The organism is Bradyrhizobium sp. NC92 (assembly GCF_025200865.1).
GTDB lineage: Bacteria > Pseudomonadota > Alphaproteobacteria > Rhizobiales > Xanthobacteraceae > Bradyrhizobium.
The window spans coordinates 4588961-4645722 of sequence record NZ_CP104171.1; the positions used below are offsets into that span (position 1 = coordinate 4588961).

The 56762-nt window shown below is 64.7% G+C and carries 51 protein-coding genes and 3 tRNA genes (2 of these 54 running past the window's edge); 16 read left to right on the forward strand and 38 right to left on the reverse strand.

The genetic code is table 11. The annotated features are described in order from the left end of the window. The 4 genes in view from N2602_RS21445 to N2602_RS21460 are tightly spaced (at most 54 nt apart) and all read right to left on the reverse strand, a layout consistent with a single transcriptional unit that may run on beyond the window. Positions 1-961 carry the 5' portion of an ABC transporter ATP-binding protein gene (locus N2602_RS21445; protein WP_260379338.1) on the reverse strand. The gene continues 20 nt to the left of window position 1, outside the view, so the window shows 961 of its 981 coding nt (coding positions 1-961); its start codon is at positions 959-961; its stop codon lies off the left edge, out of view. Then, entirely contained in the window at positions 958-1779 is an 822-nt protein-coding gene (locus N2602_RS21450; RefSeq protein ID WP_172783543.1) for an ABC transporter permease, read from the reverse strand. The genes N2602_RS21445 and N2602_RS21450 overlap by 4 nt, the downstream gene beginning before the upstream one ends. Then, positions 1776-2699: an ABC transporter permease gene (locus N2602_RS21455; RefSeq protein ID WP_260379339.1), complete on the reverse strand. Its 924-nt coding sequence runs from the start codon at positions 2697-2699 to the stop codon at positions 1776-1778. Before N2602_RS21455 ends, N2602_RS21450 begins: the two co-directional genes overlap by 4 nt. A gap of 54 nt (positions 2700-2753) precedes the next feature. Next, on the reverse strand, positions 2754-4343 hold the full coding sequence (locus N2602_RS21460) for an ABC transporter substrate-binding protein (protein ID WP_260379340.1): 1590 nt from the start codon (positions 4341-4343) through the stop codon (positions 2754-2756). A 168-nt stretch (positions 4344-4511) separates the two neighbouring features. On the opposite strand from N2602_RS21460, the gene N2602_RS21465 reads away from it, so the two are divergent. Beyond that, positions 4512-5453: a hypothetical protein gene (locus tag N2602_RS21465; RefSeq protein ID WP_260379343.1), complete on the forward strand. Its 942-nt coding sequence runs from the start codon at positions 4512-4514 to the stop codon at positions 5451-5453. Between the two features lie 15 nt (positions 5454-5468). Here the strand turns inward: N2602_RS21465 and mtnK are convergent, their stop codons facing one another. The 23 genes from mtnK to N2602_RS21580 form a co-directional block, all read right to left on the reverse strand. Further along, entirely contained in the window at positions 5469-6755 is a 1287-nt protein-coding gene (gene mtnK / locus N2602_RS21470) for an S-methyl-5-thioribose kinase (protein WP_260379345.1), read from the reverse strand. 32 nt (positions 6756-6787) lie between these two features. Continuing rightward, on the reverse strand, positions 6788-7135 hold the full coding sequence (locus N2602_RS21475; protein ID WP_212257260.1) for a hypothetical protein: 348 nt from the start codon (positions 7133-7135) through the stop codon (positions 6788-6790). 204 nt (positions 7136-7339) lie between these two features. Beyond that, entirely contained in the window at positions 7340-7615 is a 276-nt protein-coding gene (locus N2602_RS21480; protein WP_172783538.1) for a DUF1467 family protein, read from the reverse strand. A gap of 9 nt (positions 7616-7624) precedes the next feature. Continuing rightward, on the reverse strand, positions 7625-8029 hold the full coding sequence (mce, locus tag N2602_RS21485; protein ID WP_097662509.1) for a methylmalonyl-CoA epimerase: 405 nt from the start codon (positions 8027-8029) through the stop codon (positions 7625-7627). A gap of 42 nt (positions 8030-8071) precedes the next feature. Then, positions 8072-9742, reverse strand: coding sequence for a ribonuclease J (locus N2602_RS21490; protein ID WP_260379346.1), 1671 nt, complete (start codon positions 9740-9742; stop codon positions 8072-8074). Next, the gene (locus N2602_RS21495) at positions 9742-10548 is read right to left on the reverse strand and encodes a biotin--[acetyl-CoA-carboxylase] ligase (protein ID WP_172783536.1); all 807 of its coding nucleotides are present in this window, start codon (positions 10546-10548) and stop codon (positions 9742-9744) included. The genes N2602_RS21490 and N2602_RS21495 overlap by 1 nt, the downstream gene beginning before the upstream one ends. A 1-nt stretch (position 10549) precedes the next feature. Continuing rightward, positions 10550-11986 (reverse strand): NADH-quinone oxidoreductase subunit NuoN, encoded by a 1437-nt coding sequence (gene nuoN, locus N2602_RS21500; RefSeq protein ID WP_172783535.1) that lies wholly within the window; start codon positions 11984-11986, stop codon positions 10550-10552. Positions 11987-12008: 22 nt separating this feature from the next. Beyond that, complete coding sequence (locus N2602_RS21505) at positions 12009-13517, reverse strand: NADH-quinone oxidoreductase subunit M (protein WP_172783534.1); 1509 nt, start codon at positions 13515-13517, stop codon at positions 12009-12011. Further along, positions 13518-15620 (reverse strand): NADH-quinone oxidoreductase subunit L, encoded by a 2103-nt coding sequence (nuoL, locus tag N2602_RS21510; RefSeq protein ID WP_172783533.1) that lies wholly within the window; start codon positions 15618-15620, stop codon positions 13518-13520. An 8-nt stretch (positions 15621-15628) separates the two neighbouring features. Next, entirely contained in the window at positions 15629-15937 is a 309-nt protein-coding gene (gene nuoK / locus N2602_RS21515; RefSeq protein WP_008547737.1) for an NADH-quinone oxidoreductase subunit NuoK, read from the reverse strand. Further along, on the reverse strand, positions 15934-16572 hold the full coding sequence (locus N2602_RS21520; RefSeq protein WP_212257264.1) for an NADH-quinone oxidoreductase subunit J: 639 nt from the start codon (positions 16570-16572) through the stop codon (positions 15934-15936). Before N2602_RS21520 ends, nuoK begins: the two co-directional genes overlap by 4 nt. A gap of 9 nt (positions 16573-16581) precedes the next feature. Continuing rightward, the gene (gene nuoI, locus N2602_RS21525; RefSeq protein ID WP_210268102.1) at positions 16582-17076 is read right to left on the reverse strand and encodes an NADH-quinone oxidoreductase subunit NuoI; all 495 of its coding nucleotides are present in this window, start codon (positions 17074-17076) and stop codon (positions 16582-16584) included. Between the two features lie 8 nt (positions 17077-17084). Further along, positions 17085-18152, reverse strand: a complete 1068-nt coding sequence (gene nuoH / locus N2602_RS21530; RefSeq protein WP_172783531.1) for an NADH-quinone oxidoreductase subunit NuoH — start codon at positions 18150-18152, stop codon at positions 17085-17087. A gap of 10 nt (positions 18153-18162) precedes the next feature. Further along, entirely contained in the window at positions 18163-20238 is a 2076-nt protein-coding gene (gene nuoG / locus N2602_RS21535; protein WP_212257265.1) for an NADH-quinone oxidoreductase subunit NuoG, read from the reverse strand. A 5-nt stretch (positions 20239-20243) separates the two neighbouring features. Next, the gene (gene nuoF / locus N2602_RS21540; RefSeq protein ID WP_018320146.1) at positions 20244-21569 is read right to left on the reverse strand and encodes an NADH-quinone oxidoreductase subunit NuoF; all 1326 of its coding nucleotides are present in this window, start codon (positions 21567-21569) and stop codon (positions 20244-20246) included. 15 nt (positions 21570-21584) lie between these two features. Beyond that, the gene (locus N2602_RS21545) at positions 21585-21791 is read right to left on the reverse strand and encodes a hypothetical protein (protein ID WP_172783529.1); all 207 of its coding nucleotides are present in this window, start codon (positions 21789-21791) and stop codon (positions 21585-21587) included. Then, positions 21791-22402: an NADH-quinone oxidoreductase subunit NuoE gene (gene nuoE / locus N2602_RS21550; protein ID WP_091885987.1), complete on the reverse strand. Its 612-nt coding sequence runs from the start codon at positions 22400-22402 to the stop codon at positions 21791-21793. The genes N2602_RS21545 and nuoE overlap by 1 nt, the downstream gene beginning before the upstream one ends. A gap of 11 nt (positions 22403-22413) precedes the next feature. Then, on the reverse strand, positions 22414-23391 hold the full coding sequence (locus N2602_RS21555; protein ID WP_172783527.1) for an FkbM family methyltransferase: 978 nt from the start codon (positions 23389-23391) through the stop codon (positions 22414-22416). Next, a complete protein-coding gene (locus N2602_RS21560; RefSeq protein ID WP_172783526.1) occupies positions 23391-24587 on the reverse strand; it encodes an NADH-quinone oxidoreductase subunit D in 1197 nt (398 codons plus the stop codon). The genes N2602_RS21555 and N2602_RS21560 overlap by 1 nt, the downstream gene beginning before the upstream one ends. A gap of 2 nt (positions 24588-24589) precedes the next feature. Next, positions 24590-25204 carry an NADH-quinone oxidoreductase subunit C gene (locus N2602_RS21565; protein ID WP_212257267.1) on the reverse strand — a complete coding sequence of 205 codons (615 nt, stop codon included), beginning with the start codon at positions 25202-25204 and terminating at the stop codon, positions 24590-24592. An 11-nt stretch (positions 25205-25215) separates the two neighbouring features. Beyond that, positions 25216-25806 carry an NADH-quinone oxidoreductase subunit B family protein gene (locus N2602_RS21570; RefSeq protein WP_036025347.1) on the reverse strand — a complete coding sequence of 197 codons (591 nt, stop codon included), beginning with the start codon at positions 25804-25806 and terminating at the stop codon, positions 25216-25218. Continuing rightward, on the reverse strand, positions 25797-26162 hold the full coding sequence (locus N2602_RS21575; RefSeq protein ID WP_008136158.1) for an NADH-quinone oxidoreductase subunit A: 366 nt from the start codon (positions 26160-26162) through the stop codon (positions 25797-25799). Before N2602_RS21575 ends, N2602_RS21570 begins: the two co-directional genes overlap by 10 nt. 696 nt (positions 26163-26858) lie before the next feature. Beyond that, the gene (locus tag N2602_RS21580; RefSeq protein ID WP_260379347.1) at positions 26859-29117 is read right to left on the reverse strand and encodes a TonB-dependent siderophore receptor; all 2259 of its coding nucleotides are present in this window, start codon (positions 29115-29117) and stop codon (positions 26859-26861) included. Positions 29118-29537: 420 nt separating this feature from the next. Here N2602_RS21580 and N2602_RS21585 point away from each other — a divergent pair, with 420 nt between their 5' ends. The 4 genes from N2602_RS21585 (at position 29538) to pepT (ending at position 31874) form a co-directional block, all read left to right on the forward strand. Next, on the forward strand, positions 29538-29741 hold the full coding sequence (locus N2602_RS21585) for a hypothetical protein (protein ID WP_015685754.1): 204 nt from the start codon (positions 29538-29540) through the stop codon (positions 29739-29741). A gap of 159 nt (positions 29742-29900) precedes the next feature. Next, a tRNA-Asp gene (locus tag N2602_RS21590) sits at positions 29901-29977 on the forward strand. A 202-nt stretch (positions 29978-30179) separates the two neighbouring features. Continuing rightward, positions 30180-30509, forward strand: a complete 330-nt coding sequence (locus N2602_RS21595; protein ID WP_172783522.1) for an HU family DNA-binding protein — start codon at positions 30180-30182, stop codon at positions 30507-30509. 114 nt (positions 30510-30623) lie between these two features. Then, positions 30624-31874, forward strand: a complete 1251-nt coding sequence (gene pepT, locus N2602_RS21600) for a peptidase T (protein ID WP_260379348.1) — start codon at positions 30624-30626, stop codon at positions 31872-31874. Positions 31875-31930: 56 nt separating this feature from the next. Here the strand turns inward: pepT and N2602_RS21605 are convergent, their stop codons facing one another. Next, positions 31931-32821 (reverse strand): hypothetical protein, encoded by an 891-nt coding sequence (locus N2602_RS21605; protein WP_260379350.1) that lies wholly within the window; start codon positions 32819-32821, stop codon positions 31931-31933. A 358-nt stretch (positions 32822-33179) separates the two neighbouring features. On the opposite strand from N2602_RS21605, the gene N2602_RS21610 reads away from it, so the two are divergent. From N2602_RS21610 to N2602_RS21635, 6 genes are all read left to right on the forward strand, one after another. Continuing rightward, positions 33180-33410 (forward strand): hypothetical protein, encoded by a 231-nt coding sequence (locus N2602_RS21610; RefSeq protein ID WP_260379351.1) that lies wholly within the window; start codon positions 33180-33182, stop codon positions 33408-33410. Between the two features lie 120 nt (positions 33411-33530). Next, positions 33531-33893, forward strand: coding sequence for a hypothetical protein (locus N2602_RS21615; RefSeq protein ID WP_260379352.1), 363 nt, complete (start codon positions 33531-33533; stop codon positions 33891-33893). Positions 33894-33948: 55 nt separating this feature from the next. Next, a complete protein-coding gene (ihpA, locus tag N2602_RS21620; RefSeq protein WP_260379353.1) occupies positions 33949-35223 on the forward strand; it encodes a divalent metal ion exporter subunit IhpA in 1275 nt (424 codons plus the stop codon). Beyond that, the gene (gene ihpB / locus N2602_RS21625) at positions 35220-36197 is read left to right on the forward strand and encodes a divalent metal ion exporter adaptor subunit IhpB (protein ID WP_260379354.1); all 978 of its coding nucleotides are present in this window, start codon (positions 35220-35222) and stop codon (positions 36195-36197) included. Before ihpA ends, ihpB begins: the two co-directional genes overlap by 4 nt. Beyond that, positions 36190-39408, forward strand: a complete 3219-nt coding sequence (locus tag N2602_RS21630; protein ID WP_260379355.1) for an efflux RND transporter permease subunit — start codon at positions 36190-36192, stop codon at positions 39406-39408. The genes ihpB and N2602_RS21630 overlap by 8 nt, the downstream gene beginning before the upstream one ends. 2 nt (positions 39409-39410) lie before the next feature. Beyond that, positions 39411-40385, forward strand: coding sequence for a cation diffusion facilitator family transporter (locus N2602_RS21635; RefSeq protein WP_260379356.1), 975 nt, complete (start codon positions 39411-39413; stop codon positions 40383-40385). Between the two features lie 149 nt (positions 40386-40534). Here N2602_RS21635 and N2602_RS21640 read toward each other — a convergent pair whose 3' ends face one another. Continuing rightward, positions 40535-41392: a class I SAM-dependent methyltransferase gene (locus tag N2602_RS21640; RefSeq protein ID WP_260379357.1), complete on the reverse strand. Its 858-nt coding sequence runs from the start codon at positions 41390-41392 to the stop codon at positions 40535-40537. A 223-nt stretch (positions 41393-41615) separates the two neighbouring features. Here N2602_RS21640 and N2602_RS21645 point away from each other — a divergent pair, with 223 nt between their 5' ends. After that, positions 41616-42701: an acyltransferase gene (locus N2602_RS21645; RefSeq protein ID WP_260379358.1), complete on the forward strand. Its 1086-nt coding sequence runs from the start codon at positions 41616-41618 to the stop codon at positions 42699-42701. 21 nt (positions 42702-42722) lie between these two features. Here N2602_RS21645 and N2602_RS21650 read toward each other — a convergent pair. The 4 genes from N2602_RS21650 to clpX form a co-directional block, all read right to left on the reverse strand. Next, positions 42723-42799, reverse strand: a tRNA-Val gene (locus N2602_RS21650). 82 nt (positions 42800-42881) lie between these two features. Then, positions 42882-43286, reverse strand: coding sequence for a GFA family protein (locus N2602_RS21655; RefSeq protein ID WP_260379359.1), 405 nt, complete (start codon positions 43284-43286; stop codon positions 42882-42884). Between the two features lie 73 nt (positions 43287-43359). After that, entirely contained in the window at positions 43360-45783 is a 2424-nt protein-coding gene (gene lon / locus N2602_RS21660) for an endopeptidase La (protein WP_172783507.1), read from the reverse strand. 322 nt (positions 45784-46105) lie between these two features. Next, positions 46106-47377, reverse strand: a complete 1272-nt coding sequence (gene clpX, locus N2602_RS21665; protein ID WP_008547851.1) for an ATP-dependent Clp protease ATP-binding subunit ClpX — start codon at positions 47375-47377, stop codon at positions 46106-46108. Positions 47378-47559: 182 nt separating this feature from the next. On the opposite strand from clpX, the gene N2602_RS21670 reads away from it, so the two are divergent. Then, entirely contained in the window at positions 47560-47766 is a 207-nt protein-coding gene (locus N2602_RS21670; protein ID WP_172783506.1) for a hypothetical protein, read from the forward strand. A 62-nt stretch (positions 47767-47828) separates the two neighbouring features. Here N2602_RS21670 and N2602_RS21675 read toward each other — a convergent pair whose 3' ends face one another. The 3 genes from N2602_RS21675 to N2602_RS21685 all read right to left on the reverse strand — a co-directional run bounded on the left by N2602_RS21675 (position 47829) and on the right by N2602_RS21685 (position 50365). Continuing rightward, entirely contained in the window at positions 47829-48464 is a 636-nt protein-coding gene (locus N2602_RS21675) for an ATP-dependent Clp protease proteolytic subunit (RefSeq protein ID WP_027559514.1), read from the reverse strand. 280 nt (positions 48465-48744) lie between these two features. Continuing rightward, complete coding sequence (tig, locus tag N2602_RS21680; RefSeq protein WP_212255170.1) at positions 48745-50106, reverse strand: trigger factor; 1362 nt, start codon at positions 50104-50106, stop codon at positions 48745-48747. A gap of 174 nt (positions 50107-50280) precedes the next feature. After that, a tRNA-Leu gene (locus N2602_RS21685) sits at positions 50281-50365 on the reverse strand. Positions 50366-50519: 154 nt separating this feature from the next. Here N2602_RS21685 and N2602_RS21690 point away from each other — a divergent pair. Continuing rightward, positions 50520-51821, forward strand: coding sequence for a multicopper oxidase family protein (locus tag N2602_RS21690; RefSeq protein WP_260379360.1), 1302 nt, complete (start codon positions 50520-50522; stop codon positions 51819-51821). Between the two features lie 107 nt (positions 51822-51928). On the opposite strand, the gene N2602_RS21695 is transcribed toward N2602_RS21690, so the two are convergent. After that, the gene (locus N2602_RS21695) at positions 51929-53428 is read right to left on the reverse strand and encodes an NAD(P)H-hydrate dehydratase (RefSeq protein ID WP_260379361.1); all 1500 of its coding nucleotides are present in this window, start codon (positions 53426-53428) and stop codon (positions 51929-51931) included. 380 nt (positions 53429-53808) lie between these two features. Between N2602_RS21695 and N2602_RS21700 the strand changes: the two genes are divergently transcribed. Together N2602_RS21700 and glnA are read left to right on the forward strand one after the other, a co-directional pair. After that, a complete protein-coding gene (locus N2602_RS21700; RefSeq protein ID WP_007603495.1) occupies positions 53809-54147 on the forward strand; it encodes a P-II family nitrogen regulator in 339 nt (112 codons plus the stop codon). 153 nt (positions 54148-54300) lie between these two features. Further along, entirely contained in the window at positions 54301-55710 is a 1410-nt protein-coding gene (gene glnA, locus N2602_RS21705; RefSeq protein ID WP_172783502.1) for a type I glutamate--ammonia ligase, read from the forward strand. 91 nt (positions 55711-55801) lie between these two features. Here glnA and N2602_RS21710 read toward each other — a convergent pair whose 3' ends face one another. Then, positions 55802-56762 carry the 3' portion of an AraC family transcriptional regulator gene (locus N2602_RS21710; RefSeq protein WP_260379362.1) on the reverse strand. It continues 2 nt past the right edge of the window, so only the last 961 of its 963 coding nucleotides appear in the window; only part of the start codon is in view: it crosses the right edge, with 1 base visible at position 56762; it ends in the stop codon at positions 55802-55804.

The window sequence follows — 56762 nt, forward strand, 5'->3', positions numbered from 1 at the left end:
GGACGAAACCGCCCGCCTCCAGCCCATCCGTCTGCGGCGCGGTGGTTCGGCAAATTTCCGTCGCCTGCGCGCAACGCGGATTGAACCGGCAGCCATCCGGGAAACGCGTGATCGCCGGCACGACGCCCGCGATCTCCTTCAGGCGGCTGCGGCCGAGCGCAGCGCGGCTGCCAAGCCGCGGCAGCGAGTCGACCAGGCCCTGCGTATAGGGATGGGACGGCGCGCGGAAGATGTCGGCGGAGCCGCGCTCCTCGACGATGCGGCCGGCATACATGACGGCGACGCGGCGGCAGACATTGGCGACGAGGCCGAGATCGTGGCTTATCATCAGGATCGCCGTGCCGCGCTCGGCGCACAGATTGCGCATCAGCTCGATGATTTCCGCCTGCACGGTGACGTCGAGGGCCGTGGTCGGCTCGTCAGCGATCAAGAGGTCAGGACCGCAGGCGAGCGCAATCGCGATCATCACGCGCTGGCGCATGCCGCCGGACAGCTGATGCGGATAGTCCTTGACGCGCCGCTCCGGCTCGGGGACGCGGACGCTCGCGAGCGCCTCGACCGCCAGCTGGTTGGCCTCCCGCCAGCTCTTGCCCTTGTGCAGCACGAACATCTCGGCGATCTGCCGTCCCACCGGCGAGACCGGATTCAGGGCCGTCATCGGCTCCTGGAAGATCATGGCGATGCGATCGCCGCGCAGCTGCCGTTGCCTCGCCGCGGACAGATGCTGGATTTCCCGTCCCTCGAACCGGATGACGCCGCCGCCGATCGACAAGGGCGGCCGCAGCAGGCCGATCAAGGCAAGCGCGGTAATGCTCTTGCCGCAGCCGGACTCGCCGACGAGGCCGAACGTCTCGCCGCGATCGATGCGGAATGAAATGCCTTCGGCCGCCGCAACGCGCCTCGATCCGTCATCGAGATCGATGCGGAGATTCTCGACCTCGAGCAGCGGGCTGCCTGTCATGTGCGCCGGCTCCGCGATTGCGGATCGAGGATGTCGCGCAGGCCATCGCCGAGCAGATTGAGACCGAGCACGGTCAGGAAGATCGCAAGGCCGGGGAAAATCGAAAGCCACGGCGCCGTCGTGATCTGCTCCCGGGCTTCCGACAGCATGCTGCCCCAGCTCGGAAACGGCGGGCGGACGCCAAGGCCGAGGAACGACAAGGCCGCTTCGGACAGGACAGCGCTGCCCATGCCCAGCGTGCCGATGACGACGATCGGCCCCAGCATGTTCGGCAACAGCTGCGTGATCATGATGCGCACATCACCGTAGCCGAGCACGGTGGCCGCCTGCACATAGCCCTGGCTCCGCAGCGACAGCGCCGAAGCCCGCGCGAGGCGGCAGGTGAACGACCAGTTGGTCAGCCCGAGCGCGATCAGGAGGCTGGTCAGGCCGGGACCGAGCACCGCCATGATGGCGAGCGCGAAAATCAGCGAGGGGATCGCGAGCATGAGATTGGTCAGGCCGTTGACGAAATCGTCCCACCAGCCGCCGAAATAGCCGGCGCTGAGGCCGAGCGCCACGCCGATGACGCTGTTGATGAGCTGGGAGACGATGCCGACCGTCAGCGAGACGCGCGCGCCGTAGAGGACGCGGGAATAGATGTCGCGGCCCTGCGCGTCGGTGCCGAACCACCAGGTCCAGCTCGGGGGCTCCTCCGCATTCATGAGGTTGGCGTCCATGACGGGATCGGTGTGTGCTAGCCACGGCGCGAGCAGGCCGACGACGATCGCCAGCGCGAACAACGCTCCCCCGATGACGAGATTGGCGCGGAGCTTCATGCGTATCTGATCCTGGGATCGATCACGCCGTAGAGCACGTCGATCAGGAGATTGATCGCCAGAAAGAACAGCACCACGACCAGGATGGAGCCCTGGACGGCGGGAATGTCGCGCTGCAGCACGCTGTCGACCAGCAGCGAGCCGATGCCCGGCCAGGAGAACAATTTCTCGACCACGACCGCCTGCCCCATCAGCGCGCCGAATTGCAGGCCCATGGTCGTGAGGATGAGCACCAGCGCGTTCCGCATCACGTGCCACTTGACGACCCTGGTCTCGCTCATGCCCTTGGACCGCGCGGTGCGGACGAAGTCGGCGGTCATGATCTCGAGCACCGCCGCGCGCGTCGTCCGCGCCAGCAGCGCCATCGGCGAGACGCCGAGGGCCAGTGCCGGCAGGACCAGATATTTCAATCCGCCATCACCATAGCCGAAGCTCGGCAGCCAGCCGAGCTTCAACGCGAAAAGATACATCAGCATCAGTCCGAGCCAGAACTTCGCGATCGAAAGGCCCGACACCGCGACGATCATTGCCAGCGTGTCGACGAGGCCGCCGGGCCGCAGAGCCGCGACGAAGCCGAGGGGAACGCCGACCACGACCGCAAACGCCATCGACGCGAAGATCAGCTGCAGCGTCGGCCATGCCCGCTTGGCGATCATGGTCGTGACAGGCTCGCGCGTCCGGAACGAGGTTCCGAAATCGCCGGTCGCGAGCTGGGCGATGTAAGTGCCGAAACGCATATAGACGGGCTGGTCGAGGCCGAGCTGCTTCTTCAGGCGCAGCTCGATCTGCGGATCGCTGTCGTCGCTCATGGTCGAGACGATGCTGCCGGGAACGACGCTGAACAGCACGAACACCAGCAGCACGACGGCGAGCACGGTCGGAATGGTCTGCAGGACGCGGCGGATCAGGAACGAGAGCATCTCAACTTTTCCCCGCTCCCTCCCTCGCCGGTCGCGCTGGAGGGAGCGCGCGTGTCACTTCGCGGGCGAGGTCTCGTCGACCCAGAGGTCCTCGACGTTCTGGTGGGTCAGCTCGGTTGCGTTCAACTGAATGCCCTTCAGCCACGGCTGCACCGCCACGACCGCCTTGTTGTAGTTGAAGAACCAGACCGGCGCCTCCTCGTAGAGCAGCGCATTGGCCTTCTGCAGCAGCTGGATGCGCTTTGCGGGATCGTCGGCCTGGCCGGCCTCGTCGATGATCTTGTCGAGCTCGGCATTCTTGAAGGTCGTGTAGTTACAGGCCGACTGCGGCGTCGCCGAATGGAAGCATTTCAGCGCGGCTTGCGGATCCGGGCCGCTTGCCTGCGAATAGATGAAAGCCTGGTAATCGCCGGTGCGAACCACCTCTGCCAGCACCGCGGTCTCGACCTGCTTGACCTTGGCCTTGATGCCGACCTTGTCCAGCATCGGGATGACGGCCGAGACGATCGGCAGGCCCCAGCTCTCATTCTGGCTGGTGGTCCATTCGAACTCGAAGCCGGATGCGTAGCCGGCCTCTGTGAGCAGCTGCTTGGCCTTGGCGGGATCGTAGGGGTAAGGCTTCATCGCCTTGTCGTAGCCCGGCGCGGTCAGCGGCAGCCAGCTGGTGGCGCGATAGGCCTTGCCCTTGACCAGCTTGTTGATGATCAAGTCAGTGTCGATCGCGTAGTTGATCGCCTGCCTCACGCGCTTGTCGGAGAACGGCTTGAAATTGGGATTCATCCCCATATAGCGCGTAAAGACCTCGGCGACCTCGACGATGGTGCCCTTCAGGTCGGCGTCGGACTGGTAGGCGACGTATTGCGCAGGTCCCAGCACCGAGGTGTCGATCTCCTTGTTGCGGAAGGCGACGTCGCGCGCCGCGGCCTCGCCCATGACCGACACGACGATCTTGTCGGCATAGGGCTTGCCCGGCTTGTAGAACCTGTCCCAGCGCTCCAGGACGATGCGCGATCCCGGCACGTGCTCGACGAACTTGAAGGGCCCGAGACCGATCGGCTTCTGGATGAAGCTTTCCTTGGCCGCCTCGTCGGCGGGATAGATCGAGGTCAGCGCGGTGAAGAAATAGAAGCCTGGATCGACCTTCTCGGTCAGCTTCATCTCGATGGTGAAGTCGTCGATCTTCTTCAGGCCGGAGATCTCCTTGGCCTGCCCCTTCTCGACTGCGGCCGCCCCCTCGATGACACGGACGTAACGCGCGCCGGGATAGGCTTTGCTGCCGTCCATGATGCGGTTGTAGGACCAGATGACGTCGTCGGCCGTCATCTTGCGGCCGCTGTGGAAATAGGCGTCATCGCGCAGCTTGAAGGTGTGAACGAGGCCTCCGCCCGACACCACGTCCTCCTTGGCGAGCTCCAGCACCGGCTTTCCTTCCGCCGAATTCCAGATGTAGAGCGAACGGTGCAGGGCCTTGGCGTAGATCTCGTCCTGGGCACGCTGCGTGGTGTGGATGTCGAGGCTGGTGAAGCTGGAGCCGTAGGGCGCCGTCATGCGGATGGTTCCGCCCTTGCGCGGCGTCTGCGCCTCCGCCGTGGTGCTGAGCGCCAGTCCCAAACCGGCAACGATCGCGATGGTCTTGAACATCATGTGTCCCCCCGGCAACGCAGGCGTATTCCGACACCAGATTTGATCACTCGTCGGCTACCGAAGGCAAGCTTCGTTTTGACGGCAAGAGATGCCGGTTCCTGAGGCAGTCCTGGGCGGGGGTATTGACGCGGTGCGTCATCGCGCCACCGGGATCGATGAACATCTTTCGTGATCGACGCGACCAAGCTCAGGATCGCCATCTCAGACCCGAGGACCGTGGAAAAAATGAATCGCCGAATGCTGGGTGCACTGCTCGCCGGCAGTCTGGTCGTCGCGACGGCCGCGATGGCGATCCCCGTTACGCCTGACCCGGCCCGGGACGGCGCCACCGGCACGGTCCAAGCCGGCTGGTCCCATATCTCGCGGTGGAACGAGGACGTTTCCGATGTCTGGTGGACGATGAGGGACGGTTGCTCTCCGGACTATCTCGGTGAGCGGCTGCTCTGCGACGCCATCAGGAGGCTGGCGCAGTCGGCAATTCGGACCTTTGAGAGCAAAATGTCCGCAGACGTGGGCCTGCCGCTGCCCAGCGGCTGGGCTCTCATGACCGCGAACAACTCGCCCTTCATCCGGTCGGCTCATGTCGAGATGCCGCTCGATCTTAAGACCGTGCTCACCTTCTATCGCGCCGCCCTCGCCGAAAGCGGATGGACGGAGGCCGAGTACGCGGTGATCGAGGCCGACAGGGCCGTGATTGCCTTCACCACTTCGGATGGGCCGGCCTCGCTCCGACTGATCCAACAGGACGGCAAGACGATTGCGGACCTGTCGCAGCGCAAGCGCCGTGTCGCGGCATCAGGGTTCTTGCCAAAGCCGGAGCACGGACGGCTGATGCTCGGCAACAGAACGGACGACGCGGCCGTCGTCACCGTCAACGACCGGATCGTCAAGCTGGCCGCGCACGCCGGAGAGAGCCTGGCGGACTCGGACAAGGCAGCCGGCGAGCTGCTTGACAACCAAAGGCTCGATCTGTCGCCAGGAACGTACAAGATCACCCTGACGGTGAACGGCAAAGAGACACGCAGCAGGGCATTCGAGGTCACGGCCAACGAGACCTGGGGTCTGCTGGTCGAGGAGCATGGCGTGCTGCTGCCGGTGCATCTATATTAGAGTTCGACTAGGTCTTCAGCCTGACAAGTCCGGCATCCAGTCGCGCAATTTTCGCGCGGCGCCGGTGACGTCGGCAATGGTCCGGAATGTCCCCGTCTCCACCATCATCGCCCGCGCCAGCCGCACCGCACGCGCTTCGCTGACAGCGCGCGTCTTCGCATTTTCGATCAGCTCGAAGTCGATGTTGTGGGCGAGACCGAAGATGCGGCGGATGATTTTCGCGGCGGCGAACCCGACCACATCGGTGAACAGGCGCTGCATGTAGGCCTCCCGCTCGGCCTCCAGCCGCGCGGCGCCCTTCTCGCCCGGAAAGAGCGACGGCGGATAGGCATCACCGGCCGCGCCGGCGCGCCAGAGGTCGAGGAACTTTCGGGCAAACTGGTTCCAGACCTGCTCGACCGTCTCCAGCACCCAGGCCTCGAATGCCGCCCGTTCGCCCGGCGCGCGCTCGTGGCCGGCAGAGGCGAAAAAGGCCATCAGGAGATTGGCCAGCACGGCGCCGACGTCGAAGCCCATGGGACCGTAGAATGCGAATTCCGGGTCGATCACCCGGGTCTGGCTGTCCGTGACCATGATCGAGCCGGTGTGGAGGTCGCCATGGATCAGCGCTTCCGGGCTCGCCATGAATTTCAGCTTCAGCCGGGAGACGGCGACGTGCAGGTCCATGTCGTCGCGCAAGCTCGCGGCGAGGCCGTCGAGATAGGGCGCGGTCCAGCGGTTCTGCTCGGCGATGCGGTAGGCATCGGTGAAGATCAGGTCCTCGGTGATCTTGCACAGGGCGTGGTTGCCGGCAAAGGCGGCGATGGCCTCCTTCTTCTCGGCCGCCGTGAGCGCGAGGTCGGAAGTAAAGAACAGCGTCCGCGCCATGAAGGTCGTGATGTCGTCCACGAAACGCGGATAGCGCGTTCCCGCGACCAGCCCCTTGCGCATGATGATGTGGGGCTCGAGCAGCTCCATCGCGGTCAGCGCCAGGCCGTCGTTGTGATGCAGCACGGCCGGCACGAGGCCGGGCGCGAGCTGGGCCTGGCGGGACAGCGCGAGATATTCGTAATGGGCCCGCGACAGCGGCAGCGGCCAGCTCTCCCCGACGAGGCGGACATAAGGCAGCGCCTGCTTCGCGGCGATGCCGCCGCTTGTGCCCTTGACGATGAAGACGAGGTTGAGGTTGCCGTCGCCGACTTCGGTGATCGCCCACCCGGCCGGCTCGCCGCCGAGCAGTCCCTTCAGGTCCGGCAGGCCCGCGAGATAGGCCCGCAAATCGGCCTCATGCAGAATCCGGTAGTCCCCCTGCCCCTGCGCCATGACGATCCACCCCATCTCTGTGGGCCGGACCGTTACTCCCGCTCCAGGAAGCTCGAGCCGATCTCGGCCTTTCTTTTGATGGGATCGTAATCACAATAGACGCTGTCCGCCACCAGCGTGTAGCTGGCGCTGACGGTGTATTTGTCCAGCTTGACCGAGTTCAGGCCGATCACGGAGGTGCTCTTGCCGCCGTTCCATTTGAACGGCGTCGAGCTCTTGGCCTGCTCGCAGGCCATGACGGCTTCGTTGAAGACGTAGCCCTCGACGAAGGCCTTGAGCGTGCGGGCCTGAACGGCGATCTTCCATTCGAAATAGCCGATGGCGCCGATCCCGGCCACGATCAGCACCAGAAGCGCAATGACGATACGCTGAAAAGTCATTCATTTCCCCCGAACAATCGAACAAGCGCAAAATTTCAAGCGAGAGCGCGCGCACGCCTCGTCCTTCGAGACGACCGCTTCGCGGTCTCCTCAGGATGAGGCTAACGGACATTGGTGCCCGTTGAAACTGCTGCCGCGCACTCTGCCCTCATCCTGGGGAGCCCGCCAAAGCGGGCGTCTCGAAGGATGTGCCGCACTAAGAACCTAGAACGGCATTCCCATCATTTTGGACAGCCGCTCGATCGAGAGATAGCCGGCGTGATAGGCCGCGATGCCGGCGCCGTAGATCACCGCCGAGATGATCGTGGTCCAGATCAGCTTGCGGCCCATCCGCGTCAGGATCGGCGCGCCGGGGTCGGTGCCGGGGGCGCCGACGCCGTCCTCGTGCTGGCTGCGCACGCCGAACGGCAGCGTCAGGAACAGCGCGACCCACCAGATGACGAAGTAGATCGCGATCGCGGTCGAGATCTGGATGGCCATGGGACGGCCTTATGCCTGCTCGATCTCGACCAGGGCGCCGGAAAAATCCTTGGGGTGCAGGAACAGCACCGGCTTGCCGTGGGCACCGATCTTGGGCACGCCGTCGCCGAGCACCCTTGCGCCCTCCTTCACCAGCGTGTCACGCGAGGCGATGATGTCGACGACCTCGTAGCAGACGTGATGGATGCCGCCGTCGGGGTTACGTTCGACGAATTTTGCGATCGGCGAGGCCTCGCCCAGCGGCTCGATGAACTCGATCTTGGTATTGGGCAGCGTCGCGAACACGGTGATGACGCCGTGCTCGGGCAGCGGCACGGCCTCCGAGATCTGGGCGCCGAACGCGGTGCCGTAGATCTTCGCGGCCTTGACGGCGTCCTTGGTCGCGATCGCGACATGGTTGAGCCGGCCCAGCATGTTTCTTCTCCCTCAGAGCGTGATCCGGAGACCACGCCTAATCTACACCGTCAGGACATGTACCAGACAGGGGGGCTTTTTGCCCCAATGTTCGTTGATCACGGCCCGGACAGCGCGTCGCACCGACTCGGCCAGAGCGTCCGGATCGCGGCGGCGCGCCCTCGGCAGGCCCTCGATGGTCGACATCACGGCATCAAAGACGATGTCGTCGAAGGTCTCGCCGGCCCTGTTCTTCTCGGGGATGCCGACCAGATCGACCTCGGGTTCGTCGACCAGCTCCCCCTGGGCGGTCATGGCGATGGCGACGAAGGCGCAGCCGGAGAACGCCATGCGCCGGCGCTCGATCACGGCGCGCGACTTGGAATCCTCCAGGATCGTGCCGTCCTTGTAGAGACGGCCCGATGGCACCTCGCCGACGATGCCGGGATCGCCGGGTCCGAGCTTGACGAGGTCGCCGTTGCGGCAGACCAGCACGCGCGGCACGCCGGCGGCGCGGGCGAGCTTGGCGTGCTCGTGCAGATGCAGGGCCTCGCCGTGGACGGGGATCAGGAGCTGCGGCTTCACCCAGGAGATCAAATCGCGCAGCTCGTCGCGGCGGGGATGGCCGGAGACGTGGACCAGCGCATCGCGGTCGGTGATGACCTCGACGCCCTGCAGCACCAGATTGTTGATGATCGAGCCGACCGCCTTCTCGTTGCCGGGAATGGTGCGCGAGGAGAAGATGACGCTGTCGCCGCGGTTCAGCGTGATCTCGGGATGGTCGTCATTGGCGATGCGGGCCAGCGCGGCGCGCGGCTCGCCCTGGCTTCCGGTGCACAGCGCCAGCACCTTGTCCTGCGGCAGATGGCCGTAGACCTCGGGCGAGCGGAAGTTCTGCACGCCGTCGAGATAGCCGGTCTCGCGCGCGACCTGCACCACGCGCTCCATGGCCCGGCCGACCACGACCACCTCGCGGTCCGCGGCTTTCGCCGCGTCAGCCACCGCTTTGACGCGGGCGACGTTGGAGGCGAACGTCGTCACCGCGACGCGGCCCTTGGCGGATTTCACGAGGTCGATGATGGTTCTGGCGACCTCGGCCTCCGAGGGCGAACGGCCGTCGCGCACCGCATTGGTGGAATCGCCGATCAAAGCGAGCACGCCCTGCTCGCCCAATTCGCGCAGCCGCTTCTCGTCGGTCGGGGCTCCCAGCGTCGGGGTCGGGTCGATCTTCCAGTCGCCGGTGTGCAGCACGATGCCGGCGTCGGTGTGGATCGCGAGCGCATGCGCCTCCGGAATCGAATGCGCGACGGGAATGAACTCGACGTTGAACGGCCCGATATCGACGCGGCCGCCCGACGGCACCACAGTGACCGGAATCTCGGGCGCATTGCGCTCGGCGGCGCATTTGGCCTCGAACAGCGCGGCGCTGAACCTGGTGGCATAGATCGGGCATTTCAGCTTCGGCCAGAGGTCGATGATGGCGCCGAAATGGTCCTCATGGGCGTGCGTCAGAACCAGGCCCATCAGGTTCTTGCGCTCCTTCTCCAGGAAGGAGATGTCGGGCATGATCAGGTCGATGCCCGGCAGATGCTCCTCGTCGCCGAAGGAGACGCCGAGATCGACCGCGAGCCAGGCGCGCTGGTGACGGTTGCCGAGGCCGTAGATCGACAGGTTCATGCCGATCTCGCCGACGCCGCCGAGCGGCGCAAACACCAATTCGTCGGGCCTTGCCATCACGCAGCTCCCACCGAGGCGACGGGGCCGAAGAACACCTCGCCCGCCGCCACCGGCACAAGGCGGCCCTCCGCGGTGCGGACGATCAGGCAGCCGGTGTCGTCGATGGTGTCAAAAACACCTTCCAGCGTCGTGGTTCCCGTGTGGATCGCAACCTTCTCGCCGAGGCCGGCGGCGCGCTCCAGCCAGAGCTTGCGGATCTCGGCAAAGCCGCGGCCATTGTCCCAGATGCCGCGAAACTCGACCCAGGCGTCGGAGAGGGCCGCGAACAGCTCCTCGGCGCTGATCTGGACGCCGAGGCCCGCCAGCGACACCGCGGGCGTCGGGGTGCCCTCGGGCGCGGCGACCACATTGGTGCCGATGCCAACGACGACGGCGAGGCCGCTACCGACGGCCTCGGCCTCGAGGCCAATGCCGACCAGCTTCTTGCCGCCGGCGAGCACGTCATTCGGCCATTTCAGCGCGTAGCGGGGGCGGCCTTCGCCGAGACGGAGCGCCGCCTCGAGGCTCACCTTCTGCAGGGCGGCCTCCTCGGCCAGCCCTGCGGCAAAGCCGAGCGTGGCGGCGACGGCCGGGGCGACGTCCATGACTTCGAGGATGCTGGCGGCGAGATTGCCGCGCGGCGCGATCCAGGCGCGCTGGCGCCGGCCGCGGCCGGCGGTCTGCTCGGAGGTCACGAACCACATCGGGCCGCGTTCGCCGGCGCGGGCGTGCTCGATCGCCTCGGTGTTGGTCGAGCCGGTCCGCTCGAACGCCGCGAGCTTGTAGCCCGCGGCCGATGCGCGAGGACCGAGCGCGAAGGCCATCCTAGAACAGCGACTTTGCCGCGGCGGAGGCGACGCTCACCACGGGCCCCGCGAACAGGGCAAACAGCAGGTTGAACAGACCCGCGACCGCCAGCACCGTCCGCACCTCGATGCGCACCGGATCGACCTGGCCGGCCGGCTCGTCGAAATACATCGTCTTGACGATGGCGAGATAATAGTAGGCGCCGACGACGCTGGTCAGCACGCCGATCACGGCAAGCGTGAACAGGTTCGCCTTGATCGCGGCGACGAAGACGTACCATTTGGCGAAGAAGCCGGCGAGCGGGGGGATGCCGGCGAGCGAGAACAGCAGCATCGCGAACATGAAGGCGAGCAGCGGATTGGTGCGCGACAGGCCGGCGAAATCGCTGATCTGCTCGACGGCCTGGCCGTTGCGCTTCATGGCGAGGATGATGGAGAACGAGCCGAGCGTCATCGCGACATAGATCACGATGTACATCAAGACGCCCTGCGCGCCCTCAACCGTGCCGGAGGCGAGGCCGACCAGGGCGAAGCCCATGTGGCCGATCGAGGAATAGGCCATCAGGCGCTTGATGTTGCTCTGGCCGATCGCGGCGAAGGAGCCGAGCGCCATCGAGGCGATCGACACGAACACCAGGATCTGCTGCCACTGCGAGACGATGCCGGGGAATGCGGTCAGCGTGACGCGGGTGAAGACGGCAAGCGCGGCGACCTTCGGCGCCGAGGCGAAGAAGGCGGTGACCGGGGTCGGCGCGCCCTCGTAGACGTCAGGCGTCCACATATGGAACGGCACGGCCGAAACCTTGAAGCAGAGGCCGACGAGCAGGAAGACGAGGCCGAACACCAGGCCGACATTCGAGACCGTCGCGGCCGCGGCGATGCCGGTGAAGCTCACGGTGCCGGTAAAGCCATAGACCAGCGATGCCCCGTACAGCAGCATGCCCGAGGACAGCGCGCCGAGCACGAAGTACTTCAGGCCGGCCTCGGTCGACTTGGCGTTGTCGCGGTTCGAGGCCGCAACGACATAGAGCGCCAGCGACATCAGTTCGAGACCGAGATAGAGCGAGATCAAGTCGCCGGCCGAGATCAGCACCATCATGCCGAGCGTCGAGAGCAGCACGAGGATGGCGTATTCGAAGATGCGGCGCGACGGGTCGGACAGGAACTCGGTCGACAGGATCAGCGTCACGGCCGAGCCGATCAGGGCCAGGATCTTCATGAAGCGGGCGAAGTCGTCGACGATGAAGCTGCCGCCGAACGTCACCTGCTTGCCCGCGGGCTGCATGTAGACGAGCGCACCCACCACGATCAGGAGCACCACCGCCAGCGACGTGACGGTCCTGGTCGTCTCCTGCCCGCGATAGGCCCCGAGCATCAGAAGCGCCATGGCGCCGACCGCGAGCACGAGCTCGGGCAGCACCGGCGCCAGTTGATAACCTGCAGTCGAAAAGCTCATGGCGATATCCTGACCTGCCCGATCACTGGAGCAGTGCGGCGGCCTTCACGGCCGTCACGGCGGTATTGTAATTGTTGACGAGTTGCTGGACCGAGGCGGCCGACATGTCGAGCACCGGCTTCGGATAGACGCCGAACAGGATCGTCAGCGCGATCATCGGGAATAGAATGACGCACTCCCGCAAGGTGAGGTCCTTCATGCTCGCCAGCGACGGCTTGGTCAGCGCCCCGAACACGACCTTGCGGTAGAGCCACAGCGCGTAGCCTGCCGAGAGGATCACGCCGAAGGTGGCGAAGAACGCGGTCGGGATCGAGACCTTGAACGTGCCGAGCAGCGTCATGAACTCGCCGACGAAGCCGCTGGTGCCAGGCAGACCGACATTGGCCATGGTGAACACCATGAAGGTCATCGCATAGAGCGGCATCCGGTTGACGAGGCCGCCATAGGCCGCGATCTCGCGGGTGTGCAGGCGGTCGTAGACGACGCCGACGCAGAGGAACAGCGCGCCGGAGACGATGCCGTGCGAGATCATCTGGAACACGCCACCGGCGACGCCCTGCATGGTGCCGGCGAAGATGCCCATGGTGACGAAGCCCATATGCGCGACCGAGGAGTACGCGATCAGCTTCTTCATGTCCTCCTGCATCAGGGCCACCAGCGAGGTGTAGATGATGGCGATGGCCGAGAGCGTGAAGATCAGCGGCGCGAAGTCGTGCGAGGCCAGCGGGAACATCGGCAGCGAGAAGCGGAGGAAGCCGTAGCCGCCCATCTTCAGCAGGATCGCGGCGAGGACCACCGAGCCCGCGGTCGGCGCCTCGACGTGGGCGTCGGGAAGCCAGGTGTGCACCGGCCACATCGGCATCTTCACTGCGAACGAGGCGAAGAAGGCCAGCCACGCCCAGGTCTGCAACGACCGCGGCACGGCGGTGTGCATCAGGGTCGGGATGTCGGTGGTGCCGCCGTTCCAGTACAGCGCCATGATGGCGAGCAGCATCAGGACCGAGCCGAGCAGCGTGTAGAGGAAGAACTTGAACGAGGCATAGACCCGGCGCGGACCGCCCCAGACGCCGATGATCAGGAACATCGGGATCAGGCCGCCCTCGAAGAAGAGGTAGAACAGCACCAGATCGAGCGCCGAGAAGGTGCCGATCATCAGCGTTTCCAGGATCAGGAACGCCATCATGTATTCGCGGACGCGACTCGTGATCGCCTTCCAGCTCGCGATGATGCAGAACGGCATCACGGCGGTGGTCAGGATCACCAGCGGCAGCGAGATGCCGTCGACGCCCATGTGGTAGGTGATGCCGGTGGCGAGCCAGTTCGCCTTCTCGACGAACTGGAAGTCGGGATTGGCGGGGTCGAAGCGCATGACCAGGATCACCGACACCGCGAAGGTGATCAGCGTGGTCCAGAGCGCGATCCAGCGCGAATTGCGCCGCGCCGCCTCGTCATCACCGCGGCTGAAATAGACGATCAGCGCGCCGACCAGCGGCAGGAACGTCGTGACCGAAAGAATGGGCCAGGTTGTCATTTACTGGCCTCCAAAGCCGAACATGAACCAGGTGATCAGGCCGGCGGCGCCGATCAGCATGGCGAATGCGTAGTGATAGAGATAGCCGGTCTGGATTTTCACGACGTTGCGGGTGACGTCCAGCACGCGGGCGGAGACGCCGTCGGGGCCGAAGCCGTCGATGATGAAGCCGTCGCCCTTCTTCCAGAGCTGGTAGCCGATCCACTTCGCCGGACGGACGAAGATGAGGTCATAGAGCTCGTCGAAGTACCATTTGTTGAGCAGGAACTGGTACAGCATCGGCTGCTCTTGAGCGAGCCGAACCGGGATGTAGGGCCGCCGGATGTAGAACAGGTACGAGACGAGGAAGCCCAGCACCATCATCACCGTCGGCAGGAAGGCGATGGTCTGCGGGATGTGGTGCATCTCCTCGATGATGTGCGGGTTCATCTTCACGGACTCGCGGAAGAATTCCTCGACGCCGTGGCCGGCGAACAGCTCCTTGAACGGCAGGCCTGCGACGAACGAGCCGACCGCGAGCACGCCGATCGGGATCAGGATCCAGAGCGGAGCCTCATGCGCGGCCTCGTAATGATGCTCGTCATGCGGCTCGCCGTGGAAGGTCTTGAAGATCAGGCGCCAAGAGTAGAACGAGGTCAGGCCGGCGGCGATCACCGTCATCAGGAAGCCGTACACCCCGAACGGATTGTGCGAAGCGTAGGCGGACTCGATGATCGCGTCCTTGGAGAAATAGCCGGCGGTGAGCGGGAAGCCGGTCAGCGCCAGCGTGCCGACCACCATCACCGCATAGGTGTAGGGGATCTTCCTCCAGAGGCCGCCCATGTTGCGGATGTCCTGCTCGTGGTGCATCGCGTAGATCACCGAACCGGAGCCCAGGAACAGCAGCGCCTTGAAGAAGGCGTGGGTGAACAGGTGGAACATGCCGACCGAATAGGCCCCCGCCCCCATCGCCACGAACATGTAGCCGAGCTGCGAACAGGTCGAGTAGGCGACGATGCGCTTGATGTCGTTCTGGACGAGACCGATCGTGGCGGCGAAGAACGCCGTGGTCGCGCCGAAGAACATCACGACGGCCTGGGCGGTCGGCGCGAGTTCGAACAGCGGCGACAGGCGCGCCACCATGAAGACGCCCGCGGTGACCATGGTCGCGGCGTGGATCAGCGCCGACACCGGGGTCGGACCTTCCATCGCGTCCGGCAACCAGGTGTGCAGCAGGAACTGCGCCGACTTGCCCATCGCGCCCATGAACAGCAACAGGCAGGTCAGGGTCAGGGCGTCGGCGTGCCAGCCGAGGAAGTTGATGGTCTTGCCGGTGAGGCCGGGCGCGGCGTGGAAGATGGTCTCGAAATCGGTCGAGCCGACCAGCATGAAGATCGCGAAGATGCCGAGGGCAAAGCCGAAGTCGCCGACGCGGTTGACCACGAAGGCCTTGATGGCGGCGGCGTTCGCCGAGGGCTTCTGGTACCAGAAGCCGATCAGCAGGTAGCTGGCCAGACCCACGCCTTCCCAGCCGAAGAACAGCTGCACCAGATTGTCCGCGGTCACCAGCATCAGCATGGCGAAGGTGAACAGCGAGAGATAGCCGAAGAAGCGCGGCCGGTACGGGTCCTCGTCCATGTAGCCGATGGAATAGAGGTGCACGAGCGAGGACACGGTCGTGACCACCACCAGCATCACCGCCGTGAGCGTGTCGACGCGCAGCGTCCACCAGACCTGGAGGTCGCCGGAGAAGATGAAAGGCAGCAGCTGGATCCGGTAGTCGTGATGCATGAAACCGACGTCGACCAGCGTCATCCAGGACAGCGCGGCCGAGACGAACAGCAGCCCGGTGGTGATCAGCTCGGCAGCGCGCGAGCCCGCCGCCGGCGGCTCGGTCGGTCCGTGGCCGTGATCGTCGTGCCCGTCGCCGGGCTCGTGATGGGTCTCGTGGATGACGGAGGCGTCCTCGTTGATCGTGGCGGACGCATGAGCGTGCGCGTGACCATGGTCGCCGTGATGCTCGACCTCGTCGCCCGAGGGGTTGCGGGCATGCGCGCCCACAAGCGCGATCAGGCCGGCCAGAATGGCGCCCAGCAGAGGCAGGAAAACGATCGCCTGAACCATTTGAGAGCTCAGCCCTTCATCAGATTGACGTCCTCAACCGCGATCGAGCCACGGTTGCGGAAATAGACCACCAGGATGGCGAGACCGATCGCAGCTTCCGCAGCCGCGACCGTCAGCACCAGCAGCGCGAAGACCTGCCCGACGATGTCGCCGAGGAAGGTCGAGAACGCCACGAGGTTGATGTTGACCGAGAGCAGGATCAGCTCGATCGACATCAGGATGACGATGATGTTCTTGCGGTTCAGGAAGATGCCGAGGATGCCGAGCGTGAACAGGATCGCGCCGACCGCCAGATAATGTCCGAGCCCGATCGTCATTTCACCCACTCCGCGGCATCTGCGTCCGAGAGCCCCTGCCCCGGCGCCACCTTGCGCATCGCCATCGCCATGTCGGGCGTGCGTGCGTTCTGAACGTTGATGTCCTGCCGCTTGACCTTCGCCTTATGGCGCAGCGTCAGCACGATGGCGCCGATCATCGCGACCAGCAGCACCATGCCGGCGAGCTGGAAGTAGTGGATGTACTTCGTATAGAGCACGAGCCCGAGCGCCTCGGTGTTGGAGACGTTGGCCGGGATCGCCGCCGTGATCGTCTTGGAGACGCCGGGGTTGATGACCCAGAAGCCGACGGTGAGCAGCAGCTCGAACAGGAAGATGCCGCCGATCACGAGGCCGACCGGCAGGTACTCGATGAAGCCCTCGCGCAGCTCGAGGAAGTCGACGTCGAGCATCATGATCACGAACAGGAACAGCACCGCGACCGCGCCGACATAGACGACGATCAGCATCATGCCGAGGAACTCGGCGCCCATCAGCACGAACAGGCCGGAAGCGTTGACGAAGGCCAGGATCAGGTACAGCACGGAGTGCACGGGATTGCGCGAGACAATCACCATCACCGCCGAGGCGACGCAGATGCCGGCGAACAGATAGAAGAACAGCGCGGGAAGGATCATGCCCTCACCTCACCGGTACGGCGCGTCGAGCTCGATCGCCTTCGCGATCTCGCGTTCCCAGCGGTCGCCGTTGGCGAGCAGCTTGGCCTTGTCATAATAAAGTTCCTCGCGGGTCTCGGTCGCGAACTCGAAGTTCGGGCCTTCGACGATGGCATCGACCGGACAGGCCTCCTGGCACAGGCCGCAATAGATGCACTTCACCATGTCGATGTCGTAGCGCACGGTGCGGCGGGTGCCGTCGTTGCGGCGCGGGCCGGCCTCGATGGTGATCGCCTGCGCCGGGCAGATCGCTTCGCACAGCTTGCAGGCGATGCAGCGTTCTTCGCCGTTCGGATAGCGGCGCAATGCGTGCTCGCCGCGGAAGCGGGGCGAGATCGGGCCCTTCTCGAACGGATAGTTCAGGGTCGGCTTCGGCTGGAAGAAATAGCGCATGGCGAGAAAGAACGCCGAGACGAATTCCGACAGCAGAAGCGAGCGTGCAGTGGCGTTGACGTTGATACCCATGACGGCCCTCACTTCGGCGCGATGCCGGCGAAATGCAGCACGCCGGCCACCACGATCACCATCGCCAGCGACAGCGGCAGGAACACCTTCCAGCCGAGACGCATCAATTGATCGTAGCGGTAGCGCGGCACGATCGCCTTCGCCATCGCGAACAGGAAGAACATGAAGAACAGTTTCAGCGAGAACCAGATGATCCCCGGCACCCAGTTGAAGGGCGGCAGGTCCACCGGAGGCAGCCAGCCTCCGAGGAACAGGATCGTGGCCAACGCGCACATCGTGACGATCGCGACATACTCGCCGAGCATGAACAAGAGGTATGGCGTCGAGCCGTACTCGACCATGAAGCCGGCGACGAGCTCGGACTCCGCTTCGACGAGGTCGAAGGGCGGACGGTTGGTTTCCGCCAGCGCCGAGACGTAGAACACCACGAACATCGGGAACAGCGGCCAGACATACCAGTTCAGGATGGTCAGCTGCGGCAGCCCGATCAGGCTGGCAAGGCCGCGGGCATGCTGGGCCTCGACCACGGCCGAGAGGTTCAGCGTGCCGGCGCAGAGCAGCACGGTGATGATGACGAAGCCGATCGAGACTTCGTAGGAGACCATCTGCGCCGCCGAGCGCAGCGCGGCCAGGAACGGGTACTTCGAGTTCGACGACCAGCCGGCCATGATGATGCCGTAGATCGACAGCGACGAGATCGCGAAGATGAAGAGGACGCCGACATTGATGTCGGAGATCACCCAGCCGAGATTGGTCGGGATCACCGCCCAGGCCGCGAGCGCGAGCACGCACGACACCAGCGGCGCCAGCAGGAACACGCCCTTGTTGGCGCCGGCCGGAATGATCGGCTCCTTCAGCACGAACTTGAGCAGGTCGGCGAAGGATTGCAGCAGGCCCCAGGGACCGACCACGTTCGGGCCACGGCGGATCTGCACCGCCGCCCAGATCTTGCGGTCGGCGAGCAGGATGTAGGCGATCGCCACCAAGAGGACGACGAGCACCAGGACGCTCTGGGCGACCATGATGATCAGCGGCCAGAGGAACCCGGTCCAGAATGCGCTTTCGAAGAATTCCATCAGATCACGCTCACTCTGCTGCGGTCAGCATGTGCCCGGAGGCGAGGCGCGAGCATTCCGCCATCACGGCGGACGCACGCGCGATTGGGTTGGTCAAATAGAAGTCCTCGACCAGGGGCTTGAACGGCGCCTTCTCGGGCGAGCCGCCCTTCCCCGCCAGCTTCTTGATCTGCTCGGCGGAGCCGGCCTCGATCTGGTCGAGACGGATCAGATGCGGCACGGCCTTGAACACCGCTTGGCGCAGCGCCGAGAGCGAGTCATAGCCGAGCTTCTTGCCGAGCGCTTCCGACAGCGCGCGGACGATCGCCCAGTCCTCGCGGGCTTCGCCCGGCGGGAACGCGGCGCGACCGGTCATCTGCACCCGGCCTTCGGTGTTGACGTAGATCGCGGACTTCTCGGTGTAGGCGGCCGCCGGCAGGATGACGTCGGCGCGGTGCGCGCCGCGATCACCATGGGTGCCGATATAGACGACGAAGGTGCCATCCGGCGCCTTGATCTCGTCGGCGCCGAGCAGGAACAGCAAGTCGAGCGTGCCGAAGGTCGTCATCTGCGCCGCATTCAGGCCGCCTGAGGTTGCGGCGAAGCCGATGTCGAGCGCGCCGACGCGCGAGGCGGTCTCGTGCAGCACGCCAAAACCGTTCCAGCCGTCCTTCACCGCGCCGACGTCGAGCGCGAGCTTGGCGGCGGCGGCGAGGATGGCGGCACCGTCGTGACGGGCGGCCGCGCCCGCACCGACCAGGATGATCGGGTGCTTGGCGTTCTTCAGCACGTCCATGAAGGAGTGCTTGCCGGCCGCGAGCTCACCCAGCGTCTCGGTGCCGGCACCGAGGTGGTCGTAATCATAGGTCAGGTCGGGCTTGGCACCGATCACGCCGACCTTGAAGCCACCGGCGCGCCAGCGCTTGCGGATGCGGGCGTTGAACACGGCCGCCTCTTTCCGCGGGTTCGCGCCGATGATGAGCAGCGCATCGGCCTGCTCGACGCCGGCAAGCGTCGGATTGAAGATGTAGGAGCCGCGGCCGAGCGCGGGGTCGAAGGCATCGCCGCCCTGCACCGCCAGATTGCTCGAGCCGTACTTGGCCAGCAGGTCCTTCAGCGCGAACATCTCCTCGACGCCGGCGAGATCGCCTGCGATCGCACCGATGCGCTTGCCGTCGGTGCGCGCCGCCTTGGCGGCGATCGCGGCGAAGGCCTCGGTCCAGCTTGCCGCGCGCAGCTTGCCCGCCTCGCGGATATAGGGGCGGTCGAGGCGCTGGGTACGCAGGCCGTCGACGACGTGGCGGGTCTTGTCCGAGATCCACTCCTCGTTCACGGCCTCGTTGATGCGCGGCAGGATCCGCATCACCTCACGGCCGCGGGTGTCGACGCGGATCGCAGAACCAAGACCGTCCATGACGTCGATCGACTGGGTCTTGCCGAGCTCCCACGGGCGCGCCGCGAAGGCATAGGGCTTCGAGGTCAGCGCGCCGACCGGGCAGATGTCGACGAGGTTGCCCTGCAGTTCCGACGTCAGGGCGTGCTCGAGATAGGTCGTGATCTCCATGTCCTCGCCGCGCCCCGTCGCGCCCATCTCGGGCGCGCCGGCGACTTCCGCCGAGAAGCGGACGCAGCGCGTGCACTGGATGCAGCGGTTCATCGAGGTCTTGACCAGCGCGCCGAGATACTTGTCCTCGACCGCGCGCTTGTTCTCGGCGAAACGGCTAGTGTCGACACCATAGCCCATTGCCTGGTCCTGCAGGTCGCACTCGCCGCCCTGGTCGCAGATCGGACAATCCAAGGGATGGTTGATCAGAAGAAATTCCATCACGCCTTCGCGCGCCTTCTTCACCATCGGCGAACGCGTGGAAATCTCCGGCGGCTCGCCCTTGGGGCCTGGACGGCAGTCGCGCACGCCCCAGGCGCAGCTCGCGACCGGCTTCGGGCCGCCCTTCACCTCGACGAGGCACATCCGGCAATTGCCGGCGATCGACAGCCGCTCGTGATAGCAGAAGCGCGGAATCTCGGCGCCGGCCGCCTCGCACGCCTGAAGCAGCGTGTACTCGGCGGGGACATCGATCTCTTTGCCGTCGATGATGAGCTTGGTCATGTCTCTTACTCCGCCGCGACCATGTTCACGGGATCGCGGACGCCGATATCGTCGACATCGGCCTTGTGCGAATACTGGTCGATGCGCGCTTCGATCTCGTGACGGAAATGCGCGATCAGGCCCTGGATCGGCCAGGCCGCCGCGTCGCCGAGCGCGCAGATGGTGTGGCCTTCGACCTGCTTCGTCACCTCGAGCAGCATGTCGATCTCGCGCTTGTGGGCGCGGCCTTCGGCCATGCGGGTGAGGACGCGCCACATCCAGCCCGTGCCCTCGCGGCACGGCGTGCACTGGCCGCAGCTCTCATGCTTGTAGAAATAGGAGATGCGGGCAATCGCACGGATCAGGTCGGTCGACTTGTCCATCACGATCACGGCGGCGGTGCCGAGGCCCGAGCGCAGCTTGCTTAAGGAGTCGAAATCCATCGGCGTGTCGATGATCTGCTCGGCAGGCACCATGCGCACCGACGAGCCGCCGGGGATCACGGCCTTGAGGTTGTCCCAGCCGCCGCGAATGCCGCCGCAATGCTTGTCGATCAGCTCACGGAACGGGATGCCCATGGCCTCTTCGACGTTGCAGGGCCGCTCGACATGGCCGGAGATGCAGAACAGCTTGGTGCCGACATTGTTCGGGCGGCCGATGCCGGCGAACCACGCCGCGCCGCGGCGCAGGATGTCGGGTGCAACGGCGATGGACTCGACGTTGTTGACGGTGGTCGGGCAGCCGAACAGACCGACGTTGGCCGGGAACGGCGGCTTCAGGCGCGGCTGGCCCTTCTTGCCTTCGAGGCTTTCGAGCAGCGCGGTCTCCTCGCCGCAGATATAGGCGCCGGCGCCGTGGGCGACGTAGATGTCGAACGGCCAGCCGTTGACGTTGTCCTTGCCGACCAGCTTGGCCTCATAGGCCTGGTCGATCGCGGCCTGCAGATGCTCGCGCTCGCGGATGAACTCGCCGCGGACATAGATGTAGCAGGCATGCGCGTTCATCGCGCAGCTCGCGATCAGGCAGCCTTCGATCAAGAGATGCGGATCGTGCCGCATGATCTCGCGGTCCTTGCAGGTGCCGGGCTCGGACTCATCGGCGTTGACGACGAGATAGCTCGGCCGGCCGTCGGTCGATTCCTTCGGCATGAAGGACCATTTCAGACCGGTCGGGAAGCCGGCGCCGCCGCGGCCGCGCAGGCCCGACGCCTTCATCTCGTTGATGATCCAGTCGCGGCCCTTGTCGATGATGTTCTTGGTGCCATCCCAGGCGCCGCGGCGCCGCGCACCCTCGAGCCCCCAATCGTGGAGGCCGTAGAGGTTCTTGAAGATGCGGTCCTTGTCCTCGAGCATATCAGTGCTTTCCGATCAACGATTGGACTGCTTGTAGGCAAGTCCGGCGGCGCAGATGCCAAACGTCAGCGCCCAGAGCGAAGCCGATTCCAGCGATGCGTTCAGGCCGAAGCGCTGCAGCAGGAAGATGAAGGCGGCCGCCACCACGGCGTGCATCGCGATGAAGCCCCACTTCTTCATGCCAACGCTCCCCTGCGCTATCGACGAAGCGAGATCACGCATCAGGTGATCTCCTTCAGCGTGGTCGGCCCGGTGATCGGCGCCGAGAACTGGCGGCCGTTCTGCGGACCGGGCTTCGGCGGATTGCCCGAAGCGAAGCCGTCGAGCACCTTGCCGAAGCTTTCCTTGGTCAGGTCCTCATAGGTGTCCTTGCCGATCAGCACCATCGGCGCGTTCACGCAGGCGCCCAGGCACTCCACCTCCTCCCAGCTGAAATTGCCGTCCTTGGAGAGATGGAAGGGCTCGTGATGGATGCGGTGCTCGCAGACGTGGATCAGATCCTCGGCGCCGCGCAGCCGGCACGGCGTGGTGCCGCAGACCTGGACGTGAGCCTTCTTGCCGACGGGGGCGAGCTGGAACATGGTGTAGAAGGTCGCGACCTCCAGCACGCGGATATAGGGCATGTCGAGCATGTCGGCGATGACGCGGATCGCAGCTTCCGACACCCAGCCCTCGTTCTGCTCCTGCGCGCGCCAGAGGATGGCGATGACAGCGGAGGCCTGACGTCCGGCCGGATATTTCGCGATCTGCTGCCGGGCGAATGCGAGGTTCTCCTCCGTGAACGCAAAGCTCGCGGGCTGGACTTCCTTCGGTGCTAATCGGCGAACGGACATAGCTCAATCTCTCACTGCATGCGGCGCGCGGATTTCGCATTCAGGTTCTTGGCGTTGAGGGCTTCGATCCTGTCCTGCCAGAATGCGCTTGCGGTGCCGAAAACGTTGTAGCCGACGTGGGTCGAGACCTTGATGCGGTCGAGGATCGACAGCTCGGTCACGGTCTCCATGCGGTTGCTGCGCGGATCGAACACGATCAGCTTCAGCGGGGTCTGTTCGAGGATGAAGCGCGACACGGCGTGCGAGCGGTCGCTGCCGTGCTCCTCGCACATGATGACGCTGTCGGCCTCAAGCAGGCGGACGCCGCCCTTGATCGCCTCGATCTCGACGCCCTCGACGTCGAGCTTGATCAGGTACTTGCCGCTCGCGGCGATCTTGCCGTCGTCGATCAGGTTGTCGAGCGCGATCACCGGCACCTCCTCCCCGCCCGCCGACTGATCGCCGGCGATGCTGAAGGCCTCGTGCTTGGTGCCCGATAGACGCGCGGTGCCGCGCGCCGCGCCGATCGCGCACTTCATCGTCTCGAAGCGGCCAGCGTTGACGCGCGCATTGTTGGCGAGCTTCGGGTAGTTCTGGCCCGACGGCTCGATCGCAATCGCCTTGTGCGCGCCGAACGGCTTGCTCGAGACCAGCACCGACCAATAGCCGTAATTGGCGCCGCAATCGAGCAGCGTGTAGTCGACGTCGATGGAATCGGCGAACAGCAGCTCGAGCTCGTCTTCATAGTTGTACGAGCGGTTGAGCAGCTTGCTCCAATAGCCGTCGCCGTAGGGAAATTCGAACACCGCGTCGGAATTGAGCCTGATCGCGATGTTGCGCTCGGGCAGCGTCTTGCGCAGCAAATTCGCGCAGGCGATGTAGCCCATGTGCGAGAAGTGCGAGGAGATCTTCGATCCCGTCACCAGCGCCAAGGCAGCCGTCCGCTCCCACAGGTTGGCCCCTTCAAGGGCCCCCGAGGCGCGGTCAAACTGGATTGGCGCCTGCGCCATCACCGATCGACCTCTCCGAACACGATGTCGAGCGAGCCCAGGATCGCCGAGACGTCGGCGAGCAGATGGCCGCGGCAGATGTGGTCCATGGCCTGCAGATGCGCAAAGCCCGGCGCGCGGATCTTGCACTTGTAGGGCTTGTTGGTGCCATCGGCGACAAGATAGACGCCGAACTCGCCCTTGGGCGCCTCGACCGCGGCATAGATCTCGCCGGCCGGCACGTGGACGCCTTCGGTGTAGAGCTTGAAGTGGTGGATCAGCGCTTCCATCGAGCGCTTCATCTCGCCGCGACGCGGCGGCGCGACCTTGTTGTCGGCGACGACGACCGGGCCCTTGCCGTCCGGCGCGTTCAGCTTCTGGATGCACTGCTTCATGATGCGCACGGACTGGCGCATCTCTTCCATGCGGATCAGATAGCGGTCGTAGCAGTCGCCGTTCTTGCCGATCGGGATGTCGAAATCCATCTCGGCGTAGCACTCATAAGGCTGTGACTTGCGCAGGTCCCAGGCCGCGCCCGAGCCGCGCACCATCACGCCCGAGAAACCCCACTCCCAGGCTTCCTTCAGCGGCACCACGCCGATGTCGACGTTGCGCTGCTTGAAGATGCGGTTGGCGGTGAGCAGGCGATCGAGATCGTCCACCACCTTGAGGAACGGATCGCACCAGGCCTCGATGTCGTCGACCAACTTCTGCGGCAGATCCTGGTGCACGCCGCCGATCCGGAAGTAAGCCGCATGCATGCGGCTGCCCGAGGCGCGCTCGTAGAACACCATCAGCTTCTCGCGCTCTTCGAAGCCCCACAGCGGCGGGGTCAGCGCGCCGACGTCCATCGCCTGCGTGGTGACGTTGAGCAGATGCGACAGGATGCGGCCGATCTCGCAATAGAGCACGCGGATCAGCTGGCCGCGGCGCGGCACCTCGATGCCGAGCAGCTTTTCGGCGGCCATGCAGAAGGCGTGCTCCTGGTTCATCGGCGCGACGTAGTCGAGCCGGTCGAAATAAGGGATCGCCTGCAGATAGGTTTTCTGCTCGATCAGCTTCTCGGTGCCGCGGTGAAGCAGGCCGATATGGGGATCGACGCGCTCGACCACTTCGCCGTCGAGCTCCAGCACGAGGCGCAACACGCCGTGCGCCGCCGGATGCTGCGGTCCGAAATTGATTGTAAAGTTGCGAAGCTGTTCAGATTGCTCGTTCATGATCAGACCTTCGGCCCCGCTTTTTCATCGCCCGGAAGCACCGGATAGTCGGCACCTTCCCAAGGAGACAAAAAGTCGAACTTGCGGAATTCCTGGTTGAGCCGGACCGGCTCGTACACCACCCGCTTCTCCTGGTCGTCGTAGCGGACCTCGACGAAGCCGGTGAGCGGGAAATCCTTGCGCAGCGGATGGCCCTCGAAGCCGTAGTCCGTGAGGATGCGGCGCATGTCGGGATGGCCGACGAAGAACACGCCGTAGAGGTCGTAGGCTTCGCGCTCGAACCAGTCAGCGCCGGGGAAGATTTCGATCAGCGACGGCACCTGCGTGGTCTCGTCGGCTTGCGCCTTGAGCCGGATGCGCGCGTTAAGGGTCGGCGACAGGAAATGATAGATCACGTCGAAGCGCTTCTCGCGATCCGGGTAGTCCACGGCGGTGATGTCGGTGATGTTGACGAAACGGCAGCTCGGGTCGTCGCGGAGGTACTTGACCACCTCGACGATCCTGGCGGCCTCGACGTCCACGGTGAGCTGATTGAAGGCCACCGAGTGACCGGTCGCGGCGCCCGGAAGCGCGCTAACGATCGTCTGCCCCAGGGCGTCGAGCTTGGCGTCGTCCATGACGTAAAACCTTAGCGTTCGATGGTGCCGGTGCGCCGGATCTTCTTCTGCAGCAGCAGCACGCCGTAGAGCAGCGCTTCCGCCGTGGGCGGGCAGCCCGGCACGTAGATGTCGATCGGCACGATGCGGTCGCAGCCGCGCACGACCGAATAGGAATAGTGATAGTAGCCGCCGCCATTGGCGCAGGAGCCCATCGAGATGACGTAGCGCGGCTCGGGCATCTGGTCGTAGACCTTGCGCAGCGCCGGCGCCATCTTGTTGGTCAGCGTTCCCGCAACGATCATCACGTCGGACTGGCGCGGCGAGGCACGCGGGGCAAAGCCGAAGCGCTCGACGTCGTAGCGCGGCATCGAGACCTGCATCATCTCGACCGCGCAGCAGGCAAGACCGAAGGTCATCCACATCAAGGAGCCGGTGCGCGCCCAAGTGATGAGGTCGTCGGTCGCGGCCACGAAGAAGCCCTTGTCGGACAGCTCGGAATTGACCTCGAGGAAGAACGGATCATTGGCCCCGACCGGCTTGCCGGTGGACGGGTCCAGAATGCCCTTGGGGGCCGGCGCGATCACCGGACCCGCGGACTGCGTAGCTGGGTTCAATCCCATTCGAGGGCTCCTTTCTTCCATTCATAGGCGAACCCGACCGTCAGCACGGCGAGGAACACCACCATGGACCAGAAGCCGGTCGCGCCAAGCTTGCCGAACGCCACCGCCCAGGGAAACAGAAACGCCACCTCGAGGTCGAAGATGATGAAGAGGATGGCGACCAGATAGAAGCGAACGTCGAACTTCATGCGGGCGTCGTCGAACGCGTTGAAACCGCACTCGTAGGCCGACAGCTTTTCCGGGTCCGGCTGCTGGAAGGCCACGATGAAGGGCGCGATCAGCAGCACGAGGCCGATGAGGCCCGCTACCCCTATGAAGACGACAAGTGGAAGATAGTTCTGCAGAATGCCGCTCATTGGCGAGCCCTTTTTCCCGCAGCCTCGGGACAGCCACGGATTCGTCCGATTTGGAATTATTCTGAGCCTTAGCGCAGTGCACCAATGGGCGCAAGACACGCTCTTTTCAGGCCCTTAGCCGCCCCCAGAACCGTGAAAATCCCGGAATCACCCCGCGGCTGGTATGGAGCAGATCGCCATGGCCAGCAAGGGCTGCCACGGCCTCGCAGGTCAGCCGTTCGGAGATTGCGGCGCTCGGGCCGAGCCAGTTATTTGCTGTGCGATGACCGACCAAAATGCTCAGGTTTTTGGTGCGGCAGCGCACTCCAGCCCCGGCAATCGCCGCCGCGGGGGCACCCCCGTCGTTCCGGCGACGCTATTTTGCCGGTGGCCAGCGCGGCCAGGACGCCAATGATGATGCCGCCGCATCAGGTGCAGGAAAGACACCTTTCCACAGCCGTGAGTGATCAAAACAGCCATGCCGCACGACGGGACCGCTGGTCTGACGAATGCGCCGGCGGTCGGCTTTAAGCCGACCGCGAGCGCGGCGGCGGCGACCTACTGGTCGCGCGCCGCGCTCGGATGAGCTTCGGGCCGGGGGGCATGGCCCGCGGGCTCATCGTGACGGCGGATCAGCGGTCGTCCGGGCGGAGGCGAACGAACATCACGATCAATTGCTCCAGCCCCGGAGCCTTCCGGCCCTGCCCTCGCCCGTCCTCACCATTTGTAGGAGACGCTGGCGGTGACGCGGCGACGGTCTCCGTAGAAGCAGGACGTGGCCGACGCGCAGCTTGCGACATAGATCTTGTCGGTCAGGTTGATCACGTTCAGCGCCGTGCGCCAGTTCTGCCACTCGTAATGGAGCGCGAGATCGCCGAGCACGACCGCGGGAACCTCGAGCGTGTTGGCCTGGTCGGCCCAGGACGAGCCGATATAACGCACACCGCCGCCGAAGCCGAACCCTGCGAGCGGTCCGTCCTTGAAGGTGTAGTCCGCCCACCCCGACACCAGGAGTTCGGGCGTGTTGGTCGGTGTCTTGCCGACCAGCGCCGGATCCAGGTCCTTGCTGTTGAAGAGATGATAGGCCGTGAAGGCGCCGATGAATTTCAGCTCCTTCGTGGCATTGGCCACCGCTTCCAGCTCGATGCCGCGCGACGTCACCTCTCCGGTCTGGTTCTGCAGCACCGGGACGATGCCCGCGCCGGTGGTTGTCGTCACGTTCTGGCGAACGAGATCGAAGACCGAGACGGTGAAATAGCCGTCAAATCCGACAGGCGCGACCTTCACGCCGATTTCGGCCTGCTTGCCGGTCTCCGGCAGGAACAGCTGGTTCGCCGCATTGAGGCCGATGATCGGGTTGTAGCTCGTCGAGTAGGAGACGTAGGGCGCGATGCCGTTGTCGAAATTGTAGATCAGCCCGGCGCGACCGCTGAACCTGCTGTCGTCGCGGCTGGCGACGGTCGCCCCGGTGTCACGGGCTTCCTGCGTCGTCTCGACCCAATCATTGCGGCCGCTTAGCACCAGCGTGAAATTGCCGAGCTTCATCTGGTCCTGAAGATAGGTGCCGGCCTGCTTCTGCGTGATCAGGAAGTTCCGGAACGGCGAGCCCGGCAACGGAACCTCAGCTCCCCCATAGGCCGGATTGAAGACGTTGATCGAGGGCACACCGAACCCGAAGGCCTGATAATCGTCGATCTGATAGCCCCGCAGATCGACACCGAACAGCATCGTGTGCCTGACTGGACCGGTGTTGAAGCGATACTCGAGCTGATTATCGAGATTGGCCTGATTGGCCGTGTTCTTCGCGTACCAATTGTAGCGATTGAGCGTGGCCGTATTGATGTTGGCCCAATCGTTGCCGACATAGCCGCGGTAGCTGATGTCGACATGCGCGAAGCGAGCGTTCTGACGGAACGTCACATCGTCGGTGAGATGGCGCTCGAACTGATAGCCGAGCATCTCCTGCTCGCGCGTGAACTTGTCGACGCTGGGATCGCCGGCGAAGAAGCTGGTCGGGATCTTACCGAACGGCGCGCTGGTCACCGTTCCCTGATAGGGCAGGAAGTTGATGCCGCGGGTATCCTGCTTCGAGGCCGAGGCCAACACCGTGAAGGTGGTGTCGGCATCCGGCTTCCACGTGAATGACGGCGCAATGAAGTAGTTGTTGTCAGGTGTGAAGTTCACCTGCGTGCCGCCGTTCTGGACCTGGCCGACAACGCGCGCGAACAGCTTGCCGTTCTCAGGACTGGTCGCGACCGGGCCGCCCATGTCGAAGCTGACATAGGCGTTGCCGAAATTGTTGACGCCGGCCTCGATGTAGCGGATCGGCTCTGCCGGAGGCATCTTGCTGATGACGTTGACGATGCCGCTCGGGCTCGATCCGCCGTAAAGCACGGCTGACGGACCGCGCAACACCTCGACCCGCTCCATGTTGGGAGTCTGCAGCTTCCAACTGGCATAGGACGTGTAGAACAGCTGCATGCCGTCGAGGAACAGACCGATATCCTCGGACTTGAAGCCGCGGATCAGCCACCAATCGTTCCGGGTGTCCGTGCCGAAAGTCCCTGCCCGGACGCCGGCGGTGTAGCGCAGGACCTCGTCGAGCTTGTTCGGCTTCTGGTCGCGGATCTGCTCGGCACCGATGACGGACACCGCCTGAGGTGTCTCCATGATCGGCGTGTTGGTCTTGGTGCCCGATGAGCTGCGACCGGCGACATAGCCGTTCACCGGCCCGCGCGGCGTCTCCACGAAGCCGACTTCGCGCCGTGGCTGCGGCTTGTTGCGCTCGGCGGTCTGCACCGACGATCGCGTCGCGCGGCGCTGTGGGGCCGCGGCAGCACGTCTGCGTGTTTCCGGCGCGGTGACGGTGACCGAGGGCAGATTTTGCGCGCCACTCTGCGCGGAAGATTGTGCAAGCGATGCCTGCGGCATCAAGACCCAAGCGGATGCGGTCGCCAACACGGCCGACCGCAGCATTCCAAGACTGTTCAACGCGCCACCCCAAAGCTGCATGTTCGATGCGTCATGCCGCCTGTCCCGGAACGGCATGCGCTTGGGGTGACGCTTATGTGAGGGCGCGCGATTTCCCTAATTGAAAGCTTCTTAGAACGGGTCTTAGAAGCGATCCACAAATCGGCAGGTGCGAATGAGCTTAGCTTCCTCCGGTCGCATTCGGATTTCCCGAGCTTGCGCCACTGGTCGTCGCAATGGCCCCTGCCGGCTCACCGGGCTCCGCGCCAATCCGGATCGACATCCTCGTCTTGGAAAGGCCGGCCGCCTCCACTCCCTCCAAAGGGGAGATGAAACCATTTTGCGGAACCCGCGAAACCATCCGGAAACAGATGGCCCCTAGAAGATGAGCCCATAGACGGCGGCAAAGCCCGCCCGGAGGCTCAGATGAACCACTCAATTCATTCTGCTGATCGTGCGACCCACCTGAAGATCGTGGTGGTGGCGCTGGTAGCCGGCATTGCCGTGGCCGGCTTCGGGATCGCGGCCCGCACCAATGCCGATTACAGCCAGACCGCCCAGTCCACCCATGTGATCAAGGCCGGCAAGCCGGTGGTGGTGACCAGCGCGGGCACGTCCGAGATTCGCTGATATCTGACCTTTTGGGCTGACCATAGGCCGCCGCCGGGCGGCCTTTTCGTTTTCCAGAGCAATGCTTAGCGGGGACGCCCGGGGGAAGCGCAACGTCCTTGACTTCACCATGTCCCCCCTTTAAGTCCCCCCTCGTTCCGCGCGCGTTCAGCGAACCACGCGGGAGTAGCTCAGTTGGTTAGAGCGCCGGCCTGTCACGCCGGAGGTCGCGGGTTCGAGCCCCGTCTCTCGCGCCATTTTTGGCAATCCCCTCATAAGCTTAGCCCGAACTTCTCGACGCTTTTCGCGGCTCTGCGCGCAATTTCAGGCGGCTGCCGGGAACTCTCGGCATAGTCAGCCCGCGTCCGAATCGTCTACGCCTAGAAGGGCTTGGAGGGACCCCACATATTCTCGGCTTTTTTCGGGACTCCCTGTCATTGGACGATGAGGAGGCCAGACATGGCTAAGAAGGATCCGGCTAAGAGGGATTCGGCGAAGAAGACAGCCGCGCCCGCCACGATCACGCTCAAGCACCTCGCTGCCGACATTGCCGACCGCCAGGATGTCTCCAAAAAGCACGCCGAGGCGGTCCTGACCGACATGGTCGATCTGATCGCCAAGCACCTCAAGAAGGGCGACCGGGTCCGCATCGTCGGCCTTGGCATCCTCCAGGTCCGCAAGCGCGCCGCCCGCACCGGCCGCAATCCGACCACCGGCGAAGCGATCCACATCAAGGCCAGCAGGAAGGTCGCGTTTCGCCCGGTAAAGGAACTGAAGGAGGCGATCTGAGGCCATTTTTCGTTAAGCCTGGTCGTTAGGCCTGGCCCGAGCCCGTTCCGGCCGCTTCACGGCCCGCTTTTCTGATATACCGCCTGCTTCCCGAACTCGGCGGTTTGACCAGAAATGTCCTCCCTCTCCTTTTCGCATACCGTGACCGAGCGCTTCCTGCGCTACGTCACCATCGACACCCAGTCCGATCCGGCATCGCCTCACTCGCCCTCGACCGAGAAGCAGAAAGATCTCGGCCGCGTGCTCGCTGCCGAGCTGAAGGCCATGGGCGTTGCGGACGCGCATCTCGACGAATACGGCTACGTCTACGCAACGATCCCGGCCAACACCGACAAGAAGGTGCCGGTGATCTGCTTCTGCTCGCACATGGACACCTCGCCCGACGTCACCGGCAAGGGCGTCAAGCCGCAAGTCGTGAAGAACTATCGCGGCGGCGACATCATCCTGCCCGGCGACACCAGCCAGGTGATCCGCTTCAATGAGCACCCCGCGCTGAAGAACCAGATCGGCAACGACATCATCACCACCGACGGCACGACGCTGTTGGGGGCCGACAACAAGGCCGGCGTTGCCGAGATCATGGATGCCGCGCATTTCTTCCTCAACAACCCCGACGTGAAGCACGGTACCATCAAGATCCTGTTCACGCCGGACGAGGAGATCGGCCGCGGCGTCGACAATGTCGACCTGAGGAAGCTGGGGGCCGATTTCGGCTACACCATGGACGGCGAGAGCGCCGGCTGTGTCGAGGACGAGACCTTCTCGGCCGATGGTGCCACCATCACCATCAACGGCGTCAGCGCCCATCCCGGGTACGCCAAGGGCAAGATGGAGCACGCGATCAAGATCGCCGCCGCCATCGTCGAGCGTCTGCCGAAGGAGGGCTGCTCGCCCGAGACCACCTCGGGCAAGCAAGGCTTTCTGCATCCGATCGGCATTGAGGGCGCGCTGGAGCAGGCGACGCTCTCCTTCATCGTCCGCGACTTCACCGAGGAAGGGCTGAAGGAGAAGGAGGCGCTGCTCGAGGACATCGTCAAGGATGTGATGAAGGACTATCCGCGCTCGACCTACGCGTTCGAGGTCAAGGAGCAGTATCGCAACATGAAGCAGGTGATCGATCGTCACCCGCACGTGCTCGAATACGCCATCGAGGCGATCCGTCGCGCCGGCCTGCGGCCGATGCGCACCGCGATCCGCGGCGGCACCGACGGCTCGCGCCTGTCATTCATGGGCCTGCCCTGCCCCAACATCTTCGCCGGCGAGCACGCGTTTCATTCGCGGCTCGAATGGGTCAGCCGGCAGGATATGGAAAAGGCGGTGGAGACCATCGTGCATCTGGCGATGATCTGGGAAGAGAAGGCCTGAGCCTTCCTGCAGACGTCGACGATGGCCGGGCTTGCGCCCGGCCATCGATTGAGAGCCTACGGCACCGGCATTGCGCGCGGATTGCGATGGAAGCGGTTGGCGCTCGCCATCCAGCTCGGCAACGGTGCGCCGTCACGATGCCGGCCGCCGGCAACGGCTGCAGCCCAGGCCACTGCGGCGCCGATCAGGGTCGCGGCTGCGACCGAGAACGCCACGATGATCGAGTTGCGTCGCGCGCGGTTGATGGCCGTCTTCGAGTCTGCAATCAGCGCATCGACCCGGCGCTCGGATTCGGGGGCCGCCAGTCCCGTCGCCGCGGCGACCAGTTGCACGAGGTAGGCCCGATCGTCGGTGCTGACGCCGCTATGGCTGGACGAGGTCATCAGGATACGTCCGGCTTCGGCGCGCGGTTCCCTCAGGTCAGCGTTCGGCGCGCGGCGCGGCGCGCGGAACAGCTTGTCGAGCTCATAGCTCAACAAGGGCTCGGCCGCCGAGGTGTTGCTCGCCGAGCTGCGCATCGGCGAACGGTCGATCGCGGCAGCGCCGAGGAGCGCGAGCAGAGCTGCGCCGGCCAGGACCGCCAGCGCCCAGGCGGTCAGGCCATGGAGTCCATCCCGCCGCTCGCCGTCATCCTCGATCGTTGCAAGCACGGGCTCGGGCCGGGTCGTCCGGCCGGCGATGTAGCCGCCGAAGCCGAAGCTGACGATCGCCTGGATGATCAGATAGAGCCCGGAGAGTAGCGCCAGCGCTGCCGAGGCATCGCGCCAGGTCGGCGAGGCCGAACTGACACCGAGACCGACCGCGACACCAAAACCGATCAGGATGAACGACATTGCGCTCGCAGCAAGCGCGCCCGCGAACACCGAGCTCCACTGGATCGTTCGAGGCGCCTCGACTGCCAGGCCGCTTTCCATGACCTCTTCCCGCATGAGAGTTTCTACGGTCATTGCCGCGCTCTCAGCGCAGGCCGAAGAACGACAGGATCGCCATGATGACGACGATCAAGCCGATCAGATAAATCAATCCGTCCATTGTCCGTCCTCCTCAGTTCTTCTCACCGCTAATCGCGAGGTATGAGGAACGTTCCTAATTGGACAGATCGGATGGAACGAACGTGGAAGATGCGGGTTGTCTGTCCAAGTCCTAGGGATAGAGATTGTGAGCACATGAGGCCTCAGCCGGTTCGTCCGGCTGGGGCCTTTCCGCGTTGCGGCCGGCGCGTCTCCTCCTGTCGTATGTTAACGACGCCGGGGCCGGGATCATCAATGATGCGATCAGGCGGAACCTGCAGATCAGGAGAGGCGCGTGGACCGCAGAACGGCGTGCCTGCATCAGGCGAATGCATTCCGGGAGAAAGCCCTCGCCGATCCCGAGCACCACGACCAATGGATCGACGAGGCCATCAACTGGCTGGAACGCGCGATGGAAGCGAGCTGTCGGGCCGCCATCACCATGGAAGGTGACGACGGCAGCGGAGCTCCGGCCCCCACGATCGAAGCCATGGTGCCACTTCGGCGCGCCATCGTTCGCCAGTGAGAGGCGCTGGCACCGCATGCGCTGCTGCGGCAATTGTTCCAGGGACGTAACAATGTTGCGGGTCGACACTGTTCCCGCGCCCATGCTAGGCCGAGCACAGACCGCAACCAGAGTGACGTCGTGCTCGCAAACCGCCAGCCCTCAGGATCCTGCCGCTCGCGCGCCCGGCGCGGGCTGCTGTCCGTGCTGATCGCGGCTGTCTATCTGCTCGCGGGCGTGCTGCACGGCGCACACGATATCGACGTCACCACGCCCCGCGGCGGCTCGGAGATCGCCGCGGTCCTCGATGGCGCCGGCGGCCATAGCGACCACAAGGCCATCGGCGGACATCATTGCCACGGCTGCTTCTCGCTGACCGTGGCACAGCCGATGCCATCGACGGCAGCGACCGCGCTTGCGTCGGCGCCGAGCCCGCAACGGGCCTCCCGGCTCGCCGGAATTGTTCCCGATACCGACTCTCCCCCTCCCAGACCTATTGCCTGAACGGATTGGTCGGGCGCCCCGCGCCCATTAGCTTCATCCTTCACAGGTCGGTTTCATGTTTCGCAGGGGAATGGCCGCGCGCCTGGCGTGCGCGGCGGCGTGTCTGATTGCAGCATCGGCGCTTGCACCATCGCACGCCCAGACTTTGACGATGCGGAGCGCCCTGGCGCGCGCGCTGGCGGCGAGCCCGCGGCTGACGGCGGCGGAGCGCGACGTCGGCATCGCCACGGGCCAGCGCATCCAGGCGGGCGCCCTGCTCAATCCGGAGCTGTCCTATGAACAGGACGATTCATTCGGCTCCGGCAGATATCGCGGAACGCGCTCGGCCGAGACCACGCTGCAGATCAGCCAGGCCTTCGAGCTGTTCGGCAAGCGCGAGGCGCGGATTGCCGCAGGCGCAGCCGGCGTCGAGGTCGCCGCGATCCAGCGCAAAGCCGTCAGGCTGGAGGTGCTGTCGGAGACCGCGATCGCCTTTCTCAGCGTGCTCGGCGCGCAGCGGCGCATCCAGATCCTCGATGAGCAGATTGCCGCGATCGACCGGCTGACACCGCTCCTGCGCCGCCGTGTCGAAGCCGGCGCCTCGTCGCCGGCCGAGACCGGCCGCGCCGAGGTCGCCTCCGCCCTGGTGAAGGCCGACCGCGAGCGGTTCAAGGCGACCTTGGCGAGCGCCCGGCGCGAGCTTGCAGTGCTGATGGGCGATGCGTCCGCAAAATTCGGCGAGGTCTCCGGCCGGCTCGAGACCACCGGGCGCCCGCCGACGTTCCAGGCGGTTGTCGCCGCCATCGACGCCAATCCGCAGCTGGTGCGCTGGACCGCGATCTATGCCCAGCGCAATGCCGAGCTCTTGCTGGCGCGGCTCAAGCCCTATCCGGACGTGCGGATCGCGGCCGGATGGCGTCACTATAACGAGACCAATGACGACGCGGTGCGTCTGTCCATCTCGGTGCCGATCCCCGTGTTCGACCAGAACCAGGGCAACATCCTTTCGGCCCAGGAAAGCCTCGCCAAGACCAGAGCCGAGCGCGAGGCCAACCGCAACGCGCTGATCGTGATCGCCGGCCGCGCCTATGACTCGCTCCAGGGCTCGCTGCGCGAGCTCGCGGTGCTGCGCGAGACCGCGATCCCCAAGGCCGTCGAAGCGTCCGAGGCGATCTCGCAAGGCTACGGCCAGGGCCGCTTCACCCTGCTCGAAGTGCTGGACGCCCAGGCCAGCGTGACCCAGGCGCGGCTGCGCGAGCAGGAGGCGCTGCAGAATTTCCACGCGGGCGTCGCGACCATCGAAGGCCTCGTCGGCAATCCCTTCACGCTGGCGCGGGAGAGCGCACGATGAAAACGTCCTCGACCATCCTGATAGCCATCGTTGCCGCTGCGCTCGGCGCTTACGGCTATTCCCTGCTCGCCCCCGGCAAGGTCGCGCCGGCCGAGCACGCTGCGCATTCCGAGCCGAAGAAGCCGAACGACCATGTCGAGCAGGACGAGCACGGCGCCGACCGCATCCGCATCTCCGACGTGAAGCTGGCCGCCGCGGGCGTCACCCTGGCGGAAGCCGCGAGCGCCACACTGACCGACACGCTCGCCTTCAACGGCATCCTGCGCGCCAACCAGGAAGCCGTGGTGCAGGTGACGCCGCGCTTTCCGGGCCTCGCCAAATCCATCCATAAGCGGATCGGCGACAAGGTGGGCAAGGACGATCTGCTCGCCGCGATCGAAAGCAACCAGAGCCTCACCGTCTATGAACTGAAGGCCCCGATTGCCGGCACCATCATCGAGCGGCAGATCTCGCTCGGCGAATACGCCTCCGAGCAGAAGCCGGCCTTCGTCGTCGCCGATCTCTCCACCATCTGGGTCGACCTGTCGATCTACCGCCAGGACTTAAGGCGCGTCCGCATCAATGACGAAGTGCTGATCGATCCCGACGACGGCCGCGGCGAGATCAAGGGCACGATCTCCTACATGGCGCCGATCGGCAGTAGCGAGACCCAGACCGCGCTGGCGCGCGTGGTGCTGCCCAATCCGGACGGACGCCTGCGGCCCGGCCTGTTCGTCACGGCGCGGCTGATCCTCGCGGCGCGCAATGTCGCGGTTGCGGTGCGCCGCAGCGCGATCCAGACGCTGGAGAACAAGACCATCGTGTTCGTGCGCGAGGACGGCGACAAGATCGAAGCCCGCCCCGTCGAGCTTGGCGATTCCGATCCGCGTCACGTCGAGATCAAGGCGGGCCTTTCGCCCGGCGAGCATTACGTGGCCGAGAACAGCTTCGTCGTGAAGGCGGAGATGGGCAAGGGCGAGGCCGAGCATGATTGAGCGCCTCATCGCCGTCTCGCTGCAGCAACGCTGGCTGGTCCTCCTGCTCGCACTCGGCGCCGTCGCCTTCGGCACCTGGAATTTCCAGCGCCTGCCGATCGACGCGGTGCCTGACATCACCAACGTCCAGGTCCAGATCAACACCCGCGCCCCCGGCTATTCGCCGCTCGAGACCGAGCAGCGCATCACCTTCCCGGTCGAGACCGCGATGGGCGGCCTGCCCAAGCTCGACTACACCCGCTCGCTGTCGCGCTACGGCCTCAGCCAGGTGACGATCGTGTTCAAGGATGGCACCGACATCTACTTCGCCCGGCAGCTCGTCGGCGAACGCATCCAGCAGGTGAAGGACCAGCTGCCGGCGGGCGTCGAGGTCGCGATGGGTCCGGTCTCGACCGGCCTCGGCGAGATCTTCATGTACACCGTGGAGACCAAGGCAGGCGCAAAGACGCAGGGCGGCCGCGACTATTCGCTGACCGATCTACGCACGGTGCAGGACTGGATCATCCGGCCGCAGCTTCGCAACGTGCCTGGTGTGATCGAGGTCAACACGATCGGCGGCTTCGAGCGGCAATTCCACGTGCTGCCCGACCCCGGCAAGCTGATGGCCTATCGGCTCGGCTTTCGCGACGTGATGACGGCGCTCGCCGCCAACAATGCCAATGTCGGGGCCGGCTATATCGAACGCAACGGCGAGCAATATCTGGTTCGCTCGCCGGGCCAGGTCGGCAATATCGGCGAGATCCAGGACATCGTGATCGGCTCGCGCGGCGGCAATCCCGTCAGGATCAGGGATGTCGCGACCGTTACCGAGGGTCGCGATCTGCGCACGGGTGCCGCGACACGCAACGGCGAGGAGACCGTGCTCGGCACCGCCATGCTGCTGATCGGCGAGAACAGCCGCAGCGTCGCCCGCCGCGTCGGGGCCCGTCTCGAGGAGATCGCAAAATCGCTGCCCGAAGGCGTCGTGACGCGGACCGTCTACGACCGCACCGACCTGGTCGAAGCCACCATCGGCACCGTCAAGAACAACCTGCTTGAAGGCGCGGCGCTGGTGGTGGCCGTGCTGTTCCTCATCCTCGGCAACATCCGCGCCGCGCTGGTCACGGCCTGCGTCATTCCGCTGTCGATGGCGATGACGATCACCGGCATGGTCGAGACCAAGGTCAGCGGCAACCTGATGTCACTTGGTGCGATCGACTTCGGCATCATCGTCGATGGTGCCGTCATCATCGTCGAAAATTGCCTGCGCATGCTGGCGGCGGCCCAGCGCGAGAAAGGCGGCCTGCTCACGACCGCCGAACGGCTGCGCGCGATTCTGCGCGGGTCGAGCGAGGTCATCAAGCCGAGCCTGTTCGGAACGCTGATCATCGCCGTGGTCTACCTGCCCGTGCTGACGCTGACCGGCGTCGAGGGCAAGATGTTCACGCCGATGACGCTGACGGTGCTGATGGCGCTCGGCGCGGCCGTGCTGTTCTCCATCACCTTCGTGCCGGCAGCCGTTGCCATCTTCGTCACCGGCAAGGTGTCCGAACATGAGAACCTGTTCATGCGGGCGGCAAAGCGCGGCTATCTCCCCCTGCTCCGTTTTGCCATCGACAATCCGGCCGCGGTCGCGATCATGGCCGTGGTCATCGTGGTCGCGAGCGGCATCGCCGCTTCGCGGATGGGCGGCGAGTTCATTCCGAGCCTCGACGAAGGCGACGTCGCGCTGGCTTCGATCCGGATTCCCGGCACCAGCCTCACCCAGTCGCTGGACCTTCAGAAGGCGCTGGAAAAACGCATCAAGCAGGTTCCGGAGGTGAAGGAGTTCTTCACCCGCATCGGCACCGCGGAGATCGCCACCGATCCGATGTCGCCGGCGCAGACCGATGGCTACGTCATGCTGAAGCCGCGTGCCGAATGGCCCGACCCGGGCAAGTCGAAATCGGAGGTGGTCGAGGCCATCGAGCATGCTGCAGACGAGATTCCCGGCAGCGCCTATGAAATCTCCCAGCCGATCCAGTTCCGCGTCAACGAGCTGATCTCCGGCGTGCGCACGGACGTCGGCGTCAAAATCTTCGGCGACGATCTCGACATCCTGCAAGGCGCCGCCAGGCAGGTGGAGGCCGCGATCCGCGGCATCCGCGGCGCCAGCGACGTCAAGATAGAGCAGGTCGCGGGCCTGCCGATCCTCACCGTCCGCCTCGATCGCCAGGCGCTCGCCCGCTATGGCCTCAGCGTCGCCGAAGTGCAGGGCATCGTCGAGATCGCAGTCGGCGGCAAGTCAGCGGGCAAGCTGTTCGAAGGCGATCGGCGCTTCGACATCGTGGTGCGCCTGCCCGAGCATTTGCGCGGCAATCTCGAGGCGATCCGCGCGATCCCGATTCCGCTGCCGCCCGCCGAGGACGCCGGCTCCGGCACGGCCGTTCGTACCGCGCTGGCCAGCTCTTCCCTCGCCCAGATGCGCTACGTGCCGCTCTCGTCGATCGCCACCGTCGATACGACGCCGGGGCCGAACCAGATCAGCCGCGAGAACGGCAAGCGGCGGATCGTCGTCACCGCCAATGTCCGCGCGCGCGACCTCGGCTCCTTCGTGGCCGAGGCCGAGGCGGCAGTGGCGGAGAAGGTCAAGCTGCCGGCGGGTTACTTCATCGGCTGGGGCGGCCAGTTCGAGCAGCTTGTCTCGGCCACCAAGCGGCTGACGATCGTGGTGCCGGTAGCGCTGCTGCTGGTGTTCCTGCTGCTGTTCATGGGCATGGGATCGGCGGCCGATGCGGCGCTGGTGTTTTCGGGCGTGCCGCTGGCGCTGACCGGTGGCGTCGCCGCGCTGCTGCTGCGCGACATTCCCTTGTCGATCAGCGCCGGCGTCGGCTTCATCGCACTGTCGGGCGTCGCCGTTCTCAATGGCCTCGTCATCATCGCCTTCATCGATCGTCTGCGCAGCGAGGGGCGCTCGGTCGCGGAGGCCGTGCGCGAAGGTGCGCTGACGCGGCTGCGCCCGGTGCTGATGACCGCGCTCGTCGCCTCGCTCGGCTTCGTGCCGATGGCGCTCGCCACCGGCGCCGGCGCCGAGGTGCAGCGGCCGCTCGCGACCGTGGTGATCGGGGGCATCATCTCCTCGACCATCCTGACGCTGCTGGTGCTGCCGGCGCTCTACGTGCTGTTCCGCCGTGACGTGGCAAATGAAAGGCCTACAATGGCGTCTGATTTGGCGGAGTCCGCGGAGCGCTAGAATTGGGCAGCCACGACCACCACGGTCATCACCACCATGATCATGCGGGCCACTCGCATGCGCATGGCCACGATCACGGTCACGCGCACGGCCATGTCCATGCGCCCGCCAATTTCGGCAAGGCGTTCGCGCTCGGCATTACGCTCAACACCGCGCTCGTCGTGGCCGAGGCGATTTACGGCTATGTCGGCAACTCCACCGCCCTGCTCGCCGATGCCGGCCATAACCTGTCCGACGTGCTCGGCCTCGTCATTGCCTGGGGCGCCTCGATCGCAGCCCGCCGCGCGCCCAGCGGCCGCTTCACCTACGGTTTTCGCGCCTCCACCATCCTGGCGGCGCTGGCCAATGCGGTGTTCCTGCTGGTCGCAACCGGCGCCATCGGCTGGGAGGCGATCCTGCGCCTGCGCGAGCCGGAGCCGGTCGCAGGTCTCACCGTGATGGTGGTTGCGGGCATCGGCATCCTCATCAACGGTTTTACCGCCCTGCTGTTCGCGAGCGGCCGCAAGGACGACATCAACATCGAAGGCGCCTATCTGCACATGGCCGCCGACGCCGCGGTCTCGCTCGGCGTCGTGGTCTCGGCGGCGCTGATCATCTGGACCGGCTGGCTCTGGCTCGACCCCATCACCAGCCTCGTCATCTGCGCCACCATCCTCTGGAGCACGACCAGCCTCTTGCGCGGCTCCATCGACATGTCGATGGCGGCCGCGCCCAAGGGAACCGACCTCGCCGCAATCAGGGCGTTCCTGCTGGCGCGGCCGGGCGTCTCAGGGATTCACGATCTCCACGTCTGGCCGATCTCGACCACCGAGACGGCGCTGACCTGCCATCTCGTGATGCCGGCCGGCAGCGACGACGCATTCCTGATGCAGACGACGCAGCTCCTCAAGACATCCTTCCGCATCGGCCACACCACGCTTCAGGTCGAGACGCATCCCGACAATGGCTGCGCGCTCGCGCCGGATGATGTGGTGTAGGAGTCCCCCGCACCATCCGCGTCATTGCGAGCGCAGCGAAGCAATCCAGACTTCCTCCGCAGAGACAGTCTGGATTGCTTCGTCGCCAGCGCAAAATTGCTTCGCAATTTTGTCGCGGGCTCCTCGCAATGAGGGCGGAGGAACGGCGCCTACGCAGCCTTCGCCGTCACGATCCAGATCGCGCCCTGCAACTTCACGCTCTGTCCCTTCAAGAACGGCGCGAGCATTTCGCGGATCGAGGCCTTGGCGGCCTCGTAGGTCTCCGGCGGATGGCCCTGCAGCGCGCGGCTGGCCGGGCCGATCTGCAGCGCGCCGTCCACGGCTGCATCGAGCCCGCCGCCGATCGCGATATCCATCGCAAGATTGTGCGGCTGCATTGCCACATCGACGAAGCCCGCGCCTTTCAGGATGCGCGTCACGCGCTCTTCCGAAGCGAAGGCGAACGGGCCCGGCTCTTCGGGACCAACCGGCGGCATTTTCGGCACGTACTTGTAGACCGCCATCAGCGGCGCCATCATCCACGGGTTTTCCTTCGGCTCGCGCCAGCAGGTGAAGGCGAGCCGGCCAGTCGGCTTCAGCGCGCGCCGCAGATTGGCGAAGGACGCGATCGGGTCGGCGAAGAACATCACGCCGAAGCGCGAGGCCAAGAGATCGAAGCTCGCCTGCTCGAGCGGATAAATGGTCGCATCCGCCAGCACGAAATCGAGCGGCAGCCCCTGCGGCGCGAGCGCGCGCGCCTGCGACAGCATCGGCTCGGAGACGTCGAGGCCGAGCGCAAAGCCATCAGGCGCCACCGCCTTCGCGAAGGCGAACGTCGTCGCGCCGGAGCCGCAGCCGACATCGAGGACGCGCTCGCCCGGTCGGGGCTTGACACGCTCGATCAGCACGTCGGCGATGGGGCCGAGCAGTTTCTCCTGCGCCGCGTGACGATCGGCCCAGCGCTGCCCGCTCGGCCCGTTCCAATAGGCGATCTGGTCGGCGTTTTGCTCGTGCCCAGGCTGTTGCATCACATTTTCCTTCCGACCTCGCCGACTGTCCCCCCCCCCAGCGAAGACGCTTATCCGCATGCAGCTCCCGGACACAAGAGCGATTCAGGCGAGACCATCTGACGGCAGTCGCAGTCGCGCATCAGTCGCAAGCAGAATCGCACAGCATCGACGTGCGCAAGGGGCTCCAGAGTTGACACAATGGGAAGCCACTGTTCTAACTCCAGAAACGCGAGGAAACGTTTTGAAATCCGAACGATCAGTCGGCATCGATTGCCTGCGCGCCATCTCCATCATCTGGGTGCTGCTGTACCACTTCGTCCCGCTTCAGGCTTTCAACCGGGGCACGTTCGGCGTCCTGCTGTTTTTCATCATCAGCGGCTATTGTATCGCATTCAGTGCCGAGACGTCGCAAACCGCCTGGCACTTCTATGCCAAGCGGCTCGGCCGCCTGCTTCCCGCCCTGATCGTCTGCGGCTTCCTGACCACGCTGTTCAAGATTCTCGCGCCCGAATTGGTCGAGCCTGGCCGCGGGCTGAAATGGGTCCACTACGTCTATACGCTGATCGCGCTTCCCACGCTCAACGTCCTGCAGGTGAACTATAACCTGCCCGACGGTGCCTATTGGTCGTTACAGATCGAGTTTCAATTCTACTTCTTCTGCTTCCTGATGATGGTGCTGGGCTTCAAGCAACGGCTGCTGGCATTGCTGTGCGCCGTGACCATCTTCCGGACGGTGACCACGAGCACGGATTACTACACCTCCAACGATTTCTTTCCGTTCTTCATCGCCGGAATGAGCGTGGCTTCCCTCGTCAGGGGACGCACTAGGGAGGCGATCGTCGGAATCGTCGTGGCGTTCTCCGTCGAGCTCTACCATCTGAAGATGGGCGTCAAGCAGCCCTCGGTCCCGATCGAGATGTACCGGTCGCTGCTGCTGTGGTTTGGCACGGCGGCCGTCTATCTTGCCGCGCGGTATGACCACCTCCTGCCGCGCTGGTCGAGCGCCCTCGCCTTCATCGGCGCCATCAGCTATCCGCTCTATTTGATTCATCAGGACGTCGGCATGATGATCCTGCACTGGGCCCATGTGGGGCGCGACTCGGCGGGCGACATGCTGATCCGCGCATTCGTCCTTCCCGCATTCCTCGCTGCCGTTGCCTGGCTGGTCTACGTCCTGGTCGAAAAACCCACCATCAAGCCGCTGACCGGCTTTCTGGCCAATCCGCTCGTCTGGCTTGGGCAGCGGCAGCCGGCAATGGCGCGACGCGAGTACCCCGCCACCGAGCGCAGTGTCGACGTCGCACGCCAGGACTTGCCGATTGGGTGACCCGACGCGCCGGGTGAAGGCTGGTGGGCGGTCACGGATTCGAACCGCGGACCCTCTCGGTGTAAACGAGATGCTCTAACCAGCTGAGCTAACCGCCCTCGCCGCCTCTTTAGCCCTACGGGCCCCGGACGGGCAAGACCCCAGCCTAACGACTTCGACCGACTTGGACCGACTTGGGCCTCAATCCTGCGGCCGCCCCGGCAGCAGCGGCACGGCGTCGATCCACACCGCCGCCGACTGGCACCAGATCTGTCGCGTGGGCCTCAGCGCATCGCGCTGGCGGATCGAGCCCCAGCGGATGCCCCAATCGTCGGCCTGGTCGCCCTCGCCGCTGGTGAACAGCGGGGAACCGCAGTCGGCGCAGAAATGCTGGAAACGCATCCGGCCGTTGTCGCCGCGCTTGCCGTAGATTTTGGGCGTACCGAGGGTCAGGCGGACATCAGCCTTGGTGCAGATGGCTGTCACACGGAACGGCGAGCCGGTCAGCGACTGGCAATCGGTGCAGTGACAGACCGAGATTGCCTCAGGATCGATCTCGGCCTCGAAGGTGATCGCCCCGCAATGGCATTGCCCATCGATGTGCATTGCCTCCTCCCTATCCCCCCAAACAAAAACGGCGCCCGAAGGCGCCGTTTTATCATCATTCCGAGCCGCACACTCAGTGAGCGGTCAGGCCGCCGGCGGCTTCGTCGCCGTCCGGCTTCACCGTCACCTTGGTGTCCTCTTCCCAGACGATCGGCACCGGCTTCTTCACCAGCGCCTTGGCGACGACGTCGTCGAGGCGGGAAACCGGGATGATCTCCATGCCGCCCTTGATCGCATCGGAAATCTCCGTGAGATCCTTGGCGTTGTCCTCGGGGATCAGCACCGTCTTGATGCCGCCGCGGGCCGCAGCCAGCAGCTTCTCCTTCAGGCCGCCGATCGGCAGCACGCGGCCGCGCAGCGTGATCTCGCCGGTCATCGCGACATCATGGCGGACCGGAATGCCGGTCATGACCGAGATGATCGCGGTGGCCATCGCAACGCCTGCGGACGGACCATCCTTCGGCGTCGCGCCCTCCGGCACGTGCACGTGGATGTCGCGCTTGTCGAACAGCGGCGGCTCGACGCCGTAGTTGATCGCGCGCGAGCGGACGTAGGACGCCGCCGCGGAGATCGACTCCTTCATGACGTCGCGCAGATTGCCCGTGACCGTCATCTTGCCCTTGCCGGGCATCATGACGCCTTCGATCGTCAGCAGCTCGCCGCCGACATCGGTCCAGGCAAGGCCGGTGACGATGCCGACCTGCGGCTCGCTCTCGATCTCGCCGAAGCGGTACTTCGGCACGCCGAGCAGCTCTTCCAGAGTCTTCTCGGTGACCTTGACCGACTTCTTCTTGGAGATCATCAGCTCCTTCACCGCCTTGCGGGCAAGTGTAGAGAGCTCACGCTCCAAATTGCGCACGCCCGCTTCGCGGGTGTAGCGGCGGATCAGAAGCAGCAGCGCCTCGTCGTCGATCGAGAACTCCTTGGAGTCCAGGCCGTGCTTGGACACCGCGTTCGGGATCAGGTGCTTGCGCGAGATCTCGACCTTCTCGTTCTCGGTGTAGCCCGCGATCCGGATGATCTCCATGCGGTCCATCAACGGCCCCGGAATATTGAGCGTATTCGCGGTGGTGATGAACATCACGTTGGACAGATCGTAGTCGACCTCGAGATAGTGGTCGTTGAAGGTCCCGTTCTGCTCGGGGTCGAGCACCTCGAGCAAGGCCGAGGACGGATCGCCGCGGAAATCGGCGCCCATCTTGTCGATCTCGTCCAGGAGGAACAGCGGATTGGACGACTTGGCCTTGCGCATCGACTGGATGATCTTGCCGGGCATCGAGCCGATATAGGTGCGGCGGTGACCGCGGATCTCGGCCTCGTCGCGCACGCCGCCGAGCGAGACGCGCACGAATTCGCGCCCCGTCGCCTTCGCGATCGACTTGCCGAGCGAGGTCTTGCCGACGCCGGGAGGCCCGACGAGGCACAGGATCGGCCCGGTCAGCTTGTTGGCGCGCGACTGCACCGCGAGGTACTCGACGATGCGTTCCTTGACCTTCTCGAGCCCATAGTGATCGGAGTCCAGGATGGCTTGCGCCTGCTCCAGGTCCTTCTTCACCTTGGACTTCTTGTTCCACGGGATCGACAGCAGCCAATCCAGATAGTTGCGCACGACGGTCGCTTCCGCGGACATCGGCGACATCTGGCGCAGCTTCTTCAATTCATGCTGCGCCTTCTCGCGCGCTTCCTTGGAGAGCTTGGTCTTGGAGATCTTCTCTTCGAGGTCGGCGAGCTCGTCGCGACCATCGTCGTCGCCGAGTTCCTTCTGGATCGCCTTCATCTGCTCGTTGAGGTAATACTCGCGCTGGGTCTTCTCCATCTGGCGCTTGACGCGCGAGCGGATGCGCTTCTCGACCTGCAGCACCGAGATCTCGCTCTCCATCAGGCCCAGCACCTTCTCCAGGCGCGTGGTGACGGACAGCGTCTCCAGGATGCCCTGGCGATCGGCGATCTTGACGGCGAGATGCGAGGCAACGGTGTCGGCGAGCTTGGCGAAATCGGTGATCGCCTGCACGACGCCGACGACCTCGGCCGAGATCTTCTTGTTGAGCTTCACATAGCTCTCGAAGTCGGACACGACCGAGCGCGCCAGGGCTTCCGCCTCGACCGATTTCGCATCGGTGTCGGCGAGCGCGACGGCGGTCGCCTCGTAATAGTCGGCGCGATCGGTGTACTTCGCCACGCGCGCACGCTCGAGCCCTTCGACCAGCACCTTCACGGTGCCGTCGGGGAGCTTCAAGAGCTGGAGCACGCTGGCAAGCGTCCCGGTCTCGTAAATGGCATCGGGCGCCGGATCATCGTCGGACGCGTTCTTCTGCGTCGCGAGCATGATCAGCGCGTCGTTCTTCATCACCTCTTCGAGCGCGCGGATCGACTTCTCACGACCGACGAAGAGCGGAACGATCATGTGCGGGAAGACGACGATGTCGCGCAGCGGCAGCACGGGATAAGCGTGCGCTTCGCCATGGACGATGGTTGGCCGGGGTTTGGGATTGGTCATGGCCTTTTCCTTTTGCTTTGCCCCCTTGCACGCAGCCCGCTGATCATGCGCAACCGCCACAAGGTGCCGAGGTGATCCGCAGAACCGGTCGGTCCTCTACAAGGTGGACCGGCTCGCCGGAACGGAACAGAGGCGAATCTTGAAGAGAATTTTCGCTCGCCGCCGACATTAGGTGGCTATCGACCCGGGGGGTGTCAAGTCATTGAAAGACGCGCGCCATCAGGCGCTTACGCACGCAATAAGCGATGCAACACCGGCTGCGGAAATATCAGTTCCGCAGCCCACTTTGAGAAGACGATTGGAGCGTTCCAGCGCCGTCAGATCAGGCGCTGGCGTTCTCGACGGCGCGATCGGACCGATCAGCGTAGATGTAGAGCGGACGCGCCGTTCCTTCCACGACCTCGCGGGAAATCACGACCTCTTCCACACCTTCCAGACCCGGCAGGTCGAACATGGTCTCGAGCAGGATCGCCTCGAGGATCGAACGCAGGCCCCGCGCGCCGGTCTTGCGCTCGATCGCCTTGCGGGCGACCGCGCCAAGCGCCTCGTCGGCGAAGGTCAGCTCGATGTTCTCCATCTCGAACAGCCGCTGGTACTGTTTCACCAGCGCGTTCTTCGGCTCGGTCAGGATCTTCTTCAGCGAGGTCTCGTCGAGGTCCTCGAGCGTCGCCACGACCGGCAGACGGCCGACGAACTCGGGGATGAGGCCGTACTTCAGGAGGTCCTCAGGCTCGACGTGACGGAAGATCTCGCCGGTCCGGCGATCCTCCGGCGCGAGCACCTGGGCGCCGAAGCCGATCGAGGTCGACCGACCGCGTGCCGAGATGATCTTCTCGAGGCCGGCGAACGCGCCGCCGCAGATGAACAGGATGTTGGTGGTATCCACCTGCAGGAACTCCTGCTGCGGATGCTTGCGGCCGCCTTGCGGCGGGACCGAAGCCACCGTGCCTTCCATGATCTTGAGCAGCGCCTGCTGCACGCCCTCACCCGACACATCACGCGTGATCGAGGGGTTGTCGGACTTGCGGCTGATCTTGTCGATTTCGTCGATGTAGACGATGCCGCGCTGGGCGCGCTCGACGTTGTAATCGGCGGCCTGGAGCAGCTTCAGGATGATGTTCTCGACGTCCTCACCGACATAGCCGGCTTCGGTCAGCGTCGTCGCATCGGCCATCGTGAACGGCACGTCCAGAATGCGGGCGAGCGTCTGCGCGAGCAGCGTCTTGCCCGAGCCGGTCGGACCGATCAGCAGGATGTTCGACTTCGCGAGCTCGACGTCGTTGTGCTTGGTCTGATGGTTGAGGCGCTTGTAGTGATTGTGCACCGCGACCGACAGGACCTTCTTCGCATGGCTCTGGCCGATGACGTAATCGTCCAGCACCTTGCAGATTTCCTTCGGCGTCGGAATACCGTCGCGCGACTTGACCAGCGAGGACTTGTTCTCCTCGCGGATGATGTCCATGCAGAGCTCGACGCACTCGTCGCAGATGAAGACCGTGGGACCCGCGATCAGTTTGCGGACTTCGTGCTGGCTCTTGCCGCAGAACGAGCAATATAGCGTGTTCTTGGAGTCGCTCGTGCCGACCTTACTCATTCATGTCTCCGTCCGCGGTTCGATCCCGTTCCGCTCGATCGCTCCATTCCGACACGGTGGTCGGTATGAAGCTTAAGTAGAGCAAATTCCGTACCAAAAAAGACCCTACGCTTTACTACATCCCGTGCGAATCACGGTCACTCGATTCCCCCGCGATCATAGCCGATCAATCGTAGCCAACCATGCTGTCACCCGACTATCAAGAATTCGCTAATCGGGGGTCGCCGGCTACCCGTGACAATACCGTGATTTCCGGTCTTGGCACGAGCGAAGTGATCGAAAACACCCCGGCGTTGCTGGATTGCCACGAAAAACAAGCACGAAAGCGGAACTTTCTGCTTGCCGCAGGGCGCAAAACCGCGTTTTGCGCCGCGCGCACGCGCACCTAACGTGAACGCCGCCCTGACGGGTCCACGGCAAACTGAGGGGTCGTCTTGACGCCCCAGTAGTGCTACGGGGCCTTCGCCGGCGCCGGCTCCTCGGCGCGCTTGTCGATCACCTTGTCGACCAGGCCGAACTCCTTGGCGTCGTTCGCGGTCAGGAACTTGTCGCGTTCCAACGCATCCTCGATCGACTTGTAGGTCTGGCCGGTGTGCTTGACGTAGATCTCGTTGAGCCGCTTCTTCAGGTTCAGGATTTCCTGGGCGTGCAGCATGATGTCGGTGGCCTGGCCCTGGAAGCCGCCGGAGGGCTGGTGCACCATGATGCGTGCGTTCGGCAGCGAGAAGCGCATGTCCTTCTCGCCGGCGGCGAGCAGCAGCGAGCCCATCGAAGCCGCCTGGCCGGTGCACAGTGTCGACACCGGCGGGCGGATGAACTGCATGGTGTCGTAGATCGCAAGGCCCGACGTCACCACGCCGCCCGGCGAGTTGATGTACATCGAGATTTCCTTCTTCGGATTTTCCGCCTCGAGGAACAACAGCTGCGCGACGATCAGCGTCGACATGCCGTCCTCGACCGGGCCGGTCACGAAGATGATGCGCTCCTTCAAGAGGCGCGAGAAAATGTCGTAGGCGCGCTCGCCACGGTTGGTCTGCTCGACCACCATGGGCACGAGGTTCATGTAGGTTTCAACCGGATCGCGCATGAGTCACCTAGTGTTTCGGAGACGGACATCGCCGGGCAGGCTTGCCAGTTTGGCTGGATTTGCCGGGAGGCGAATGGACGTCCTGTGATGCAGGAACTTGGGTAAGAAGTAGAGGGCGTAGCGACAGATATAGCCCAATTCGCTTCTGACAAGTGCGGAGCGCATTAAGGCTTAACCCGAGGGGCAGTTGAAGCTGATTCGCGCAAAGAGGCCCAGCCGGCCATCTGGCTAGCTGGGCCTCTTCGCTGATCATCATTAATAGATGGCTGCCTCAAACCCTTCAGGCTGCGGTCTTTTCCGCCTCGTCGTCCTTGTAGAGGTCCTCGCGCGAGACCTTCTTCTCGGTCACGTTGGCGAGCTCGAGGATGAAGTCGACCACCTTGTCCTCATAGATCGGCGCACGAAGCTGGGCCAACGCCTGGGCGTTGTTGCGGTAAAAGTCCCAGACCTCCTTCTCGCGGCCAGGCATCGAGCGCGCGCGCTCGATCACGGCACGGCCGACCTCGTCGTCGGTCACGGTGATCTTGTTCTTCTCGCCGATCTCGGAGAGCACGAGGCCGAGCCGCACGCGGCGATCGGCGATCTTGCGATACTCCTCCTTCGCCTTGTCCTCGGTGGTGTCCTCGTCGGCAAAGGTCTTGCCGGCGGAGTCCATCTCGGCCTTGACCGAGTTCCACATCAGGCTGAACTCCTCGTCCACCAGCGAGGGCGGCGCCTCGAAGCGATGCGCCTCGTCGAGGCGGTCGAGCAGCGCGCGCTTGACGCGCTGGCGCGTGGCGGTGGCGAACTCGGCGGTCAGCCGCTCGCGTGCGGCCTCCTTCAGCTTGTCCAGCGATTCCAGGCCGAGCGACTTGGCGAACTCGTCGTCGATCGCGAGGTCCTGCGGCGCCTCGATCAGCGTCGCAGTGGTCTCGAACTCCGCCGGCTGGCCGGCGAGCTTGTCGTTCATGTAGTTCTTCGGGAACGACACTTTCAGCGTGCGCGTCTCACCCGCGCCGATGCCGATCAGCTGCTCCTCGAAGCCCGGGATGAAGGTGTTGGAGCCGATGACGACCTGGATGCCCTCGCCGGTGCCGCCCTCGAAGACTTCGCCGTTGATGGTGCCCTTGAAGTTGATGGTGACGCGGTCGCCCGACTCCGCCTTGGTGCCCTCGCCCTTGGCGGCATAGGTGCGGTTGGAATCGGCGATGCGCTTGATCGCCTCGTCGACGTCGGCGTCGGTGACCTCGGCAACGGGCTTCTCGACCTGGAAGGTCTTGAAGTCGGCGAGCGCGATCGCCGGCACCACCTCGATCGCGACCGTGTAGGTCAGATCCGTCTTGCCGCTCAGCAGCTCCTCGACGTCCTTCTGCTCCGTCGGCATGGTGATCTTCGGCTCGGTCGCCAGACGGAAGCCGCGCTCGGAGAACAGCTGCGTGTTGGTGTCTCGGATGGTCTGGTCGATGGTTTCGGCCATGACCGAGCGGCCATAGACCTTCTTCAGGTGCGAGACCGGCACCTTGCCCGGACGGAAGCCGTTGATGCGGACCTTGTCCTTGAGGTCGACGAGCTTGGCACCGGCCTTGGCGTCAAGATCAGACGCGGGAACGCTGATCTTGAACTCGTGCTTCAAACCTTCCGAGAGGGTTTCTGTGACCTGCATGGCGTCCAATCTTCTTTTCGTTCGGCCCCGGCACGTCGCGCGTCGGGACGCTGTCGTTAATCGATCCGGCGCGAGGCAAACGCCTCCACGCCGGTGGTTCATCGGACCCGTTCCAGGCGGATGATCATCCGCTTGGAAGCAGGCCTCGTAATCCGTGCAAACGCGATAAGCGCTTGGTGCGGGCGGAGGGACTCGAACCCCCACAACTTTCGTCACTGGAACCTAAATCCAGCGCGTCTACCAGTTCCGCCACGCCCGCGTGAATTTGCATCAAGACCGGCCGCGATGCCGCGGGCGGCCGGGCTTATAGCATGCGCCTGACTGTTCGCAGCAAAAAAATGGCCTGATGGAGGCAGGCTTCAAATAGGCACGACGGCTGGACTTATCCAGCACGGCGTGGTCCGGATCGTGCCATGACAATGCGGATTTCTGACCCTACCCGGCGCGAGGTTTTGGCAGGTCTCGGAGCCTCGGCAGCCGGGCTGATCGTAGGGGGTGCGGGCCCGTCCGTGACGGCCCAGCTCGCGCTGCAGGCGCGGCTGGCAACGCTGGCTCTGAGATCGGGTCAGCCGGCTACACCGATCTGGGAGTTGGCCGCCGTAAGCCACCTCGGGGACGTCCGTCTCAAGCGTTTTGACCGCTGCGAGGTGGTCTTCCGCAACGACCTGCCTGTGCCGCTTGCACCCGTCTGGTACGGCCTCCATGGCCCGGCCACTTCCGACCCGCTCCGAGGGCGCGCGCCGGCAGCGCCAGCTACGACAGAAATATCAAATATTTCAATGCCAAGCGCGGGGACCCTGCTGGCGGACTTCCGCCTCTTCGAGGGCAGCCTGAAGCATCCCGCGCGCCCGCTTCCGATTATTGCGGCCGAGACCAGCCACGTTGCCGTCGACCGTGACGAGATCCTGTTGATCGAGGAATGGCGCCTGCGGCCGGATGGCACCGCGGTCCCTGCGGGCCAGGACCCGAAGGACACGACGCCGCTCTACACCGTCAACGGCAAGACTTCATTCGAACTCTCAGCCGCGGCTCGTGAGCGGCTGCGGCTGCGCTTCATCAACGGCTCCCAACGTACTGTTCTGGCAATTAAATTGGAGAGCCACGAGGTCCGTGTGATGGCCCTGGACGGCCAACCGGCCGAGCCGTTTCCCGCGCGCAACGGCGCGTTGGTACTGGCGCCCGGCGCACGGGCCGACGCCTTCGTGGATGCGGCCGCCTCGGCCCCATTCCTGCTCCATGACGGCAAGGAGGCGCGCCAGGTCGGAACTCTGACCATCTCCGGGAAGCTGGAGCGCGCCCCGCCGTCGCCTCCCCAACCGCTCCCGTCGAACGATCTCCCCGAGAAGCTCGATCTGAGAGGCGCCCTGCGGTTCGATGTCGCGCTCGGCGCCGCCGATTCCGGCTGGGCACGGCCGGCGACATTCTCCACCGAATCTGCCCCCGCCTTCCGCGCCAAGACCGGCCGCACCGTGGTGCTGGCCCTGCAGAACCCCGCCCCGATCGCCACGGTGTTTCACCTGCACGGCCACCCGTTCCGCCTGCTCGACAAGCTCGACGACGGCTGGAAGCCCTATTGGCTCGACACGCTCGCGATCGAGCCCGGCCAGACCCAGCGCATCGCCTTCGCCGCCACCTCGCCCGGACGCTGGCTGATCGAATCCGTCGTGACCGACTGGGCCGCGCCGCGCCTGGTGCGCTGGTATGGGGTGGAGTGAGATTTTGTAGGCCGGGTAGAGCGCAGCGAAACCCATCGCCATCGCGCCCAGGCTTGAGATGATGGGTTTCGCTGCGCTCTACCCATCCTACCCCCGTAGCGAACAGCTCAAAACTCCACGCCGAGCGCATCGTAGATCCGCCGGTGCACGGCCGGCAGCGTCTCGGTCAGATCCTCTGCAATCAGGCCCGGCCCGGCTTCGCTTGCCGCCTCGCCATGCATCCAGACGCCGATGCTGGCGGCCTCGAACGCCGGCACGCCTTGCGCCAAGAGCCCCGCGATGATCCCGGACAGCACGTCGCCGGCGCCGGCCGTGGCGAGCCAGGGCGGCGCATTGGCGGCAATGGTGGCGCGGCCATCGGGCGCGGCGATTGTGGTGTCCGGCCCCTTCAGCAGCACGACGGCGCCGGAGCGCTCGGCGGCGGCGCGGACGCGCTCGAGCTTGGAGCGGCCGGGATGCTTGTTGCTGAGATCGGAGAACAGGCGCGGAAACTCGCCTTCATGCGGGGTCAGCACCACCGCATTGTCCTGCGAGGACTTGATCAACTCGAACAGGCGCTCGGGGGTTGCGGCAAAACTGGTCAGCGCATCCGCATCGAGCACCAGATGCCGCTGCGCGGCAAGCGCGGTATGGACGAAATCGCAAGTGCGTTCGCCGATGCCGGCACCGGGGCCGATGATGCAGGTGTTATAGCGCTTGTCGCCGAGCAGCTCGCCGAACTCGATCGCGCTGTCGACGGGGCGCACCATGACCGCGGTGAGCGCGCTCGCATTGATCGCGAGCGCATCGCGCGGGCTCGCCAGCGTCACGAGGCCCGCGCCGGCGCGCAGCGCGCCGCGCGCCGCGAGCCGTGCCGCGCCGGTCGCGGCCGCATCGCCCGAGACCGCGAGCACGTGCCCTCGCGCATATTTGTGGCCATCGATGCGCGGCACCGGAAACGCTGCGCCCCAGACATCGGGATCGTTTTCGAAAATCTGCGGCGCGATCTCGTCCAGCACCTGCGCATCGATGCCGATGTCGGCAACGCGGACGCGGCCACAATGCACACGTCCCGGCAGCAGCAGGTGCGCCGGTTTCTTGCGGAAGAAGGTGACGGTCTCGGTGGCGTTCACCGCCACGCCCATCACGGCCGCGCTGGTGCCGTTGATGCCGCTCGGCAGGTCGACCGCGAGCACCGGGGCGCCGTTGGCGTTGATCGCCTCGATCATCTCCCGCGCCTCGCCGTCCACGGTGCGGCTGAGGCCCGCACCGAACAGCGCATCGATGATCAGCGCAGGTCTGCCGATCGCCTGCGGGTTGAACGGCAGCACCGGATGCTTCCAGCCGCGCGCGGCGGAGGCGGCATCGCCCTGGAGCTGGTCGCGCTCGCACATCAGGATCACCGAGACCTCGCGCCCCTGTGCGGCGAGCTCGGCGGCGGCGACGAAACCGTCCCCGCCATTATTGCCGGGGCCGGCCACGATCAGGATCGGCCCCTCCTCTGCCAATCCCTGGGCGGCCTCGGCGACCGCCTGGCCGGCGCTGAGCATCAGCTTGAAACCGGGCGTGCCGGCCGCGATGGCGAGCTGGTCGGCGCGCTGCATTTCGGCGTTGGTCAGAACTTCCATGCCACTTCCTAGTACAATCGCCTCTTGAACAGGCATCTTTGGCGCCGATCCGGCGGCGGGAACGTCGATCTGCACACATATTGAACCGTTTGCCTATTTCGTAGTCTTCGGTATTTTGTGCAGGTCGGCACACCACTCAGAGATGCTCGTTAAAAGGCTGATAACGCTCCGATAATCAGGGCATTTGCAACTTGGCATAGACCCTGCTTTCGAGGAAGCCGCTTCGGTTCGTCGTGCTCACTGGCGTCTTCAAGGGTGTGGCTGGCCGTTGTTGCCGGACCGGTCAGGGATCCCGGCATAGAGAAGACAAGATCGTGCGTTGAGAAATGCGCGCCCTGACGAAGACGTTGCTATTGGATCGAAAGGCCGGGAGTCGCGCAGTGAAGAAAATCGAAGCCATCATCAAGCCATTCAAGCTCGACGAGGTGAAGGAAGCGCTTCAGGAAGTCGGTCTGCAGGGCATCACCGTCACCGAGGCCAAGGGCTTTGGCCGGCAGAAGGGTCACGCCGAGCTTTACCGCGGCGCAGAATACATCGTCGACTTCCTGCCGAAGGTCAAAATCGAGATCGTGATCGGCGACGATCTGGTCGAGCGCGCCATCGACGCGATCCGCCGCGCCGCGCAGACCGGCCGCATCGGCGACGGCAAGATTTTCGTCTCCAACATCGAAGAGGCGATCCGCATCCGAACCGGCGAATCCGGGCTGGACGCTATCTGAGCCGGGTGCTATCCCGCATTTTGCGACACTCTGACAAGAAATAAGGCTGCTTCGGCGGCCTGATTTCGTTTGTGCGGTCGCGCGCGAACTCGCCAAAAGCGAGAACAATCTTGCTCACCTGGAAACCGACCCGCAGAGCCATAAGGGGTATGCATGAAGACCGCCAAAGACGTCCTGAAATCGATCAAGGACAACGACGTGAAGTACGTCGACCTGCGCTTCACCGATCCGCGCGGCAAGTGGCAGCACGTCACGTTCGACGTCAGCATGATCGATGAAGACATCTTCGCCGAAGGGACGATGTTCGACGGCTCCTCGATCGCCGGCTGGAAGGCGATCAACGAGTCCGACATGTGCCTGATGCCCGATCCGGTGACCGCGACGATCGATCCGTTCTTCGCCGAGACCACCATGGTCATCACCTGCGACGTGCTCGAGCCGACCACCGGCGAGCCCTACAATCGCGACCCCCGCGGCATCGCCAAGAAGGCCGAGGCGATGGTGAAGTCGATGGGCGTGGGCGACGCCGTGTTCGTCGGCCCCGAAGCCGAGTTCTTCGTGTTCGACGACGTGCGCTTCTCCTCCTCCCCCTACAACACCGGCTTCCGCCTCGACTCCTCGGAACTGCCGACCAACACCGACACGGAATATGAAGGCGGCAACCTCGGCCACCGCATCCGCACCAAGGCCGGCTACTTCCCCGTCCCGCCGCAGGATTCCGTGCAGGACATGCGCTCCGAGATGTTAGGGGCCATGGCCAAGATGGGCGTCAAGGTCGAGAAGCATCACCACGAGGTCGCTTCCGCCCAGCACGAGCTCGGCATGAAGTTCGACACGCTGACGCTGATGGCCGACCACCTGCAGATCTACAAATACTGCATCCATCAGGTCGCCCACATCTACGGCAAGACCGCCACCTTCATGCCGAAGCCGGTCTACGGCGACAACGGCTCGGGCATGCACGTGCACCAGTCGATTTGGAAGGACGGCAAGCCGGTGTTCGCCGGCAACAAGTATGCCGACCTGTCGGAGACCTGCCTCCACTATATCGGCGGCATCATCAAGCACGCCAAGGCGATCAACGCCTTCACCAACCCGTCGACCAATTCGTACAAGCGTCTGGTCCCGGGCTATGAGGCCCCCGTGCTGCTCGCCTATTCCGCGCGCAACCGCTCGGCCTCCTGCCGCATCCCCTACACCGCTTCGCCCAAGGCCAAGCGCGTCGAGGTGCGCTTCCCCGATCCGCTCGCCAATCCCTATCTCGGCTTCGCCGCGATGCTGATGGCCGGCCTCGACGGCATCAAGAACAAGATCGATCCGGGTCCGGCGATGGACAAGGACCTCTACGATCTGCCGAAGGAAGAGCTGAAGCAGATCCCGACGGTGTGCGGCTCGCTTCGCGAGGCGCTCGAAAACCTCGACAAGGACCGCGCCTTCCTGAAGGCCGGCGGCGTGTTCGACGACGACTTCATCGACGCCTATATCGAGCTGAAGATGACCGAGGTCGAGCGCTTCGAGATGACCCCGCACCCGATCGAGTTCGACATGTACTATTCGGGCTGATCGGCCCGAACCGTCTGCGACAAGCTAAAGGCGCTTCCGGAAGGAGGCGCCTTTTCGTTTGCAACTGTAAGATCGTCCGCCCGCCTGCGGCTCACTTGCGCATGCGAATATCGGACGGGGACGCACCGTAAGCACGCCGAAAGCTGCGGTTGAAGTACGAGATGTCGTTGAACCCTGACTGGTGTGCGATTTCGCTGATCGAGCGGCCTGCAAGGCTTGGATCCGTCAGCATCTTGTAGGCAGAGGCCAGGCGCTGGTTGAGGACGAACTCCGTAAAGCTCGTGCCTTCGGCTTCGAAGAGCCTGCGGACGTAGGACTTCGAGATGCCCTGCTTGGCTGCGACGGAATCCAGGCTCAAGCCAGGATTACCGAACTGGGCGCAAATGTGGGTCTTGATGCTCCGCATTCGGGCGGCTGCAACGCCGCGCATGTTCGCCAGCTCGACGGCATCCGGAGTCGCGCCCAGGACCAGGGCGCCGAGATCGATCATGTGGTTCACAACCGCCCGCCGCATGGCGGCGTTCGCAAGCGTCTGTCTCTCATTGACGATGCCGAGATAATCCAGAAACAGCGAAAGCGCGGGATTGCCTCTGTCGAGTGGTCTGCCGATCGCGTCGTCGAAATTCCTGACCAAGGGCGCAATCAGGGCGCGGCTGATCCGCCAGGTGACGACACGCCTCGTCGTGGGATTGGTTGCCGTCCCCGGCAATCCATTCGTTGTCAAAACCGCCTCCCCAGGGCCGAGGCACGTCTCGTGACCATTTTGATTGTGGATCGCCGTACCATCGAGGTTGAACACGAGCACGGGATCGTCGTTGTCGATCATCGCTTCGGTGTGCCGACAGAAAATCGGAGAAGCGGTCGCGGCCGCGACGGACATTCCAGGCAACGCACGCAGCTTCATGTCGATCTGAAGCGCCGTATCGGGCAACGGCTCGATTTCCAGCTTGAGAATTTCGCGGCCGTAGATCTGGTGAAATGCTTCGGTCCTCTCGCGATCGGCAAATTCCGAGCTGGACAGCTCCAGTGCAATCAATTCGTCGCCAGTATCC

What these genes read in the sequence shown, in the direction of transcription:
- ihpA (WP_260379353.1), top strand. Translation starts at nt 33,949, where the DNA reads ATGTTTCGCAGGGGAATGGCCGCGCGCCTGGCGTGCGCGGCGGCGTGT.
- N2602_RS21655 (WP_260379359.1), bottom strand. Translation starts at nt 43,286, where the DNA reads ATGCACATCGATGGGCAATGCCATTGCGGGGCGATCACCTTCGAGGCC.
- glnA (WP_172783502.1), top strand. Translation starts at nt 54,301, where the DNA reads ATGAAGACCGCCAAAGACGTCCTGAAATCGATCAAGGACAACGACGTG.
- N2602_RS21675 (WP_027559514.1), bottom strand. Translation starts at nt 48,464, where the DNA reads ATGCGCGATCCGGTTGAAACCTACATGAACCTCGTGCCCATGGTGGTC.
- N2602_RS21520 (WP_212257264.1), bottom strand. Translation starts at nt 16,572, where the DNA reads ATGATCCTTCCCGCGCTGTTCTTCTATCTGTTCGCCGGCATCTGCGTC.
- N2602_RS21595 (WP_172783522.1), top strand. Translation starts at nt 30,180, where the DNA reads ATGGCTAAGAAGGATCCGGCTAAGAGGGATTCGGCGAAGAAGACAGCC.
- N2602_RS21455 (WP_260379339.1), bottom strand. Translation starts at nt 2,699, where the DNA reads ATGCTCTCGTTCCTGATCCGCCGCGTCCTGCAGACCATTCCGACCGTG.
- nuoN (WP_172783535.1), bottom strand. Translation starts at nt 11,986, where the DNA reads ATGAGCTTTTCGACTGCAGGTTATCAACTGGCGCCGGTGCTGCCCGAG.
- N2602_RS21560 (WP_172783526.1), bottom strand. Translation starts at nt 24,587, where the DNA reads ATGAACGAGCAATCTGAACAGCTTCGCAACTTTACAATCAATTTCGGA.
- N2602_RS21565 (WP_212257267.1), bottom strand. Translation starts at nt 25,204, where the DNA reads ATGGACGACGCCAAGCTCGACGCCCTGGGGCAGACGATCGTTAGCGCG.
- mce (WP_097662509.1), bottom strand. Translation starts at nt 8,029, where the DNA reads ATGCTGGGCCGGCTCAACCATGTCGCGATCGCGACCAAGGACGCCGTC.
- nuoE (WP_091885987.1), bottom strand. Translation starts at nt 22,402, where the DNA reads ATGTCCGTTCGCCGATTAGCACCGAAGGAAGTCCAGCCCGCGAGCTTT.
- N2602_RS21495 (WP_172783536.1), bottom strand. Translation starts at nt 10,548, where the DNA reads ATGGCCTTCGCGCTCGGTCCTCGCGCATCGGCCGCGGGCTACAAGCTC.
- tig (WP_212255170.1), bottom strand. Translation starts at nt 50,106, where the DNA reads ATGCAGGTCACAGAAACCCTCTCGGAAGGTTTGAAGCACGAGTTCAAG.
- N2602_RS21555 (WP_172783527.1), bottom strand. Translation starts at nt 23,391, where the DNA reads ATGGCGCAGGCGCCAATCCAGTTTGACCGCGCCTCGGGGGCCCTTGAA.
- nuoK (WP_008547737.1), bottom strand. Translation starts at nt 15,937, where the DNA reads ATGACGATCGGGCTCGGACATTATCTGGCGGTCGGCGCGATCCTGTTC.
- N2602_RS21450 (WP_172783543.1), bottom strand. Translation starts at nt 1,779, where the DNA reads ATGAAGCTCCGCGCCAATCTCGTCATCGGGGGAGCGTTGTTCGCGCTG.
- N2602_RS21570 (WP_036025347.1), bottom strand. Translation starts at nt 25,806, where the DNA reads ATGGGATTGAACCCAGCTACGCAGTCCGCGGGTCCGGTGATCGCGCCG.
- N2602_RS21585 (WP_015685754.1), top strand. Translation starts at nt 29,538, where the DNA reads ATGAACCACTCAATTCATTCTGCTGATCGTGCGACCCACCTGAAGATC.
- N2602_RS21475 (WP_212257260.1), bottom strand. Translation starts at nt 7,135, where the DNA reads ATGACTTTTCAGCGTATCGTCATTGCGCTTCTGGTGCTGATCGTGGCC.
- N2602_RS21575 (WP_008136158.1), bottom strand. Translation starts at nt 26,162, where the DNA reads ATGAGCGGCATTCTGCAGAACTATCTTCCACTTGTCGTCTTCATAGGG.
- N2602_RS21505 (WP_172783534.1), bottom strand. Translation starts at nt 13,517, where the DNA reads ATGACAACCTGGCCCATTCTTTCGGTCACGACGTTCCTGCCGCTGGTC.
- N2602_RS21460 (WP_260379340.1), bottom strand. Translation starts at nt 4,343, where the DNA reads ATGATGTTCAAGACCATCGCGATCGTTGCCGGTTTGGGACTGGCGCTC.
- lon (WP_172783507.1), bottom strand. Translation starts at nt 45,783, where the DNA reads ATGACCAATCCCAAACCCCGGCCAACCATCGTCCATGGCGAAGCGCAC.
- N2602_RS21490 (WP_260379346.1), bottom strand. Translation starts at nt 9,742, where the DNA reads ATGGCAAGGCCCGACGAATTGGTGTTTGCGCCGCTCGGCGGCGTCGGC.
- pepT (WP_260379348.1), top strand. Translation starts at nt 30,624, where the DNA reads ATGTCCTCCCTCTCCTTTTCGCATACCGTGACCGAGCGCTTCCTGCGC.
- N2602_RS21695 (WP_260379361.1), bottom strand. Translation starts at nt 53,428, where the DNA reads ATGGAAGTTCTGACCAACGCCGAAATGCAGCGCGCCGACCAGCTCGCC.
- clpX (WP_008547851.1), bottom strand. Translation starts at nt 47,377, where the DNA reads ATGAGTAAGGTCGGCACGAGCGACTCCAAGAACACGCTATATTGCTCG.
- nuoG (WP_212257265.1), bottom strand. Translation starts at nt 20,238, where the DNA reads ATGACCAAGCTCATCATCGACGGCAAAGAGATCGATGTCCCCGCCGAG.
- N2602_RS21545 (WP_172783529.1), bottom strand. Translation starts at nt 21,791, where the DNA reads ATGCGTGATCTCGCTTCGTCGATAGCGCAGGGGAGCGTTGGCATGAAG.
- N2602_RS21670 (WP_172783506.1), top strand. Translation starts at nt 47,560, where the DNA reads ATGCTGTCACCCGACTATCAAGAATTCGCTAATCGGGGGTCGCCGGCT.
- N2602_RS21630 (WP_260379355.1), top strand. Translation starts at nt 36,190, where the DNA reads ATGATTGAGCGCCTCATCGCCGTCTCGCTGCAGCAACGCTGGCTGGTC.
- nuoH (WP_172783531.1), bottom strand. Translation starts at nt 18,152, where the DNA reads ATGGAATTCTTCGAAAGCGCATTCTGGACCGGGTTCCTCTGGCCGCTG.
- N2602_RS21690 (WP_260379360.1), top strand. Translation starts at nt 50,520, where the DNA reads ATGACAATGCGGATTTCTGACCCTACCCGGCGCGAGGTTTTGGCAGGT.
- nuoL (WP_172783533.1), bottom strand. Translation starts at nt 15,620, where the DNA reads ATGGTTCAGGCGATCGTTTTCCTGCCTCTGCTGGGCGCCATTCTGGCC.
- N2602_RS21480 (WP_172783538.1), bottom strand. Translation starts at nt 7,615, where the DNA reads ATGGCCATCCAGATCTCGACCGCGATCGCGATCTACTTCGTCATCTGG.
- N2602_RS21580 (WP_260379347.1), bottom strand. Translation starts at nt 29,117, where the DNA reads ATGCTGCGGTCGGCCGTGTTGGCGACCGCATCCGCTTGGGTCTTGATG.
- mtnK (WP_260379345.1), bottom strand. Translation starts at nt 6,755, where the DNA reads ATGGCGCAGGGGCAGGGGGACTACCGGATTCTGCATGAGGCCGATTTG.
- N2602_RS21605 (WP_260379350.1), bottom strand. Translation starts at nt 32,821, where the DNA reads ATGACCGTAGAAACTCTCATGCGGGAAGAGGTCATGGAAAGCGGCCTG.
- nuoI (WP_210268102.1), bottom strand. Translation starts at nt 17,076, where the DNA reads ATGGGTATCAACGTCAACGCCACTGCACGCTCGCTTCTGCTGTCGGAA.
- N2602_RS21640 (WP_260379357.1), bottom strand. Translation starts at nt 41,392, where the DNA reads ATGCAACAGCCTGGGCACGAGCAAAACGCCGACCAGATCGCCTATTGG.
- ihpB (WP_260379354.1), top strand. Translation starts at nt 35,220, where the DNA reads ATGAAAACGTCCTCGACCATCCTGATAGCCATCGTTGCCGCTGCGCTC.
- nuoF (WP_018320146.1), bottom strand. Translation starts at nt 21,569, where the DNA reads ATGCTCGAGGACAAGGACCGCATCTTCAAGAACCTCTACGGCCTCCAC.